Source organism: Microbacterium aurum, from assembly GCF_016907815.1.
In the GTDB taxonomy this organism is placed as follows: Bacteria; Actinomycetota; Actinomycetes; order Actinomycetales; family Microbacteriaceae; genus Microbacterium; species Microbacterium aurum.
The window spans coordinates 1294234-1350509 of sequence record NZ_JAFBCQ010000001.1 but is presented as its reverse complement, the minus strand read 5'-3'; the positions used below and the strand labels follow the sequence as shown (position 1 = coordinate 1350509).

Annotated in this window: 53 protein-coding genes, 3 tRNA genes and 2 pseudogenes (1 of these 58 running past the window's edge); 18 read left to right on the top strand and 40 right to left on the bottom strand. The window is 70.8% G+C overall.

The genetic code is table 11. The features are described from left to right. Positions 1-173: 173 nt before the first annotated feature. A complete protein-coding gene (locus tag JOD60_RS06785) occupies positions 174-1220 on the top strand; it encodes a LacI family DNA-binding transcriptional regulator (RefSeq protein WP_076689727.1) in 1047 nt (348 codons plus the stop codon). Between the two features lie 14 nt (positions 1221-1234). Next, positions 1235-2191 carry a glycoside hydrolase family protein gene (locus JOD60_RS06780; RefSeq protein WP_076689725.1) on the top strand — a complete coding sequence of 319 codons (957 nt, stop codon included), beginning with the start codon at positions 1235-1237 and terminating at the stop codon, positions 2189-2191. Positions 2192-2268: 77 nt separating this feature from the next. Here the strand turns inward: JOD60_RS06780 and rplL are convergent, their stop codons facing one another. The 3 genes from rplL to JOD60_RS06765 form a co-directional block, all read right to left on the bottom strand. Beyond that, entirely contained in the window at positions 2269-2658 is a 390-nt protein-coding gene (gene rplL, locus JOD60_RS06775) for a 50S ribosomal protein L7/L12 (RefSeq protein WP_076689723.1), read from the bottom strand. 44 nt (positions 2659-2702) lie between these two features. Then, complete coding sequence (gene rplJ / locus JOD60_RS06770) at positions 2703-3218, bottom strand: 50S ribosomal protein L10 (RefSeq protein ID WP_076689721.1); 516 nt, start codon at positions 3216-3218, stop codon at positions 2703-2705. A 352-nt stretch (positions 3219-3570) separates the two neighbouring features. Continuing rightward, positions 3571-4596 carry a hypothetical protein gene (locus JOD60_RS06765; protein ID WP_372430802.1) on the bottom strand — a complete coding sequence of 342 codons (1026 nt, stop codon included), beginning with the start codon at positions 4594-4596 and terminating at the stop codon, positions 3571-3573. 293 nt (positions 4597-4889) lie between these two features. Here JOD60_RS06765 and JOD60_RS06760 point away from each other — a divergent pair, with 293 nt between their 5' ends. The 5 genes and pseudogenes from JOD60_RS06760 to JOD60_RS06740 all read left to right on the top strand — a co-directional run bounded on the left by JOD60_RS06760 (position 4890) and on the right by JOD60_RS06740 (position 9433). Then, a complete protein-coding gene (locus tag JOD60_RS06760) occupies positions 4890-5609 on the top strand; it encodes a YqaJ viral recombinase family protein (protein WP_076689717.1) in 720 nt (239 codons plus the stop codon). 154 nt (positions 5610-5763) lie between these two features. Continuing rightward, positions 5764-7491 (top strand): MDR family MFS transporter, encoded by a 1728-nt coding sequence (locus JOD60_RS06755; RefSeq protein ID WP_076689715.1) that lies wholly within the window; start codon positions 5764-5766, stop codon positions 7489-7491. 10 nt (positions 7492-7501) lie between these two features. Beyond that, positions 7502-7960 (top strand): MarR family winged helix-turn-helix transcriptional regulator, encoded by a 459-nt coding sequence (locus JOD60_RS06750; protein ID WP_076692090.1) that lies wholly within the window; start codon positions 7502-7504, stop codon positions 7958-7960. Positions 7961-8076: 116 nt separating this feature from the next. Continuing rightward, positions 8077-8301 (top strand): annotated as a pseudogene (locus JOD60_RS06745) (hypothetical protein); the annotation flags it as partial. A gap of 82 nt (positions 8302-8383) precedes the next feature. Next, on the top strand, positions 8384-9433 hold the full coding sequence (locus JOD60_RS06740) for an NADP-dependent oxidoreductase (RefSeq protein WP_076689713.1): 1050 nt from the start codon (positions 8384-8386) through the stop codon (positions 9431-9433). A gap of 36 nt (positions 9434-9469) precedes the next feature. Here the strand turns inward: JOD60_RS06740 and JOD60_RS06735 are convergent, their stop codons facing one another. Next, positions 9470-10372: an ArgP/LysG family DNA-binding transcriptional regulator gene (locus tag JOD60_RS06735; protein ID WP_076689711.1), complete on the bottom strand. Its 903-nt coding sequence runs from the start codon at positions 10370-10372 to the stop codon at positions 9470-9472. Positions 10373-10441: 69 nt separating this feature from the next. Between JOD60_RS06735 and JOD60_RS06730 the strand changes: the two genes are divergently transcribed. Continuing rightward, positions 10442-11167: a LysE/ArgO family amino acid transporter gene (locus JOD60_RS06730; protein ID WP_076689709.1), complete on the top strand. Its 726-nt coding sequence runs from the start codon at positions 10442-10444 to the stop codon at positions 11165-11167. Between the two features lie 7 nt (positions 11168-11174). On the opposite strand, the gene JOD60_RS06725 is transcribed toward JOD60_RS06730, so the two are convergent. Next, on the bottom strand, positions 11175-11513 hold the full coding sequence (locus JOD60_RS06725) for an iron chaperone (protein WP_076689707.1): 339 nt from the start codon (positions 11511-11513) through the stop codon (positions 11175-11177). A gap of 45 nt (positions 11514-11558) precedes the next feature. Here JOD60_RS06725 and JOD60_RS06720 point away from each other — a divergent pair, with 45 nt between their 5' ends. Continuing rightward, positions 11559-11834: an acylphosphatase gene (locus JOD60_RS06720; protein WP_076689705.1), complete on the top strand. Its 276-nt coding sequence runs from the start codon at positions 11559-11561 to the stop codon at positions 11832-11834. Between the two features lie 104 nt (positions 11835-11938). On the opposite strand, the gene JOD60_RS06715 is transcribed toward JOD60_RS06720, so the two are convergent. From JOD60_RS06715 to gabT, 13 genes are all read right to left on the bottom strand, one after another. Further along, on the bottom strand, positions 11939-12985 hold the full coding sequence (locus JOD60_RS06715) for an NAD(P)H-dependent flavin oxidoreductase (protein ID WP_076689703.1): 1047 nt from the start codon (positions 12983-12985) through the stop codon (positions 11939-11941). Positions 12986-13075: 90 nt separating this feature from the next. After that, entirely contained in the window at positions 13076-13765 is a 690-nt protein-coding gene (rplA, locus tag JOD60_RS06710; protein WP_076689701.1) for a 50S ribosomal protein L1, read from the bottom strand. Between the two features lie 14 nt (positions 13766-13779). Beyond that, positions 13780-14211 carry a 50S ribosomal protein L11 gene (gene rplK / locus JOD60_RS06705; RefSeq protein ID WP_076679785.1) on the bottom strand — a complete coding sequence of 144 codons (432 nt, stop codon included), beginning with the start codon at positions 14209-14211 and terminating at the stop codon, positions 13780-13782. A 140-nt stretch (positions 14212-14351) separates the two neighbouring features. Continuing rightward, positions 14352-15371, bottom strand: a complete 1020-nt coding sequence (gene nusG / locus JOD60_RS06700) for a transcription termination/antitermination protein NusG (RefSeq protein ID WP_076689699.1) — start codon at positions 15369-15371, stop codon at positions 14352-14354. A gap of 54 nt (positions 15372-15425) precedes the next feature. Continuing rightward, the gene (gene secE / locus JOD60_RS06695) at positions 15426-15689 is read right to left on the bottom strand and encodes a preprotein translocase subunit SecE (protein ID WP_076689697.1); all 264 of its coding nucleotides are present in this window, start codon (positions 15687-15689) and stop codon (positions 15426-15428) included. Positions 15690-15747: 58 nt separating this feature from the next. After that, positions 15748-15820, bottom strand: a tRNA-Trp gene (locus tag JOD60_RS06690). Between the two features lie 129 nt (positions 15821-15949). Beyond that, positions 15950-16384 carry a pyridoxamine 5'-phosphate oxidase family protein gene (locus tag JOD60_RS06685; RefSeq protein WP_076689695.1) on the bottom strand — a complete coding sequence of 145 codons (435 nt, stop codon included), beginning with the start codon at positions 16382-16384 and terminating at the stop codon, positions 15950-15952. Between the two features lie 70 nt (positions 16385-16454). Continuing rightward, positions 16455-17819 carry an NAD-dependent succinate-semialdehyde dehydrogenase gene (locus tag JOD60_RS06680; RefSeq protein WP_076689691.1) on the bottom strand — a complete coding sequence of 455 codons (1365 nt, stop codon included), beginning with the start codon at positions 17817-17819 and terminating at the stop codon, positions 16455-16457. A gap of 42 nt (positions 17820-17861) precedes the next feature. Further along, a complete protein-coding gene (locus JOD60_RS06675) occupies positions 17862-19316 on the bottom strand; it encodes an NAD-dependent succinate-semialdehyde dehydrogenase (RefSeq protein ID WP_372431331.1) in 1455 nt (484 codons plus the stop codon). Beyond that, on the bottom strand, positions 19316-20896 hold the full coding sequence (locus JOD60_RS06670; RefSeq protein ID WP_076689687.1) for an APC family permease: 1581 nt from the start codon (positions 20894-20896) through the stop codon (positions 19316-19318). The genes JOD60_RS06675 and JOD60_RS06670 overlap by 1 nt, the downstream gene beginning before the upstream one ends. Beyond that, on the bottom strand, positions 20893-21789 hold the full coding sequence (locus JOD60_RS06665) for a universal stress protein (RefSeq protein ID WP_076689685.1): 897 nt from the start codon (positions 21787-21789) through the stop codon (positions 20893-20895). Before JOD60_RS06665 ends, JOD60_RS06670 begins: the two co-directional genes overlap by 4 nt. Beyond that, positions 21786-23144 carry a flavin monoamine oxidase family protein gene (locus JOD60_RS06660; RefSeq protein WP_076689683.1) on the bottom strand — a complete coding sequence of 453 codons (1359 nt, stop codon included), beginning with the start codon at positions 23142-23144 and terminating at the stop codon, positions 21786-21788. The genes JOD60_RS06665 and JOD60_RS06660 overlap by 4 nt, the downstream gene beginning before the upstream one ends. Before the next feature lie 31 nt (positions 23145-23175). Then, complete coding sequence (gabT, locus tag JOD60_RS06655; protein ID WP_076689681.1) at positions 23176-24525, bottom strand: 4-aminobutyrate--2-oxoglutarate transaminase; 1350 nt, start codon at positions 24523-24525, stop codon at positions 23176-23178. A gap of 100 nt (positions 24526-24625) precedes the next feature. Here gabT and JOD60_RS06650 point away from each other — a divergent pair, with 100 nt between their 5' ends. From JOD60_RS06650 to JOD60_RS06640, 3 genes are all read left to right on the top strand, one after another. Further along, complete coding sequence (locus JOD60_RS06650) at positions 24626-26167, top strand: helix-turn-helix domain-containing protein (RefSeq protein ID WP_076689679.1); 1542 nt, start codon at positions 24626-24628, stop codon at positions 26165-26167. Between the two features lie 91 nt (positions 26168-26258). Further along, positions 26259-26936, top strand: coding sequence for a response regulator transcription factor (locus tag JOD60_RS06645; protein WP_076689677.1), 678 nt, complete (start codon positions 26259-26261; stop codon positions 26934-26936). Then, a complete protein-coding gene (locus JOD60_RS06640; protein WP_076689675.1) occupies positions 26933-27898 on the top strand; it encodes a sensor histidine kinase in 966 nt (321 codons plus the stop codon). Before JOD60_RS06645 ends, JOD60_RS06640 begins: the two co-directional genes overlap by 4 nt. Before the next feature lie 12 nt (positions 27899-27910). On the opposite strand, the gene JOD60_RS06635 is transcribed toward JOD60_RS06640, so the two are convergent. From JOD60_RS06635 to JOD60_RS06615, 5 genes are all read right to left on the bottom strand, one after another. Next, positions 27911-28693, bottom strand: a complete 783-nt coding sequence (locus JOD60_RS06635) for an FAD:protein FMN transferase (protein ID WP_076689673.1) — start codon at positions 28691-28693, stop codon at positions 27911-27913. Next, positions 28690-29253, bottom strand: a complete 564-nt coding sequence (locus JOD60_RS06630; RefSeq protein ID WP_076689671.1) for an FMN-binding protein — start codon at positions 29251-29253, stop codon at positions 28690-28692. Before JOD60_RS06630 ends, JOD60_RS06635 begins: the two co-directional genes overlap by 4 nt. Positions 29254-29271: 18 nt before the next feature. Continuing rightward, positions 29272-30714: a ferredoxin reductase family protein gene (locus JOD60_RS06625; RefSeq protein ID WP_076689669.1), complete on the bottom strand. Its 1443-nt coding sequence runs from the start codon at positions 30712-30714 to the stop codon at positions 29272-29274. Between the two features lie 89 nt (positions 30715-30803). Then, positions 30804-31529 carry a VIT1/CCC1 transporter family protein gene (locus JOD60_RS06620; RefSeq protein WP_076689666.1) on the bottom strand — a complete coding sequence of 242 codons (726 nt, stop codon included), beginning with the start codon at positions 31527-31529 and terminating at the stop codon, positions 30804-30806. Between the two features lie 61 nt (positions 31530-31590). Beyond that, positions 31591-33072, bottom strand: coding sequence for a helix-turn-helix transcriptional regulator (locus JOD60_RS06615; RefSeq protein ID WP_076689664.1), 1482 nt, complete (start codon positions 33070-33072; stop codon positions 31591-31593). A gap of 142 nt (positions 33073-33214) precedes the next feature. On the opposite strand from JOD60_RS06615, the gene aceB reads away from it, so the two are divergent. After that, positions 33215-34882: a malate synthase A gene (gene aceB / locus JOD60_RS06610; protein ID WP_076689662.1), complete on the top strand. Its 1668-nt coding sequence runs from the start codon at positions 33215-33217 to the stop codon at positions 34880-34882. Positions 34883-34924: 42 nt separating this feature from the next. Next, positions 34925-36520, top strand: a complete 1596-nt coding sequence (locus tag JOD60_RS06605; protein WP_076689660.1) for an isocitrate lyase — start codon at positions 34925-34927, stop codon at positions 36518-36520. Between the two features lie 192 nt (positions 36521-36712). Here the strand turns inward: JOD60_RS06605 and JOD60_RS06600 are convergent, their stop codons facing one another. Genes JOD60_RS06600 through JOD60_RS06585 form a run of 4 tightly spaced genes read right to left on the bottom strand, consistent with a single transcriptional unit; the run spans position 36713 to position 40352 of the window. Further along, a complete protein-coding gene (locus JOD60_RS06600) occupies positions 36713-37345 on the bottom strand; it encodes a response regulator (RefSeq protein WP_076689658.1) in 633 nt (210 codons plus the stop codon). Then, positions 37342-38595 (bottom strand): sensor histidine kinase, encoded by a 1254-nt coding sequence (locus tag JOD60_RS06595; protein ID WP_076689656.1) that lies wholly within the window; start codon positions 38593-38595, stop codon positions 37342-37344. Before JOD60_RS06595 ends, JOD60_RS06600 begins: the two co-directional genes overlap by 4 nt. Before the next feature lie 12 nt (positions 38596-38607). After that, a complete protein-coding gene (locus JOD60_RS06590) occupies positions 38608-39453 on the bottom strand; it encodes an ABC transporter permease (RefSeq protein WP_076689654.1) in 846 nt (281 codons plus the stop codon). Then, positions 39450-40352 carry an ABC transporter ATP-binding protein gene (locus tag JOD60_RS06585; RefSeq protein ID WP_076689652.1) on the bottom strand — a complete coding sequence of 301 codons (903 nt, stop codon included), beginning with the start codon at positions 40350-40352 and terminating at the stop codon, positions 39450-39452. The genes JOD60_RS06590 and JOD60_RS06585 overlap by 4 nt, the downstream gene beginning before the upstream one ends. A 142-nt stretch (positions 40353-40494) precedes the next feature. On the opposite strand from JOD60_RS06585, the gene JOD60_RS06580 reads away from it, so the two are divergent. After that, positions 40495-42255 (top strand): alkaline phosphatase family protein, encoded by a 1761-nt coding sequence (locus tag JOD60_RS06580; RefSeq protein ID WP_076689650.1) that lies wholly within the window; start codon positions 40495-40497, stop codon positions 42253-42255. A 22-nt stretch (positions 42256-42277) separates the two neighbouring features. Next, positions 42278-43477 carry a pyridoxal phosphate-dependent aminotransferase gene (locus tag JOD60_RS06575; RefSeq protein WP_157127880.1) on the top strand — a complete coding sequence of 400 codons (1200 nt, stop codon included), beginning with the start codon at positions 42278-42280 and terminating at the stop codon, positions 43475-43477. A 14-nt stretch (positions 43478-43491) separates the two neighbouring features. Here the strand turns inward: JOD60_RS06575 and JOD60_RS06570 are convergent, their stop codons facing one another. The 7 genes and pseudogenes from JOD60_RS06570 to JOD60_RS06540 all read right to left on the bottom strand — a co-directional run. Next, positions 43492-44625: a UDP-N-acetylmuramate dehydrogenase gene (locus tag JOD60_RS06570; protein ID WP_076692088.1), complete on the bottom strand. Its 1134-nt coding sequence runs from the start codon at positions 44623-44625 to the stop codon at positions 43492-43494. An 11-nt stretch (positions 44626-44636) separates the two neighbouring features. Next, a complete protein-coding gene (locus JOD60_RS06565) occupies positions 44637-45071 on the bottom strand; it encodes a MaoC/PaaZ C-terminal domain-containing protein (protein WP_076689648.1) in 435 nt (144 codons plus the stop codon). Next, complete coding sequence (locus JOD60_RS06560; protein WP_076689646.1) at positions 45068-45517, bottom strand: FAS1-like dehydratase domain-containing protein; 450 nt, start codon at positions 45515-45517, stop codon at positions 45068-45070. Before JOD60_RS06560 ends, JOD60_RS06565 begins: the two co-directional genes overlap by 4 nt. A 66-nt stretch (positions 45518-45583) precedes the next feature. Then, positions 45584-46384 carry a sulfite exporter TauE/SafE family protein gene (locus JOD60_RS06555; RefSeq protein WP_076689644.1) on the bottom strand — a complete coding sequence of 267 codons (801 nt, stop codon included), beginning with the start codon at positions 46382-46384 and terminating at the stop codon, positions 45584-45586. Next, complete coding sequence (locus JOD60_RS06550) at positions 46381-48375, bottom strand: ABC transporter ATP-binding protein (protein WP_076689642.1); 1995 nt, start codon at positions 48373-48375, stop codon at positions 46381-46383. The genes JOD60_RS06555 and JOD60_RS06550 overlap by 4 nt, the downstream gene beginning before the upstream one ends. Before the next feature lie 80 nt (positions 48376-48455). Next, a complete protein-coding gene (locus JOD60_RS06545) occupies positions 48456-50183 on the bottom strand; it encodes an ABC transporter ATP-binding protein (protein ID WP_076689640.1) in 1728 nt (575 codons plus the stop codon). A gap of 253 nt (positions 50184-50436) precedes the next feature. Then, positions 50437-50991, bottom strand: a pseudogene (locus JOD60_RS06540) (M20 metallopeptidase family protein); the annotation flags it as partial. On the opposite strand from JOD60_RS06540, the gene JOD60_RS06535 reads away from it, so the two are divergent. Continuing rightward, positions 50990-51982: a nicotinamide-nucleotide amidohydrolase family protein gene (locus tag JOD60_RS06535; RefSeq protein ID WP_084201924.1), complete on the top strand. Its 993-nt coding sequence runs from the start codon at positions 50990-50992 to the stop codon at positions 51980-51982. The pseudogene JOD60_RS06540 and the gene JOD60_RS06535 sit on opposite strands and share 2 nt — an antisense overlap. A 52-nt stretch (positions 51983-52034) precedes the next feature. Here JOD60_RS06535 and JOD60_RS06530 read toward each other — a convergent pair whose 3' ends face one another. Then, complete coding sequence (locus JOD60_RS06530) at positions 52035-53210, bottom strand: alcohol dehydrogenase catalytic domain-containing protein (RefSeq protein WP_076689638.1); 1176 nt, start codon at positions 53208-53210, stop codon at positions 52035-52037. Between the two features lie 2 nt (positions 53211-53212). Continuing rightward, positions 53213-53479, bottom strand: coding sequence for a hypothetical protein (locus JOD60_RS06525; RefSeq protein ID WP_076689636.1), 267 nt, complete (start codon positions 53477-53479; stop codon positions 53213-53215). Between the two features lie 173 nt (positions 53480-53652). Here JOD60_RS06525 and JOD60_RS06520 point away from each other — a divergent pair, with 173 nt between their 5' ends. After that, on the top strand, positions 53653-53862 hold the full coding sequence (locus JOD60_RS06520; protein WP_076689633.1) for a hypothetical protein: 210 nt from the start codon (positions 53653-53655) through the stop codon (positions 53860-53862). 11 nt (positions 53863-53873) lie between these two features. Here the strand turns inward: JOD60_RS06520 and JOD60_RS06515 are convergent. The 4 genes from JOD60_RS06515 to JOD60_RS06500 form a co-directional block, all read right to left on the bottom strand. Further along, a tRNA-Met gene (locus JOD60_RS06515) sits at positions 53874-53947 on the bottom strand. 35 nt (positions 53948-53982) lie between these two features. Continuing rightward, positions 53983-54054, bottom strand: a tRNA-Thr gene (locus tag JOD60_RS06510). A gap of 62 nt (positions 54055-54116) precedes the next feature. Then, complete coding sequence (locus JOD60_RS06505; protein WP_076689631.1) at positions 54117-55490, bottom strand: M23 family metallopeptidase; 1374 nt, start codon at positions 55488-55490, stop codon at positions 54117-54119. Positions 55491-55648: 158 nt separating this feature from the next. Then, positions 55649-56276, bottom strand: partial view of an inositol monophosphatase family protein gene (locus JOD60_RS06500; protein WP_076689629.1) — the 3' portion only. The gene runs 164 nt beyond the window's last position; the window shows 628 of its 792 coding nt (coding positions 165-792); the start codon falls outside the window, past its right edge; the stop codon is at positions 55649-55651.

Below are 56276 nucleotides of genomic sequence, written 5' to 3'. Positions count from 1 at the left end.
CGACTGGATCGCACAACCGTGAATGTCGGGATGATCGGCGATCGTTGCGATTCCGCGACATTCGCGACACGACATCACCTGGAACCGTTCCCAGATTCGACGAAATCTCGTATGCTGACACGGAACCGCACCAGGCCGCGGACGGGCAAGTGACCACGAGGTGGTGAGTCAGAGTGAGCGGGATCGCGGAAGTCGCCCGCCTTGCGGGAGTATCGAAATCGACGGCGAGCCGCGCGCTCGGAGGCACCGGCTACGTCTCCGACGACACGCGTCGGCGCGTGATGGCGGCCGCCTCGTCGCTCGGCTACGTGCCGTCCACGAGCGCCGTGAGCCTCGCGACCGGACGCACGCAGAACATCGGCGTCGTCATGCCGTACGTGAACCGGTGGTTCTTCGCCGAAGTGCTCGAGGGCCTCCAGCAGTCCCTCCTGCAGCGGGGCCTGGACCTCACGCTCTACGACGCAAAGCCCGGCACCGACGGGCGCAACCGGATCTTCGAGGACTTCCTCGCCCGCAAGCGATTCGACGGACTCATCGCCGTCGGTCTCGAACCCGACCACGACGAGATCGACCGCCTCCTCTCGATCGGCCGGCCCGTCGTGAGCGTCGTGGGATCGGGCGAGGAGACGACGGTCGTCGAGATCGACGACGACTACGTCGCCCGCCGGGCGACGGAACACCTCGTCGCCCTCGGGCACCGCGACATCGCGTTCGTCGGCGGAGGCGTGACGACGCACTGGGCGCAGGTCGACCGCCGCCGGCTGAGCGGGTACTTCGGGGCGATGGAGGATGCCGGACTGTCGAACCACGCCGTGCACATCGTCTCGGAGGTGACGATGCCGGGCGGCTATGCCGCGGCCGTCGACGCGCTCGGCGATGTGCGCAACCGCCCCACGGCGATCGTCGCCACGTGCGACGAAGTCGCGATCGGGACGATCATCGCCGCGCGCCGGCTCGGCGTGCAGGTGCCGAGCGACCTCAGCGTCATCGGCATCGACGACCACGAGTTCGCCGACATGTTCTCTCTCACGACGCTGCGCCAGTCCCCGCGCGAGCAGGGCCGCGTCGCCGTGCAGCTGCTGCTCGAGCACCTCGACGATCCGAGCCGCCCGATGCGTGTGGTGCGGATGCCGTCGCAGCTCATCGTCCGCAATTCGACCGCCGCCCTCGACCCCCGCCGCTCCGCCGTCGTCATCGACAGTCGGGTGCGGGGCGAGTAGCCGAAGGAGGCTCCGTGTTCGACCTGCCCGACTCCTGGGTGTGGGACTTCTGGCTCGCCGACGACGGCGAGCGGTACCATCTGTTCTTCCTGTACGCCTCCCGCGCGCTCCACGACCCCGACCGCCGACATCTGCGCGCGTCGATCGGGCACGCCGTCTCGGACGACCTGGTGTCATGGACGCGCGTCGCGGACGCACTCGTGCGCGCCGACGCGCCCGCCTTCGACGAGACCGCGACCTGGACCGGCAGCGTCGTCCGCGGCGACGACGGGCTCTGGTACCTGTTCTACACGGGGGTGCGTTTCGAGGACGGACGCAATGTGCAGCGGCTCGGCTACGCGACCTCGACCGACCTCATGACCTGGCACAGGGCGCCCGACAACCCGGTCGTCGAATCCGACCCGCGGTGGTACGAGCTCGCCGGGAACTCGCCGTGGAACGAAGAGACCCGGCGCGACCCCTGGGTGTTCCGCGACCCCGACGGCGACGGCTGGCATCTGCTGGTGACGGCGCGCGCGACCGAAGGCGAATCGCTCACGCGGGGCGTCGTCGGCCATGCCGTCTCCCCCGACCTGCGCTCGTGGAGGGTGCTGCCGCCGCTGAGCGAGCCCGTCGAGAACGGCTTCGGCCAGCTCGAGGTCATGCAGGTCGAGGAGATCGACGGACGACCGGTACTGCTGTTCGTGTGCCTGCCGCCGCAGGCGTCCGAGCGCCGGCGCGCGCAGTACCCGCGCGGCGCGATCTGGGCCGCACCTGCGGATTCCCTCACCGGCCCCTACCGCATCGACGAGGCGTATCCCCTCGCCGACGACGACCTGTACGTCGGTCGCCTCCTGCGCCGACGTGACGACGGCGCGTGGCTGTTCTTCGCGTTCCGACACATGGATGCCGACGGCGAGTTGGTCGGCGGTGTCACCGATCCGATGCCGGTGGCGTCGCAGGGCGATCGACTCGTGGTGCAGCGGCCCTGAGCGGTCGCGGACTGATCGCGACATACGAAGAAGGCCCCGGATACAGCATCCGGGGCCTTCTTGTTCGCAGAGCGAGATTACTTCAGGGTCACCGAAGCGCCGGCCTCCTCGAGGGCAGCCTTGGCCTTCTCGGCGGTCTCCTTGTTGGCGCCCTCCAGGACAGCCTTCGGAGCGCCGTCGACGACGGCCTTGGCCTCGCCGAGGCCGAGCGAGGTGAGCTCGCGGACGACCTTGATGACCTGGATCTTCTTGTCGCCGGCGGCCTCGAGGATGACGTCGAACGAGTCCTTCTCCTCGGCCTCCTCGGCGGGGGCACCACCGGCGGGAGCGCCGGCAGCGGCGACCGCGACGGGGGCGGCGGCGGTGACGTCGAAGGTCTCCTCGAACGCCTTGACGAACTCGGACAGCTCGATGAGCGTGAGCTCCTTGAACGCGTCGAGCAGCTCCTCAGTGCTGAGCTTTGCCATGATGTATCTCCTTGATTGGGGTTGTTCTACGCCGAGGCCCTGAGTCAGGCCGCGGACTCCTGCTTCTCACGCAGCGCGTCGACCGTGCGAACGGCCTTCGACGGCAGCGCGTTGAAGACGTAGGCCGCCTTGGTCAGCGAGGCCTTCATCGCACCGGCGAGCTTCGCCAGCAGGACTTCACGGCTCTCGAGATCGGCGAGCTTGTTCACCTCGGCAGGCGAGAGCGCGGCACCGTCGAAGTAGCCGCCCTTGATCACCAGCAGAGGGTGTGCCTTGGCGAAGGCACGCAGACCCTTCGCGACGGCGACCGGGTCACCGTGCACGAAGGCGATGGCCGACGGACCCTTGAGGTCGTCGTCCAGCCCCTCGACCCCGGCGTTGCGCGCCGCGATCTTGGTCAGCGTGTTCTTCACCACGGCGTACTCCGCGTCCTGACGGATGCTGCTGCGAAGCTCCTTGAGCTCCGCAACCGTCAGACCGCGGTACTCGGTCAGCAGAACGGCGGTCGAGTCCTCGAAATTCTTCGTGAGCTCGGCGACCGATGCTTCCTTCTGCGCCATGGCCACTCCTTGTGTGTACGAGACGCTCCGCGGTGGCGGGGCGTCGGCCGCAGTCGCTGCTCTCGTGAACGTCCCCACAACACGAAAAAGCTCCGGCGCAAGCGCACGGAGCTTCGATCCGGTTTCCCGGGAGTCTGTCTGTGACACCTGCGCGGGCCCCTGCGTGGTGCAGAGCTTCGTCGGCATCCGCTTGCGCGCACACCGAGACCAGCGGTCTTTGGCTTCGTCCACTCTACGCGCCCCCGCCGCCCCCGCCAAATCCGCGCCCGCCCCCGCGTCCCCCCTCCCTCCCGCCCCGCCCCTCCCCGCCCCCCTCGTCGCCGAGCGCGCCCCTTGTCACCGAGCGCGCCCACTATTGCCCGTACAGAAGGGGCCGCCTCGGCAGAAACAGGCCCGATCGGCGCTGCGGAACCTCGATTCCGAAACTCCGAAGTCGGGCCGCGAGCACCTCGGGGCTGGTGGCATGGGCGTTGCCGCCGCGGACGAAACCCTTCCGGGTCGTGCCGCGTACCCAGTCCTCGCGCTGCTTCTCGGCGAGCAGCACCTCCTCCAGCGTCCGCCCGGAGCGCAGCGCCTCGTCGGTGTACTTGGCCTCACCGTCGCACTCGTAGAACGTCGCCACCTCCTGGATCTCGAGGTCGAGCCAGTACGACCCCCGGCTCGGCGCCGCGACCTGCACCTGGATCGCCGGCTGCCCGAACCCGAGTCGGCGCAGCTGCAGCTTGGTCACGACCTCGAGCGGCTTCTGCGAGCGCCCGTCCGCGACCTCGAGCAGAGAACGGGCGTGACGGATGCCGCGGGCTCCCGGCATCCGGTCGACGCGCTCGGTCAGGTCCGCGAGCCACGCGGATGCCGCAGCGACGTCGTACTGGCGCGGGTCGCCGCCGATGCGGCTCAGGATCTCGTCGATGAAGACGAGCGCGACCTCTGCGCTGGCGAGCCGCGCCAGATCGTATGCCGTGCGCAGCGGCGACGTGCACAGGATGCCGTCGACCTCGACGATGTCGGCCTCATCGAGCTGCCCGCGATGGCGGATGACACCGCCGACGGTACGGCGCTCGGCATCCGGATACAGCGCGTGCACGCGCATGACGCGTGCGCGGTACACGCCGACACCCAGTATCGCCGCGGCGGAGGTGAACGCGAAGACGGGCGGGACCTCGGCGGCGTCGTTCACCGCGACGACCCGGGCGAGATGCTGCGATTCCGGCCACAGCCCGGCCCAGTGCTCCGCGAGCATGTACCACCCGCGGTGCACCCGCACCAGAATGCCCGCTGCGACGTCCTCGCGCAGCTGCCGCTCCGACCGGCCAGCGCCGATCACGTCGTCACGCGAGAGCAGGAGGGCCCGGACGGTGGGGATGTCCACGTTTCGCATCGTCCGAGCGTCCTCGCGTGGCGCCCGCCGCGGGTCGCGGCAGCCCCCATCTGTGGACACTTCGCCGAAATCCTCGACTGGGGAGGAGGCGACGCGGGCGCGCCGACTGCGCCCGTTCTCGCCGAGTGCGCCCACTATGTGCGGGCAATACCGAGCGCGCTCGGCGATAAGGGGCGCGCTCGGCGAAGGAGGAGGAGCGAAGTGGGCGAGGGAGGGGCAGAGGGAGTGGCAGAGGAGGTGGGAGGCGGCGTGCCGGGGCGAGCGCGTCGCCGGAGAGGGTTAGCCTCGAAGGCATGACTCCGGAGGCCTTCGCACGCGTCGCCCCGGACCTCGCCGGGCGCATCGTCGCGGACTCCCGGGACCGTGTCGCGTGGATGCGCGCCCGTTCGCGAGGGATCACCGCGACCGACGTCGCGCAGCTGACCAGCCACACCGCGATCGCGCGCGCGGCCGATGCGAAGCTGGGCGGCGGCCGCGGCTTCTCCGGCAACGCCTATACCGACCACGGTCGTCGCCGCGAGCCCGAGATCGCGGCGTGGGTCGCCGCGACCCACGGCATCCACCCCTCGTCCGCCCTCTTCCACGCGGTGGTCGAGAAGCGGCACCTCGCGACCCCCGACGGCATCGCCGTCGACGCCGACGGCCGCATCACCCTCGCCGAGATCAAGACCACCAACAAGACCTGGCGGTCGATCCCCCGCACCTACCTGCGGCAGGTCTGGTGGCAGCAGCACGTGCTGGGCGCGGAGCGCACGCTCGTCGTGTGGGAGGAGCACGACGGCTTCGTCCCCGTCGGCGACGAGCCGCGCTGCGCGTGGGTCGACCGCGACGAGCGCGAGATCACGCAGCTCGTGCGCCTCGCGACCGAGCTGATCGATGAGCTCTACCGCCGCACCACCCTGCGTCGCACCCAGGGACCGGGCGCATCCCCCGCGCCCGGCGCGGTGTCGGTGCGGGATGCCGCAGCATCCGCCCCTCGCGAACCCTTCCGCGCGCTGGCACTCGCCGACTGACCCGCCGGCTGTCCCCCTGGGGGAGTGTTCGCATGCGGGAATAGTTGACGCCGGTCAACGATTGATCTATAGTTGACCGGTCTCAACGGTTGATGTGTGTCAACCTTTTCGCCGTTCGGCACCGCAGCCCGCACTAACCCCTTTAGGGGCCTCTATGTCTGACTCCCTCGCCGGGCCCTCCAAGCCCCGCATGACCCATCGACAGGTGCTCGAAGCGCTGTCGGGTCTGCTCCTCGGCATGTTCGTGTCGATGCTCGCCTCGACCGTCGTCTCCACGTCGCTCCCGGTCATCATCCACGACCTCGACGGCAACCAGGCCGCATTCACCTGGGTCGTCACCGCGACGCTGCTGACGACCGCGATCTCCACACCCATCTGGGGAAAGCTCGCCGACCTCACCAACCGCAAGGTGCTCTACCAGCTCGCGATCGTGATCTTCGTGCTCGCGACCGCGGCGGCGGGCTTCTCGACGAACCCCGAGATGCTCATCGCGTTCCGCGCGGTGCAGGGCATCGGCGCGGGTGGCCTCGCAGCCCTCAGCCAGGTGCTCATGGCCGACATCATCAGCCCGCGCGAGCGGGGCCGCTACATGGGCCTGTTCGGCGCCATCATGGCCGTCGCGACGATCGGCGGTCCACTGCTGGGCGGTGTCATCACCGACGCGTGGGGCTGGCGCTGGAACTTCTTCGTCGCCCTCCCCGTCGCGATCGTGGCGCTCATCCTCGTGCAGGCGACCCTGCACGTACCCGCACGGCCGAAGAAGAAGACCAGCATCGACTACGTCGGCATCGTGCTGCTGTCGGCCGCCGTCTCGCTGCTGCTCATCTGGGTCACGAACGCCGGCACGGCGACGACGGGCGACTGGTCCGACCTCGCCAACAACGACTGGTGGAGCCTGAACACCGTCCTCATGGTCGGCGGCGCGCTCATCGCCGCGATCCTGTTCGTCATCGTCGAGCTGCGCTCCAAGGAGCCGCTCATCCCGCCGACGCTCTTCCGCAACAGCACCTTCACGCTGTCGGTCATCGCCTCGATCGCGACCGGCATCGCGATGTTCGGCGCGTCGGTCTTCCTCAGCCAGTACATGCAGCTCGCGCGCGGCGCGACCCCCACCGAGGCCGGCCTCATGACCATCCCGATGATCGGCGGTCTGCTGCTGAGCTCGATCGGCGTCGGCGCGCTCGTGACGAAATACGGCAAATGGAAGCCGTACCTCATCGTGGGTTCGATCCTGCTCGTCGCGGGCTCGTACCTGCTGTCGACGATCCACTACGACACCGACTTCTTCCTCGTGTCGGTCTACATGTTCCTGCTCGGCGCCGGCGTCGGCATGACGATGCAGAACCTCGTGCTGGTCGTGCAGAACACGACCCGCCCGGAGGAGATCGGCGTCGCGAGCTCGGGCGTCACGTTCTTCCGCAGCCTCGGCGGCACCATCGGCGTCTCCGTCATGGGCGCCGCCCTCTCGGCGAAGGTGATCGACCTCGTCGCCGAACGGAAGGACGACATCACCGCGGCCCTCATGAGCCTCGGCGACAAGGCCCAGTACTGGGGCGAGCAGCTGCAGTCCGGGTCGCTGCCCAAGGTGTCCGCGATGCCCGAGGCGCTGCGCGTCGTGTTCGAGGACATCTACGGCAGCGGCATCTCGCACTCGTTCCTCATCGCCGTGCCGTTCGCGGTGATCTCGCTCATCGCGATCGTGTTCCTGCCGAACAAGTCGCTGACGACGATGACCACGACCGAGCGGATGCAGGCGAGCGAAGCCGATCTCGCGACGGTCTCGGTCCCCGAGGCCATGGGAACCTTAACGGCGACCGGCTCGGTGCGCACGATGAGCGGGGCGGATGCCGGTGCGCGCGCCGACGACGCCGACGCCCGCTGAGGCCGGGACGATGACCGAGGACACTCGAGAGGCGCGCACCCAGGCGGTGCGCGCCCTCGAGGGCGAGTTCAGTGCGCTGATCAGTCAGATGCGGCGCATCCTCTCGGAGAACGCCGAGCGCGTGAGCCCTGGGATGATGCCCGGCGCCTACAAGGTGTTCACGACGATCGTGCGCCGCGAGCGCATCTCGCAGTCCGCGCTGGCCGACGCGCTCGTCGTGGACAAGGGCCAGCTGAGTCGCACCGTGCGCGAGCTCGAGCAGCTCGGTCTCATCCGTCGCGAGCCCGACCCCTCCGACGGCCGCGCGAGCATCCTCTTCCCCACCGCGCACGGTATCGAGCGCCTCGCCGCGGCGCGTGCGCCGCAGGAGCGCACCCTCGTCGATGCGCTCGAGGACTGGCCGGTCGAGGAGATCCACAGCCTCACCCGGCTGCTCCACGCCCTGACCTCGGGCGTCGTCCCGGACTGACCGCCGCGCAGTCCGCGCCGCGGCATCCGCTCCGCCCTCACGACTCCTGGTGGCTGAACGCGGCGTCGAAGGACGCCTGCGGCGCCGGCCACAGCAGCGAGCGCACGAACCGCTGTGCCGGTGAGCACCTGCTGGCGGGGGTGCGCGAGATCGTCTATCGCCGCTCCATCCCGCTGGCGACCCAGCATCTTGCAATCGTGCAGTCCCGGGCGGGTGCCACGGCCGGCGTCCTGGGCGCGGCGATCATGGTGACGCAGCAGATCCTCGCGCCGGCCGCCGTCGACGCGCGCGCCGGACGGGGCGCCGCCCGCGGGGTTTCCGACTCAGTGACCGCGTCGTAACACGACCGAGACATTCCCGCGGTTGACTGGTGGCACAGCGATCACCGCTGCCGACGCCGACAGCCACGCGGAAGGGGCGACCATGGCCGCTCATCGATTCCCCCGATTCGGGGCGCTGCACGCCAGCACCCGCGAGGATGCCGCGCGACGCGCCGTCGCCGCACCGCCCGCCGAGATGCGCGCCGTCGTGTTCGACGACGCCGGCGCCCCCGACGTGCTGCGCGAGGCGACGGTTCCGGTCCCCGCGCCCGTGCTCAGCGAGTTGCTCGTGCGCGTCGTGGCGGCAGGCATCAACCCCATCGATGCGAAGACGCGCGGCGGGCGCGGCGTCTCGAGTGCGATCGACCGCTTCCCCAGCACTCTCGGGTTCGATTTCAGCGGCGTCGTCGTGACGGCTCCCTATGAGTCGCACCCGCTGGCGCCGGGCACAGAGGTCTTCGGCATGGTGCCCTTCCCGCGCTCCGGCGGGACGTACGCGGAGTATGCCGTCGTCCCGAGCCTGTCGGTGGCGCGCAAACCGGCATCGCTGTCGCACGTCGAAGCCGCCGGGGTGCCGCTCGCGGCGCTCACGGCGTGGGGCCTCGTCGTCGAGACCGCGCACGCGCACGAAGGACAGCGGATGCTGATCCACGCCGGGTCCGGCGGCGTCGGCCACTTCGCCGTGCAGCTGGCCGCCTACTTCGGCGCGCACGTGACGGCGACGGGGTCCGCGGGCAACCTGCCGTGGCTGCGCGAGCTCGGCGCCTCTGTCGTCATCGACTACGCCACGACCCGGTTCGAGGACGTCGTGGGCGAGGTCGACGTCGTGATCGACCTCGTCGGCAACGTGCACGACGACACCGGGACGCGCTCCCTCGAGGTCCTCCGCCCCGGCGGTCTCTACATCCTCGTGCCGACGGGCGGCTGGCCGGACTACGCCGAGGAGGCGGCCGCCGCCGGTGTGCGGGCGACCTCGTACAAGGTCGTGCCCGACGGCAGCGTGCTCGCCACCCTCGCGCGACTTCTCGACTCCGGCGCCATCCGGGTGTTCGTCGACCGGGTCTTCGATCTCAGCGAAGCCGCCGCCGCGCACCGCGAACTGGAGAAGGGCCACACCCGCGGCAAGATCGTGCTCGCGGTCGGCGAAAGCTGACCGACCGCGCGTCTCGCCAGCCGACGCGGGCCGCGATCAGTGCTCCAGCACCCGACGCCCCTCGGCGACGATCTCGTCGGCGACGGCGTCGAGCAGGTCGGAGCGGAGCTTCCACTGCTGCCAGTACAGCGGCACCGGCACCGGCGGGCCGCCGAGCCGGATGAGCTCCCCCGCCTCGAGGGCCGCCTGCGACTGCAGCCGCGGCAGCAGCGCCCAGCCGAGTCCGTGCCGGGTGGCCTCGGCGAAGTCGTGGGATGCCGGGACGCGATGTCGCGGCGGCGCCTCGGGTGGGGCGCCCCGGGCGACGAGCCAGCGCGACTGCAGGTCGTCGCGCCGGTCGAAGTCGATGACGGGAGCGGCGGCGAGGGCCGCGGCATCCGGTTCCACGGTGCCGCTTCCCGCTCCGCCGAACCACGCGGCGGCGAACGCCGGGGTGGCGACGGCCTCGTAGACGAGCGTCCCGAGCGCGCTGACCCGGCATCCGGCCACGGGCTGCGCGCGTGAGGTGACCGCGCCCATCACCGTGCCCGATTCCAGCAGGCCGGCGGTGAAGTCCTGGTCGTCGCGGTGCAGATCGAACACGACCGGATGCCGCGTCGCAAGCCGCGCGAGCGGTGCGAGGAACCAGGTGGCGAGCGAGTCGGCGTTGACGGCCAGCGGCATGCTCACCCGTTCCCGCTCGATCCCCAGCGCCGCCGTCGCGTCGTGTTCCAGCAGGGCCACCTCGCGGGCGAACCGGATGACGGGATGCGCGGCCTCGGTCGGACGCACCGGCTTCGAGCGGATCAGCAGCACGCGGCCGAGCTGCTCCTCCAGCGCACGGATCCGCTGGCTGACCGCGGAGGGCGTGATGTGCAGCCGTGCGGCGGCGGCATCCAGCGTCCCCTCGTCGACGACGGCGGCCAGGGTGAGGGCAAGTTCGGGAGCGATCCGCGTCATAAGCTGAGCTTAATCAGGTGCAGAATTCTGAACTGGACTATCGCTGACTGACGCCCCTAGCGTCGACGTGTGACCACCGCTCTCCTCGCCGGCTTCGGCCTCGGCCTGTCGCTCATCGTCGCGATCGGAGCGCAGAATCTGTTCGTCCTGCGCCAGGGCATTCGCCGCGAGTACGCTCTCGCGGTCGGCGCGGTCTGCGCCGTCTCCGACGCGGCGCTGATCGCACTCGGGGTCTCGGGCCTCGGGTTCGTGCTGCACAGCGCCCCCTGGCTCGTGACGGCGGTGCGGTGGGCCGGCTTCGCGTTCCTCCTCTGCTACGGCGTGCTCGCCGCGCGTCGCGCGCTGCGCGGGTCGGGCGAGGCGCTGGTGGTCGACGGTGCCACCCCGGTCGCCACCGCTCGCGAGACGGCACATCCGCGACGAGACGGCCAGCGTGACGCGCCGTCTCGTCACGAATGTCCCGTCTCGCCGGATGCCGGGGCCGCCGTCGCCACTGCCGCACCCGCGCGGCTACTGCCGGTGCTCGCGACGTGCCTCGCTCTGACCTGGCTGAACCCGCACGTCTACCTCGACACGGTGTTCCTGCTGGGTTCGGTCGCGAGCACGCACGGCGCCGACCGGTGGTGGTTCGCGGCCGGGGCCGCCACGGCATCCGTCGTCTGGTTCTTCGCCCTCGCGCTCGGCGCCCGCTACCTCGGGCGCTGGCTGGCGACGCCGCGGGCGTGGCGGATCCTCGACGGCGTCATCGCCGTCGTCATGATCGCCATCGCGGTGAGCCTCGTCTGGCCGGCATGACCACCCCTCACGCGTCGATCTGCGCCTTGCGGGCGGCGACCAGCGCGCGCACGGTGTCGTCGGGCAGCGGCTCGGTGAAGCGAATCGTGCCCTTCGCGTGGTCGACGTCCTCGAGGAGCTCTCGGATGTCGTTGATCGCGGCGGGACTGAACGGATACACGCCGAAGTGCTTCTTCGCGCGCATCACCGACAGCAGGGACTTGCCGCGGTAGACGAGAGCGGGCATGCCGTAGCCGAGCCCCTGCTCGGCATCGGGCGCGACCTCACGGGCGATGTCGTACGTGTGGGCGATGATGGCCGCGTCGGCCGGGTCGAGGCCCGCGAGGTAGTCGTCGATCGTGCCCATGACGGCATCCTGTCATCTTCGGCGCGACAGCGACAGGATGGAGGGATGAAGCGTGTGCACATCGCAGTCACGGGAGAGGTGCAGGGCGTCGGCTTCCGCTACACCATGCAGGCGATCGCGCAGCGCACGGGCGCCTCCGGGTGGGTCCGCAACCGCCCCGACGGCAGCGTCGAAGCGGAAGTGGAGGGGACGGATGCCGCCGTGCAGGCGGTCGTGGACTGGGCCGGGCGCGGGCCCCGCGGTGGCTGGGTGCAGTCCTGCCGGGTGACCGACATCGCCCCCACCGGCTCGACCGGGTTCGAGGTGCGCCGCGACGGCTGACGACGTGCCGCGCCGCGTGACGACGCCGCGCTACCTGACGCACCGCGCGACGACGCCGCGCTATCTGACGTGCCGACCCGCCCGCGCCGCGTGACGATTCCCGCTCAGCGCGGCAGACCCGCCGCCAGCTCCGCGAACACGTCGGCGGCGTCGTCGTGGCGCGCCAGCGCCGCGGCCTGCCCGGCCCACTGGCTGACGAGATCGCTGCGTCCCTGGGCGGCCGCCGGAGTCCGGAACCGACCGGTCAGCCAGTTCTGCGCCGGAAACGGCAGGATGGGCGCCGCCTCCAGCAGGTCCATCGCCCGGTTCGGGATGCCGCGGGCCAGCCGTCCGCTCATCGCCCGCGTCAGCACCGTCGTGTCGTCCGCCGCGGCGGCGATCGCGGACCGGTGACCGGCGGTGACCGCCGACTGACGGGTCCGCAGGAACGCCGTCCCGACCTGGACTCCCGCCGCGCCGAGCGCGAACGCGGCGGCGACGCCCCGGCGGTCGGCGATGCCGCCCGCCGCGATCACCGGCACGTCGACGGCGTCGACGACCTGGGGCACGAGGGCGAAGGTGCCGACGAGCGACCGCTCGGCCGGCTGGAGGAAACTGACGCGGTGCCCCGCCGCCTCCGCACCCGTGGCGACGACGGCGTCCACGCCGGCATCCGCCAGCGCACGCGCTTCCGCGACGGTCGTGGCTGTGCCGATGACGGCGATACCCCGCCGTCGTGCCGCATCGACGAGGTCCGGCGAAGGCACCCCGTAGACGAGACTGAGCGCGGCGGGCCGCCCGTCCAGTACGGCGTCCAGCTGCTCGGCGATCTCGGGGAGGAAACGCTCCGGGGGCTCGGGCACCTCGGCGCCGACCTCGGCGAACACCGGCGCGAGCGCCGCGCTCAGCGGCCGGAGATCCACCGCGTCGGGGGTCACCTCGTCACCGGTCGGCAGCCACAGGTTGACGGCGAAGGGACGGTCGGTCGCCGCGCGCAGGCTCGCGACCGTCTCGCGGATGCGGGCGCCGTCGTAGCCGTACAGCCCGTACGAGCCGAGTCCGCCGGCGCTGCTGACGGCGGCGGTCAACGCCACCGAGGACAGGCCGCCGAACGGGCCGAGCACGATCGGCCGGTCGATGCCGAGGAGGTCGATGAGCGCGCGAGTCGTCATGCTTCGACGCTAGCGCCGCGCCACCCGGCCGCGCCCGGGTATGACGACGGGGCCCCACCCGAAGGTGGAGCCCCGTCGTTGTCGCCGTGATCAGGCGATGGAGTTGACGTCCAGCGGGATGCCGGGGCCGAACGTGGTCGACACGGCACCCTTCTGGATGTAGCGACCCTTCGAGCTCGACGGCTTCAGGCGCACGATCTCCTCGAGCGCGGCCTTGAAGTTCTCGTCCAGCTGCTCGGCCGTGAACGAGGCCTTGCCGACGACGAAGTGCACGTTGGCGTGCTTGTCGACGCGGAACTCGATCTTGCCGCCCTTGATCTCCTCGACGGCCTTGGCCGGGTTGGGGGTCACGGTGCCGGTCTTGGGGTTGGGCATGAGGCCGCGGGGACCGAGCACCTTACCCAGACGACCGACCTGGCCCATGAGCTCGGGCGTGGAGACGGCCGCGTCGAACGCGGTCCAGCCACCGGCCACCTTCTCGATGAGCTCGGCGCCGCCGACCTCGTCCGCACCGGCCGCGATGGCGGCTTCGGCGGCGGGACCGGTCGCGAACACGATGACGCGGGCGGTCTTTCCGGTGCCGTGGGGCAGGATGACCGTGCCGCGGACCATCTGGTCGGCCTTGCGCGGGTCGACCGCGAGCTTGAGGGCGACCTCGACGGTGGAGTCGAACTTCTTCGAGCCGGTCTCCTTCGCGAGGTTCACCGCCTCGGTGGACGTGTAGAACTTGTCGCGGTCGATCTTCGCCGCGGCTGCTTCGTAAACCTTGGACTTAGCCATTGTGCGTTCCCCCCTCAGTCCTCAACCGTGATGCCCATGGAGCGGGCGGTGCCGGCGATGATCTTCGAGGCGGCCTCGAGGTCATTCGCGTTGAGGTCGGGCTGCTTGGTCTCGGCGATCTGGCGCACCTGCTCCTTGGTGAGCTTGGCGACCTTCACCGTGTGCGGGGTCTTGGAGCCCTTCTGCACACCGGCGGCCTTCTTGATGAGCTCCGCCGCGGGCGGGGTCTTCAGGATGAACGTGAAGCTGCGGTCTTCGTAGACCGTGATCTCCACGGGGATGACGTTGCCGCGCTGCGACTCGGTCGCGGCGTTGTACGCCTTGCAGAACTCCATGATGTTGACGCCGTGCTGACCGAGCGCGGGGCCGATCGGCGGAGCCGGGTTGGCGGCGCCGGCGTTGATCTGGAGCTTGATCAGGCCGGTCACCTTCTTCTTCGGTGCCATTGCATTTCCTTTCCTCGAACGGATGCCGGGCCCTCGACAGGCTCAGGACCGGACCGCTCTCCCGCAGATCCGGTATCTCCGGACAGCGGTACGCCCGCGCGAACGCGGACAACCTCTCGATCTTAGCCGAGAGAAGCTGATTACTGCTTGGTGACCTGGTCGAACGACAGCTCGACGGGGGTCTCGCGCTCGAAGAGGGAGACGAGGACCGTGAGCTTGCCGCTCTCGGGCTTGATCTCGCTGATCGAGCCGGGCAGGCCCGCGAACGAGCCCTCCTTGATGGTGATGGTCTCACCGATCTCGAAGTCGACCTCGGTGATGACCGAGCGCGCCTGCGTGGCGGAACCCTTCGCGGCGGCACCCTTGGCGGGGGCCGTCTCGGTGACCTGCACGAGGGACTTCAGCATGTTGAAGGCCTCTTCGAACCGCAGCGGCGTGGGGTTGTGCGCGTTGCCGACGAAGCCGGTCACGCCGGGCGTGTGACGCACGACCGACCAGGTGTCCTCGTTGAGCTCCATGCGCACGAGCACGTAGCCGGGGATCCGGACGCGCGTGACCATCTTGCGCTGACCGTTCTTGATCTCGACGACGTCCTCCATGGGGACCTCGACCTGGTAGATGTCCTCTTCGACCTCGAGCGTGGACTTGCGCTGCTCGATGTTGGCCTTCACCTTGCGCTCGAAGCCGGCGTAGGAGTGGATGACGTACCACTTGCCGGGAAGCTCGCGCAGCTCGGTGCGGAACGCCTCGTAGGGGTCCTCAGGCGTCTCGTCGTCCTCGGGCGTCTCGTCGGGCTCGCCGTTGACGTCCGGACCGTCGTAGGGAGTGACCTCGTCGGCGGCATCGGCGGCGCGCTCGGCCTCCTCCTCGGCGAGCGAGTCGGTCAGCACCTCCGCGGCGGCCTCGGCCTCGGCGGCCTCGTCGATCTCCAGTGCGTCGTTCACGATGGCGTCTGCCTCCGGGTCGTCGATCTCGATGTCGTCCAGGTCCGCGTCATCGGCATCCGCCTCGTCATCGACGACGTGGATGGCCAGGTGCTCGGCGGGTGCCGAGGAGCGCTCCTCCTCGGCGAGGACGTTGCCCTCCTGGGCCTCGTCGTCCTCGCTGGACTGCTCTGCGGCGGTCGCCCAATCGGCGTCGTCGGCATACTTCTCAGACACGTGCGTTCTCTTCCATCGGGGGTCGTGCGGTCACAGCGGCGCGCGTGCGGCCGCTCAGCTCGGAACGCCGAAGACGACCTGCACCACCCAGGTGAAGAGCAGGTCCAGGCCGTACACGATCGCCATCATCACGACGACGAAGCCCAGCACGACCGCCGTGAACTTCACGAGCTCCTGGCGCGTCGGCGTGACGACCTTGCGGAGCTCGGCGAAGACCTGACGGATGAAGAGGGCGATCCGCTGGAAGAAGTTCAGCTTCTTCTCACGGGGCGCGCCGCCTGCTGCGACGACCTCGCCGTGCGCCTCTTCCTGAACCATGTACCCACCAATGTGAACTGCTCGGACTTACTTCCGCGCCAGCGTGTGCTGGTGCGCGCAGGGCGGACAGGAATCGAACCTGCAACCTGCGGTTTTGGAGACCGCTGCTCTGCCAATTGAGCTACCGCCCTAGAGATCCGGGGATCTCGCGGGTCTGAAGTCCCATTCCCGTGCACCGCGGCCACGCGGGCACGGCAAAAGAATGCAGACTTCAACTGCACCATCCAGTGTACGTCATGGCCTCAGGCCACGCGAACCGGTCAGTACTCCTGCACGCCGTAGCGGTCGGGCTCTTCGCCGCGCTCGATGTCGCGCCCGGACAGCGACGTGGCGGTGATGCGCACGTAGTTGTACTTGAGCGTCGGGATCCAGGGGCGCAGCGGCAGCTCGTCGGCGGCGCGCACCTCCTCGGGCGTGTCGAGGCGACGCGCGGTGCCGCGCACCACGACGCTCCACGCATCGGTGTCGGTGTACTCGTCGACCTCGAACAGCACCTGGTCGTTGATCGTCAGCTCGGTGAGCTTGCTCCCCTCGGCGGTGCGGAAGACGATGCTCTCACCGTCGACGGTGTAGTTCACCGGGAAGATGTCCAGCACGTCGCCGACGTGGGTCACGAGGCGTCCGAGCTGCTGCTCGGCCAGTCGGTCCCAGCATTCGTCGTCGGTCAGCAAGCGGACGGCATCCGTGTTCTCCATGCCTTCATCCTCCCGCGCGGGGCGCCGTCGCGCCAGAGCAGGATGCCGGGACGAACGCGGCCGGCGCGCGTCACCCGGCGACGCGGACGAGCTTCTTGTTGACGAACTCGTCGGCGGCCAGCAGCCCCAACTCGCGCCCCGTACCGCTGCGCTTGATGCCCCCGAAGGGCAGCTCGGGCGAGTCCGCCAGCACGACGTTGACGTAGACCATGCCGGCGTCGATGCGATCGGCGACGCGCTGCGCCTGCTCGGGGTCGGTCGTGAACACGTACGAGCCGAGACCGAACTCGGTGCCGTTGGCGATCTCGATCGCCTCGTCCTCGTCCGCCACCCGGTACACGACACCCACCGGGCCGAAGAACTCCTCCCGGTAGGCGTCCATCTCCGGCGTCACGCCGGTGAGGACGGTGCCGGGGAAGAACGCGCCGTCGCGCGTGCCGCCGGTGACGAGGGTGGCACCCTGCTGGACGGCACGGTCGACCTGCTCCTGCAGCCGCTCCGCGGCGGCGAGCGAGGACAGCGGACCGAGTACGGTGTCCTCCGCGAACGGGTCGCCCACCTTCGCCTCGGCCAGGGCTGCGGCGAACGCCGCCACGAAGGCGTCGTACAGCTCGTCGACGACGATGAAGCGCTTCGCGCCGTTGCACGACTGCCCGTTGTTGTCCAGGCGTGCGTCGACGGCCATCTGCACGGTGGCGTCCAGGTCGGCGGTCGAGAGCACGATGAACGGGTCCGACCCGCCGAGCTCGAGGACGACCTTCTTGAGGTTCCGCCCCGCGACCTCCGCGACGGCGGATCCGGCGCGCTCCGACCCGGTGACCGAGACGCCGTGCACACGGCGGTCGGCGATGACGGCCGCGGCCTGATCGTTGGTCAGACGCACGTCGGCGTAGGCGCCCGCGGGGAACCCGGCGTCGGCGTACATCTGCGCGATCGCGGCGGCGGACTGCGGGCACTGCGACGCGTGCTTGAGGAGGATCGTGTTGCCGAGCGCCAGGTTGGGGGCGGCGAAACGCGCCACCTGGTAGTAGGGGAAGTTCCACGGCATGATGCCCAGGAGGGCACCGAGCGGCGCGCGGCGGATCACGGCGCTCCCCTCGCCGAGGATCTCCAGGGGCGTGTCGCCGGTGATCTTGTCGATGTTGTCGGCGTAGTACTCCGTGATGTCCGCCGCGAAGTCGACTTCGCCCTCGGCAGCGGCGAGCGGTTTGCCCATCTCCCGCACGATGATCGCCGCGAGCTCGTCGCGGCGCTCCCGGTGCAGCTCGGCGACCCGCCGCAGCAGGTCGGCGCGCTCGGCGGGGGTCGAGGTGCGCCCCCAGCTGCGGGCCGCGGAGTCGGCGGCCGCGACAGCCGCCTCGACCTCGGCATCCGTCGCCGTCGGGTAGGTGGCCAGGGTCTCGCCGGTGGCGGGGTTCACAACCGCGTAGGTCATCGTTCTTCTCCCGTTCTCTCGCATCGATGGTGGCTGCCCGCGTCAGTCCGCGGGGATCAGCGTGTACTTCGTCGACAGGTACTCGTGGATGCCCTCGAGCCCGCCCTCGCGGCCCATGCCGGACTGCTTGACGCCGCCGAACGGCGCCGCTGCGTTGGACACGACACCGGCGTTCAGCCCCATCATGCCCGTCTCGAGCCGGTCGATCATCCGGTGCCCGCGCGCGAGGTCGCGGGTGAAGACGTACGAGACGAGCCCGTAATCGGTGTCGTTGGCGAGGCGCACCGCCTCGTCTTCGTCGGCGAAGGTCGCGATGGCCAGCACCGGTCCGAAGATCTCCTCGCGGAGGATGTCGCTGCCGGCCGCGACGTCGGTGATGACGGTCGGCTCGAAGAAGGTGCCCGGCCCGTCGATCGCCGAGCCGCCGGCCAGCAGGCGGGCGCCTTTGGCGAGGGCGTCCTGGACGAGCGCGCCGGTGCCCTCGACGGCCGTGCGGTCGATGAGGGGGCCGATCTGGACGCCCTCCTCGGTGCCGCGGCCGATCTTCATGGCCGTCACGCGCGCGCTCACCCGGTCAGCGAACTCCTCCGCCACCGACTCGTGCACGATGAACCGGTTGGCCGCCGTGCACGCCTGGCCGATGTTGCGGAACTTCGCGAGCATCGCGCCGTCGACCGCCTTGTCGAGGTCGGCGTCGTCGAACACGACGAACGGCGCGTTGCCGCCGAGTTCCATCGACACCCGCAGCACGCCCTCGGCGGCCTGGGCGAGGAGCTTCTTGCCGACCGGCGTCGACCCGGTGAACGAGAGCTTCCGCAGCCGAGGGTCGGCGATGATCGGCGCCGACACCGCGCCGGAGCGGGTGGTCGTCACGACGTTCACCACCCCGGCGGGCAGCCCCGCCTCCTCGAGCAGCTGGGCGAAGGCGAGCGTCGTCAGCGGCGTCAGCTCGGCGGGCTTGACGACGATGGTGCAGCCGGCGGCGAGCGCCGGCGCGATCTTGCGGGTCGCCATCGCGAGCGGGAAGTTCCACGGCGTGATGAAGAAGCACGGACCGACGGGGCGCTGGCTCACGACCATCCGACCGGTGCCCTCGGGGTTCGTCCCGTAGCGGCCGGCGATGCGCACCGCCTCCTCGCTGAACCACCGGAGGAACTCGCCGCCGTACGTCACCTCGCCGCGCGCCTCCGCGCGGGGCTTGCCCATCTCGAGGGTCATGAGCAGCGCGAACTCGTCGGCCCGCTCGGTGAGCAGGTCGAACGCGCGGCGCAGGATGTCGCTGCGGGTGCGCGGCGGCGTGGCCGCCCACGCGTCCTGGGCCGCGACCGCGGCATCCAGCGCCCGGATGCCGTCCTCGGGCGTCGCGTCGGCGATCTCCACGAGGGTGTTCCCGGTGGCCGGGTCGATGACGGGGAACGTGCCCGCGCCGCCGTCCTGCCACACGCCGCCGATGTACAGTCCTCGCGGCACCGCCGCCAGCAGCTCCGCCTCGCCGATCACCGGCCGGCCTCCGTCCGCGCCGCCTCACGCCGGCGCCGGGCGCTCGGCGGGGCATCGACCGACAGTGTCTCGCCGCGGAAGAACGCCGGGCGCTTGATCGACTGCCAGATCATGATCACCACGCCGACGACGATGATGAGCATGCCCAGGATGAACACGATGCCGATGCCGCCGATCTGCGAGCCCGAGCCGTACGCCGGGTCCATCGAGTCGATGAGGGTCGTCACGAACAGCACCGCGAGGATCACTCCGCCGATGAGCGGGAACAGGAACGTGAAGAAGGCGTTCCGCACCGAGTCGAACCACTGCTTGCGGAAGTACCAGACGCATGCGAACGCGGTCAGTCCGTAGTAGAAGCAGATCATCATGCCGAGCGTGAGGATCGTGTCCCACAGCGTGTCCTCGCTGACGACGCGCATGACGGCGTAGAACGCACTGGCGACGACGGCCGAGACGATGGTCGCGTATCCCGGCGTGAAGAAGCGCGGGCTGACCTTCGCGAAGGCGGGCGGCAGCGCCCCGTAGTGGCCCATCGACAGGAGGGTGCGCGCGGGACCGACGAAGGTGGACTGCAGCGAGGATGCCGAGGAGGTCAGCACCGCGAGCGACACGAGGAACGCGAGCGGGCCGAGCACCGGGTCGGACAGGAAGAAGAACACGTTCGTCTGGATGTCCTCGTTGCCGAGGCCCAGCTCCCCGGTTCCGACGCCGGCGTACATGATCATCGCGACCGCCAGCAGCAGGTAGAGCGAGACGATCGTGATGACGGTGACGGTCGCCGCACGGCCCGGCGTGCGCTCGGGGTCCTTCGTCTCCTCGTTCATGGTGAGGGTGACGTCCCACCCCCAGAAGATGAAGATCGACAGCGACAGGCCCGCCGCGAACGCGCTGAACGATCCGACGGCGAACGGGTTGAACCATTCGAACGAGAACGGCGTGTAGTCGAACCCGCCGCCGCCGACCGCGTGCGAGATCGCGATGACGGCGAACAGCACGAGCACAGCGACCTGGAAGGTGACGAGGACGTACTGCAGCTTCTGCGTCGTCTGCATGTCGCGGTAGGAGATGTATGTCGCTCCCAGCATGAACAGCAGGCACACGCCGATGTTGATCCACAGTTCGAACGCCAGATTCGCGATGTCGGGGTTCCCGGTGATCTGCGAGATCAGCAGGAAGAGGAACTCCACGGCCACGCCAGCGAGGTTGGACAGCACGAGGATCGTGGCGACGACGAGCCCCCAGCCCGCCATCCACCCGATCCACGGCCCGAACGCGCGCGCCGCCCACGTGAAGGAGGTCCCGGCATCCGGCATGCGGTTGTTGAGCTCGCGGTAGCCGAAGGCGACGAGCAGCATCGGGATGAATCCGACGAGGATGATCGCCGGGATCTGCGCGCCGACGACGGATGCCGTGGGTCCCACGGCGGCCGTGAACGTGTAGGCCGGGGCGATGCAGGAGATGCCGATGACGACGGCGCCGATGAGGCCCACCGTCCCGGCGCTCAGGCCCTTCTTGGACAGGCCGCCGGCTTCGCTGCCGGTTGCGGGTGCCAGCGGAGTGGCTTCGGGTGCACTCATCGCTGCTCCTTCGCAGAGGTGTCGGTGGTACGGGTGCGGGGGACGACGATCACCGGGACGGTGATCTCGTGGAGCATCTTCGCGGCGGTGGAGCCGAGGAACAGCCGTCGCGGCTGGGCGAGTCGGCTGGAGCCGACCAGCACCACCTCGCCGGGCAGCCAATCGAGGTACGAGACGGCCTCCTCGATGCTGTCGCCGGCGGCGACGACGACGTCGGTGGCAAGACCCGGGGGCAGCTCCGCCCGCGCCGCGGCGAGCACGTCGTCGGCGCGGGTGGTGTTCGCGGTGCGGATGGCACCGGTGTCCGCCGTCGGCGGCAGATCCACCGGCAGCAGCGACAGCAGCCGCACCCCGACGCCGGCCGCCTGCGCGAGCTCGGCGGTCTCGGCGATCAGCGCGTCGGCGCCGGGACGGGTGCCGACCGCCACCGTGAGCCGAGCGATCCCGGTCTCCGGGGCGATCTTGCGCGCGCCGCGCGGCACGAGCACGACGGGCACGTCGGAGGAGTGCAGCAGCTCTGTCGTCGTCGATCCGAGACGGTGCCGGCCGCGGGAGGCGCCGTCGGCGGCACCCACGACGATGTACGACGCGGCCAGCTCGTCGGCGACGGTGACCAGCCCCTCGGCGAACGACTCCGCGGCGCGCACGTGCGCGTGGGCGACGACCTCGGCGGGGATGCGGTCGATCGCCTGGGCGATCCACTGCTGCGCCTGCGCGTGCAGGTATCGGTCGTACGAGGCGTCGGGCGGCGTGATGACGCTGCGCTCGGGGTTCGGCAGGATGATCGCGATGTCGAGCACGGCGCCCGTCGCCGCGGCCAGCCGGGACGCGAACGCCACGGCATCCCTGCCCTGCTTGGTCGCCGTGTACCCGACGACGATGTGACCCGTCATGCGTGGATCTCCTCGATGATCTGCTCCGCCACGAGACGTCCCATGCGGATGGCGCCGTCCACGTGCTGATAGCCGGCACCGGCGAGGTCGCTGCAGGCGAAGCGGATGGGTCCGACGGGCGTGCGCAGGTCGGCGCCGTAGCGGTGCAGTCCGCCGAGATCGAAGGATGCCGCGTACGCACCGCGCGTCCACTCCTCGCTCCCCCAGTCGCTCTCGTAGTACACGACCGGGTTCATGGCCTCGGGGCCGTAGTAGTGGCTGAGCGACGTGAGGATCCGCTCCCTGCGCTCGGCGGCGCTGACGCGGAACAGATCGTCGGCGAGCCGGTCGGAGACGAACCCGACGAGCGTGCCGCGCTCGTCGCCGTGGTTGGTGTTGTCATACGCCTCGTGCGAGATCTCGTACGGGCTGAAGGCGGTGCCCGACAGGCCCTGCGCGCGCCAGAACGGCGTCTCGTAGACGGCGTGGACCTTGATGACGAAGCCCATCGAGAGGTGCTGGTGCATCTGGTGCTGCAGGCGCGGCATCGGCGGCACGAAGGAGATGCGGTGGTACAGCACCGGCGCGAGCGCGAGGACGGCGCGGCGGGCGCGGACCGTCATGCGGTCCGCGATCGCCGTGACCCCGGCATCCGTGTACTCGAGGGTGCGCACCGCCTGCCCGAGGTACACGTCGTCGCCGAGGCGCTCTGCGAGCAGGAGCGGCACCTGCTGCAGACCGCCCACGACGCGCTTGTCGAGGATGAAGTCCGCGTCGACGAGGTTCGAATAACTGCCGGCGGATGCCGCCATCAGCAGCGACTGCAGCAGCGAGAACGCATGGGTGGGCTTGGTGAGCATGGCCGACCCGGTCGGGAACGCCAGGTTTCGGATCGCCTCGTCGTCGTCGGTCTGCTGGTGCAGCCACGCGTCCCACGAGATCGTGTCCCACTCCGCGGCACGGGGGTGGGCCCACGGGCGGTCGGGGTCGATCTCGGCGACCATCGCGTCGAGCCGCTCGGTGACCTCGGCGATGATGCGCTCGGTGTCGGGGCTCACCGGGAACATCTCGCCGGTGAAACGGTGCGCGACCCCGTCGGGTCCGACGTACACGCTGTCGCCGTCGCGGTAGCGGTCGAAGGTCTCGAGCCCGAGCTCCGCGATCGTCTCCTTCAGCGCGTCCTGGTCGGGCGAGACCCACTGCCCGCCGATCTCGAGCATCGCCCCCTCGATCGTGTCGGTCCACAGCCGGCCGCCGACGCGATCGCGCGCCTCGAGCACGGCCACCGACAGGCCGGCCTTCTTGAGCTGGTTCGCCGCGGTGAGGCCGGCGGCTCCCGCCCCGACGATGACGACGTCTCTGGTGATCTCGGTCATGTCACTCCTTCGTGGTGCCGATGTCGGCGGGTCAGTGGGCGGCGAGGGCGGCGGCGACGACGTCGAGTCCCTCGTGCAGGAGCTCGGCGCCGATCGTCAGCGGCGGCAGGAAGCGGATGACGTTGCCGTACGTGCCGCAGGTCAGCACGATGACGCCGTCGGCGATCGCCGCCTTGGCGACGGCGGCCGTGAGGGCCGCGTCGGGGGCCTTCGTGGCGGGGTCGACGAACTCGACCGCGATCATCGCGCCGCGCCCCCGGACCTCGCCGATGCGGGGATCGGCGGCCTGCAGCGACTCGAGCCGGGCGCGGAGGATCCCCCCGATCTCCCGCGCCCGGTCGATGAGGCCGTCGTTCTCGAAGGCGTCGATCGCCGCGATCGCCGCCGCGCACGCCACGGGATTGCCCCCGTACGTGCCGCCGAGCCCGCCGCCGTGGGTCGCGTCCATGATCTCGGCGCGACCGGTGACCGCCGCCAAGGGCATCCCCCCCGCGATGCCCTTGGCCGTGGTGATCAGATCCGGCACGATGCCGAACAGCTCGCTCGCGAACATCGCGCCGGTCCGGGCGAAACCGGTCTGCACCTCGTCGGCGATGAAGACGACGCCGTTCGCGCGGCACCAGTCGACGATCGCGGAAAGGAACCCGTCGGCCGGGACGATGAACCCGCCCTCGCCCTGGATCGGCTCGATGATGACGGCGGCGAGATTGTCGGCCCCGATCTGCTTCTCGATGAGCGAGATCGCCTGGGCCGCGGCATCCGCCCCGCTCCGGCCGTCGCGGAACGGGTACGACGCCGGTGCGCGGTACACCTCGGAGGCGAAGGGGCCGAAGCCGCTCTTGTACGGCATCGACTTGGCCGTGAGGGCCATCGTGAGGTTCGTGCGGCCGTGATAGGCGTGATCGAACGCGACGACGGCCTGACGCCCGGTGTACTTGCGCGCGATCTTGACGGCGTTCTCGACGGCCTCGGCGCCGGAGTTGAACAGCGCCGACTTCTTGGCGTGGTCGCCCGGCGTCAGGCGGTTGAGCCTCTCGGCGACGGCGACATATGACGCGTACGGCGAGATCATGAAGCAGGTGTGGGTCATCTGCGCGACGGCCGCCTGCACGGCCGCGACGACGGCCGGGTGGGCGTTGCCGACGCTCGTGACGGCGATGCCGCTGCCGAGGTCGATGAGGGAGTTGCCGTCGGCATCCACGACGACGCCACCGCCAGCGGCCACGGCCTCGATCGGCACGGTGTGCGCGACGCCCGACGCCACGGCGGCCGACTTGCGGTCGAGCAGTTCCTGCGAGCGCGGGCCCGGGATGGTCGTGACGATGCGGCGCTCCTGCGCCAGGGTCGGGCCGCCCAGGACGGTGCTGTCAGTCATGCTCATGGCGCGAGCGTACGTCGGCGGATGCCGGGCGAGCACCCGCCGCGGTGTACATTCTCAGCACGGCGGCATACGCCGTGTACAGCCGGACCGAGAGGGTGCGATGACGGATCCCCAGCCCACGCTCCGCGCCCTGCTCGCGCGCCGCGACCTCGACCTGCGCCTGGCGTCCGACGAGGCGGCGCTGCCGGCCGACGCGCTGGATGCTCCGCTGCGCTGGGTGCACAGCTCCGACCTCGCCGACCCGACGCCCTTCCTCGCCGACGACCTGCTGCTCCTGACGACCGGCACGCAGTTCGCGTCGCTGAGCGGCATCGACGGCGATTCCGTGGAGTACAGCGCCTACGTCGCCCGGCTGCGTACCCGCGGCGTCCGCGGCCTGGGTTTCGGCACCGAGGTGGTGCGCGACGGCATCCCGCCCGCCCTCGCGGAGGCATGCCGCGACCAGGGGATGCCGCTGTTCGAGGTCCCGTACCGCACACCCTTCATCGCCCTCGCCCGCGCGAACGCCGAGGCGATCGCCGCGCAGGCGTACGCGCGGCGGACGTGGGCGCTGGCGGCGCAGCGCGCGATCTCGCTCGCCGCGCTCCGCCCCGACGGGCTCGCCGCGACGGTCGCCGAGCTCGCCCGGCAGCTGGACGCCTGGGTGGGACTGTACGACGCGACCGGCCGCCCGACACACGCAGCGCCCGACCCCGCCCCCGACGGCGCCATCGCCGACGCCCTCGCGGCGGAGGCCGGCGCCGTGCTGCGCCGCGGCGCGCGGGCGGCGTCGACCCTGGAGATCGCTGGGCACCGGGTGACGCTGCAGACCCTCGGCCGCGGCGGCCACCTGCGGGGGCTCCTCGCGATCGTCGGCGCCGAACTCGACCTCGAGGGACGCAGCGTCGTCACCTCCGTCATCGCGATGGCGGGGCTCGCCCTCGAGCAGAACGTCGGCCTCGATCGCGCACGCAGGGCGCTGCGGACGGGCCTGCTGCATGCGCTGCTCTCGAATGATCCGACGCTCGCGCGTCGCGTCTCGCGCGAGCTGTGGGGCGCTCTGCCGACGGCGCCCGTCGTGGTGGCGGTCGCCGTCGTGGCGGCAGCACGGGCGGATGCCGCGGCCGACTGGCTCGAGCTGCGCGTCGCCGAGCGCCGCGGCGCGCTCTTCTACGGACGCAGCTCCGACGGGCTCGTCGTCGTCATCCCGGGGGGCGACGGCGACACGCTCCCGCAGCTCGCGACGCTCTTCAATGCCGCCGTCGGCGCGTCCGATCTGACCGACTACCCCGCGTTCTCGCGCGCCCATACACAGGCGATCGCGGCGGCGCGACGCGCGGCATCCGGCACCGTCATGCCCTTCGCAGACACGACCGGCGGCGGCGTGCTCGCCGCCCTCGACACACTCCACGCGCGCGCACTCGCCGACCGCCGCCTCGCGCCGCTGCGCGAGCACGACGACCAGCACGGCACCACGCTCACCGCGACCGTCCGCACGTGGCTCGAGCACGATGCCCGCATCGACGAGGCCGCGCAGGCCCTCGGCGTGCACCGCCACACCGTCCGCGCGCGGATCGCGCAGGCGCAGCAGCTTCTGGCCGTCGACCTGACGTCGTTCCCGGCGCGAGCGGAGTTGTGGGCCGCACTCGTCGCGGCCGCGTGAGCGGCCCGGGTGAACTCTTGGCGCCGTCTTGGCGCGCGCATGGGTGGATAGTGGCTTGAGCGACGCGCACGCGTCGAGAAGAGGAGTGGATGTGGCTGTGCAGGCTCTGCCGCGGGCGCGGGTCCTCTACGTCGAGGACGACGCCGAGATCGCGGTGATGACCTCCGACGTCCTCGACGAGGTCTACGACGTCGTGCACGTCGTCGGCGGGCGCGATGCGCTCGCGCGTGCCCTGGCCGAGCGATTCGACGTGATGGTCATCGACCGTCGCCTGCCGGACTTGGACGGCATCGCGCTCGTCGAGGCCGTGCGCACCGCGCACATCACGACACCGATCCTGCTGCTCACGGCTCTCGGCGCCGTCGCGGACCGCGTCGAGGGTCTGGATGCCGGAGCGAACGACTACCTCGTCAAGCCGTTCGACTTCGACGAACTGCTCGCGCGGCTGCGCGCCCTTGTCCGGGGGCACCGTCTGGACGGGCGACGTCGCTCGCTCGGCGAGTGGGTCTTCCTGCCGGATGCCTCGGCTGCCTACGGCCCCGGGGGCGAGCGGGTCGCGCTGACGCCGACGGAGACGCGCCTGCTGGCGCTGCTGTCGGAGAGTCCCGACCACGTCTTCAGCCGCGAAGAGATCCTGCGTGCCGTGTTCGACTCGGACGACGCCCTCAGCTCCGTCGACACCTATGTCCATTACGTGCGACGCAAGACCTCGCCCGACACGATCGAGACCGTTCGCGGGGTCGGCTATCGTGCGGCGGCGGCCCGATGAGCACGGCGCCGGACGAGGCTCGGATCCGCACTGCGGCACGGCGAGTGGGCGTCTTCGTCGCCATCGGCGCCGCCGTCGTGATCACCGCAGGCGTCGGCATCCTCGTCGCGGTGCTGCTGCTCACGGCCCGCCCGGACGATCACCACGGCGGCACGAGGCATCCGGGCCTCGACGGCGACCGCATCGTTGTCGACCTCGACGGGATCCTGCCCTGGGTGATCGCCCTCGGCGCGATCGGGGTCGTGCTCCTGGCCGCCATCGCCTGGCTCGCCGCGCGTCGCTCCGTGCGCCCGCTGGCCGATGCGCTCGGCCTGCAGCGCGCGTTCGTCGCCGACGCGAGTCACGAGATGCGCACACCGCTGACGGCACTCTCGGCGCGGGTGCAGACGCTGCAGCGACGCTACGAGCGCGGCGATCCGGTCGAGCCCACGATCTCGGCGCTGCGCACCGACGTGGATGTCCTCGACGACGTCCTCACCGACATGCTCCTCGCCGCGGAAGGGGCAGCCAGGGGTGACGTGGGCGAGGTCGTCGCGGCGTTCGACGCCGCGGTGCGCACGGTGACGCCGCTCGCGGAGGCGGCCGACGTGCAGCTCGCGGTGGAGGCGGGCGGCACGATGGCGGTGCCGATGGCACCGACGACGCTCACGCGGGTCTGCGTCGCCCTCCTCGACAACGCCATCCAGCATGCGCCGGCTGGATCGACCGTGACCCTCGGTTCGGAGACCGACACGCGGGACGTGCTGATCCGGGTCTCCGACGCGGGCACCGGCGTGAGCGACGCCGACCGGGAGCGCATCTTCGACCGCTTCGCGAGGGGGCCCGAAGCGGGCCGCCGCCGCGGCTTCGGTCTGGGGCTTGCCCTGGTCCGGGAGGCCGCCGTCGCAGCCGGCGGGTCGGTCACCATCGAGCACTCCTCCCCCGCGGGGTCGACCTTCCTCCTGACGCTTCCGAGGGCGTGACGGCACTCGAGGTCACGCGGCGATCATCGATACCTCGACGCCGTGCGTCCAGCGCCGCACCGTGGCGTCTTCGGCGACGAGCATTCCGGCGGTGATGCCCGGTGCGCCGATCCAGGACACATCCGCCATTCCGGCGACGACGCCCGCCGTCGCCCAGACATCCGCGGTGGCGAGGTCGGCGGCGACGACCGTGGCACTGCGGACGCCGACCGCGGGCAGGCCTGTCCGTGCGTCGACGATGTGCGCGCCGCGCTCGGCTGAGCCCGACGTCGCGACCGCGCCGTCTCTGACCTCCATCGTGGCCAGCACCGCCCCCGGGTGGTGCGGGTCGGCGATGCCGATGCGCCACGACCAGGTCGACTCGGGCGCCGTCCAGACCCGGACGTCGCCCCCCGCCCCCACACCGACCGCCGCGGCACCCGCATCCTGCAGCAGCGGCTCGAGGTGGCGGGCGCCCGCGCGGTCCACGGCCCATCCCTTCACGTACCCCGTCGGATCGAAGCCGCCGCGCCACGCTCCGCTGAACCGCCCCTCCGTCACCTCGCGGGCCACCTCGCACGCGGCCGCGACCTCGCGCACGCGCGGGTCCGCCCGCTCGAGGCTGAGGGCACCGCGACGGATGCGGGAGACATCGGAGTCATCCTGGAACGGCGAGAACACGCGCTCGATGTCGGCGATCTCGGCGGCGAAACCCGCGACCGCGGCATCCGCCGTCACGGCGTCGACACGACCGGTCAGGTGGACGCTGAACACCGTCCCCATGCAGGGCACGGTCCAGACGCGGCGCCCGGTCATGCCGCGGCCTCGTCGAGTGCGGACTGCAGCGACTGCTGATAGCCGTCGCTCGTGTACGTCGCCCCCGACACGAAGTCGATCTCGGCGGACTGCGCGTCGAGGGTCTCGGACACGAGGATGGGGATCGCCCGCGCGTTGATCTGTCGGTCGCGCCCGTTGCCGTCGGGGTAGTCCACGGCCTGCACATCGGTGATGAGGCCGCCGCTCACGGTGATCTGCACCTGCACCGGACCGTAGCGGGTGTTCACGGCCGATCCCGTGTACGTGCCATCGGCGAGCGCCGAGGTGGACGCCGACGTGTTCGACTCGGTCGGCGTGCTCGTGGCGCTCGGCGTGCTCGTGGCGCTCGGCGTGCTCGTGGCGCTCGGCGTGCTCGACTCGCTCGGTGTGCTCGTGGCGGACGACGCGCCCGACGTCGTGGCGGCGGCCGAGTCGACGGCCGTCGAGGCGCCGTCCGACGCCGGCGACGCCACGACGGCTTCACCGAGCGAGGTGCGGTAGCTGAACAGCAGGACGAGCCCGCTGAGGGTCGCAAGGATGCCGTAGGCGATCTTCTTCATGGTCTTCTCCTGTCGGCGTCAGATGGTGAAGGCTTCGGTGTGCACGCGATCCGCTCGGATGCCTGCGGCGTCGAGGTCGGCGCGCACCGCAGACATCCAGGGCAGCGGACCGCACACGAACACGTCGTAGTCCTCGAGGTCCGGCGCGAGGTGGCGGATGAGGTCCGCGCCGCGCCAGTCGGCGTGCGCGGCGGGGAGCCAGGTCGACCCTTCCGGGAGGCGTGGGCCGATGAGCCGGAAGTGCCGCAGGCCGCGACGTCGCACGAGGTCGGCGACGGCATCCGTGCGTAGCGCATCCTCGTCGGTGTGGTCGCGCGTCACGAGGATCGCTTCGCCGGGGGCGTAGGGCTCGGACTCGAGGATCGACAGCAGCGGGGAGACGCCGGCTCCGGCCCCGAGCATCAGCAGCTTGCGCCCTTTGCGCACGTCTCCCGTCAGGTGGCCGAACGGGCCCTCGACGAGCACTCGCGTGCCGGGCCGCAGCGAGGCCAGCCGCTGGGTGCCGTCGCCGACCATCTTGGCCGCGACGACCAGTTCACCGCGCGACGGGTCGGTCGCGAGCGACAGCGGATGTCCGCGCGTCCACCCCGCACCGTCCAGGAAGCGCCAGACGAAGAACTGTCCGCCGCGCGCACCGAGCCGCTCCAGGCGCCGCCCCCGCATCCGCACGACGACGCCCGAGGTGCCGTCGCGGACCACCTGGTGCACCCGGATGTCGTGACGCCACGAGCGCCAGAGCGGCGCGGCCACGCGGAAGACGATGACGGATGCCGCGACGAGCGCCCACAGCGTCCACCAGTAGACGGTCGCGAGCGGGTACGTCAGGAAGTCCGCACCCGTCCACAGCATGTGCGGGATCGCGAGCCCGACCCCGAGGTAGCCGTAGAGGTGCAGCAGATGCCAGGACTCGTAGCGCAGGCGGCGACGGGCGCGACGGATGCTCGTCGCGACGATCATCACAAGAAGTGCCGTGCCCGCTGTGGCGAGGAGCATCCCGGGGTAGTTCCACACGAAGTCCCATGCCTGCGCGAGCGGGTTCACGCCCGCCGTGACGGCGTAGCCGAGGACGAGCAGCACGATGTGCGCGAGGAGCAGCCAGAACGACCAGAAGCCGACCCAGCGATGCATGCGCGTGATGGCATCACGGCCGAAGCCGCGCTCGAACAGCGGCACGCGCGCCATCAGGAGCACCTGGTACAGGAGCAGATTGGCCGAGACGAGTCCCGTGATGCGGCCGAGCGTCGTGAGCGTCTCCCCTCCCCCGGCGAGCAGGCTCTGCACGCCGCCGCCGGCGACCCACAGCGCCGCGACGAACAGACTCGTCGCCCAGATGACGGCTGTCGCCGCGATGTTCCACTGCGCGCGGCGCGTGCCACGAGCCCGCGGGATGAGGGGCCGCGAGATGGTCCGGTCAGCGGCTCCGGCGGAGACGAACGGCGCGGCGGGTGCGTGTGAGGTCATCCCCTGAGCGTCGTGGCTGCACTCCCAGACGAGGCCAAGAAAACGCGACTCTCACCGCTCGCATAGGAGATGCACCAGAGACGGCGAGATCAGCCGGCGGCCGTCCCGAAGATCGAGCCCACGAGGAACGTCGCAGCGAGCGCGATCGCGCCGCCGATCACCGTGCGGATGACCGCGCGGCCGCGCGGCGAGCCGCCGATCCACGCCGCGAGGTAGCCGGTGACGGCGAGCGCCAGCAGCACCGCCACGAATGTGGCCACGATCCGGGCCGGATGCGGCAGCAGGAGGATCGTCGCCATCGGCAGCAGCGCACCGGTGAAGAACGCGACGGCGGATGCCATTGCCGCGTGCCACGGGCTCACGACGTCGTCCTGATCGATTCCCAACTCGATCGCGAGGTGCGCCTTCAGGGCGTCCCTCTCCGTCAGCTCCGTGGCGACGGCCGTGGCGGTCGCGTGGGAGAGGCCTTGCTGCTCGTACAGGCCGACGAGCTCGGTGAGTTCGGCCTCAGGCTCCTCAGCGAGCTCGCGCCGTTCCTTCTCGATCAGGGCGCGTTCGGTGTCGCGCTGGCTCGAGACCGACACGTACTCGCCGAGCGCCATCGAGATCGCGCCGCCGACGAGCGCGGCCGACCCCGCCAGCAGTACGGGCAGCACGTCCGAGGTCGCGCTGGCGACACCGACGACCACGGCGGCGGTGGAGACGATGCCGTCGTTGGCACCGAGCACGCCGGCGCGGAGCCAGTTCAGACGCTGGGCCAGGCCCAGCCGATGGGGTTCTCCTGCGTGCCCGCCGGGGGCGGTCTCTGTGGTCATGGTCCCACGCTAGGCACGCTGGTCCCGCCGCGCTAGCAAGGAGAGGCATCCCTCCGCGCCGTCACGCCCGCGGAGCGTGCTCTTCGAGGAACTCGTACAGGTCTGTCGTGTCGACACCCGGGAATGACCCCGTCGGCAGAGTCGCGAGCAGCGTCCGCGGCGTGCGCACGTTCGGCCATGCCTGATCGCGCCACTGCGTCTCGAGCTCGGCAGGCGCGCGACGGCAGCACACCTCGACGGCGTGCCGTGAGACGCCGCGGTTGGTCGTCTCACGCCCGAGGAACCACTTGGTGTCATCGAAGCGCACCCCCACCGAGACCGAGTGCGCGCCTTCGCTCGAGCCCTCGACGCGGGCCGTGCACCAGAACGTCCCATTGCCCGTGTCGGTGTACTGGTAGTACGGGTTGAACTTGTCGGGGATGTCGAACACGACCCGGCTCGTCCAGCGCCGACAGCACAGCTGCCCCTCGATCGACCCCAGGCGGTCGGACGGGAAGTTCACGTCGTCGTTCTCGTATGCCTTCGTGATCGTGCCTGACTCGTGCACCTTGAGGAAATGCACAGGGATGCCGAGGTGCCGCGTCGCGAGGTTCGTGAACCGGTGCGCGGCCGTCTCGTACGAGACCGAGTAGGTGTCGCGCAGGTCCTCGATCGACAGCTCGCGCCGCGACTTCGCCTCCACGAGAGCGGGAACGGCATGCTCCTCGGGGACGAGCAGAGCGCCCGTGAGGTAGTTCGTCTCGACCCGCTGGCGCAGGAACTCGGCGTACGAGCGCGGCTCGCTGTGCCCGAGGATGCGGCTCGCGAGTGCCTGCAGCACGGCGGTGCGTGAATCGCCCTTCGCGGGCACCGTGCTGGAGAGGTACAGTCGCCCGTTGCGGATGTCGGCGACGCTGCGTGTGGATGCCGGGAGGTCAGCGACGTAGTGCAGCGAGAACCCCAGGTGGGCGGCGATATCCGATGCCGTGCGCTGAGTCAGGGGTCCACCCGGATGGCCCACGGCGGTGAGGATGCTGCGGGCCTGCTCCTCGAGGTCGGGGAAGTAGTTGTCTTGCCGGCGCATGAGGTGGCGCAGTTCGACGTTGGCACGGCGGGCTTCCTCCGGGGTCGCCGAGCGCTCATCGCCGAGGCGCTCGATCTCACCTTGGAGGGCGAGGAGCGCCCGGAGCGCGTCGTCGGGGATCGCCTTGCCGATTCGGAACGGCTCGATGCCGAGCGCGCGGAAGGTCTGCCCCTTCATCGCGCGCTCGAGCGCGATCTCGAGCGTCGCGCGCTCGTCGAGAGGCTCAGCCTCGAGCAGCTGATCGACCGTCGCACCGAGCGCCCGGGCGATCGCGCGCAGGAGCGTGAGCTTCGGTTCGCGCTTACCGGTCTCGATCATCGACAGTTGGCTGGGCGCCCGTTCGACGGCCGCGGCGAGCTCGTCGAGCGTCATGCCGCGTGCCGTGCGGAGCTGGCGGATGCGGCGCCCGATCGTCAGCGCATCGGCATCCGCTTCACCCCGGTCGGCGCCTGCCGAAGGGTGAACATCGACGTTCGTCATGTCCGGAAGTGTGTCACAGAAGCAGAAGATCGTGCAATCTTCACAATTGATTTGGTCATCCGGACCGTGATTATTCACCCAGAGTGGTTTCACCAGCCCGCATCACCGCGGGTCCGACCCACACACACAGAGAGACAGGGCCATGACACCCACCGCCACGGGCTTCGCGCCCGAAACGACCACCCGCCCCACGACGGGGCCGATCCCGACGAGCGCGATCGTCGTCACCGGCCCTCTCCGTGACCGCTACGACGAGATCCTCACGCCCGACGCGCTCGCGTTCCTGTCCGAGCTGCACGCGCGCTTCGCCGGCCGCCGCCACGACCGCCTCGCCGACCGCATGCGCCGCCGGTTCGAGATCGGCAACGGGCACGACCCGCAGTTCCGCGCCGACACCGCCCACATCCGCGAGGACGCGGACTGGCAGGTCGCCGGTGCCGGCCCGGGTCTGGAGGACCGCCGCGTCGAGATCACGGGTCCCACCGACCCGAAGATGACGATCAACGCCCTGAACTCGGGGGCGAAGGTGTGGCTCGCCGACCAGGAGGACGCCACCAGCCCGACCTGGAAGAACGTCATCGAGGGCCAGCTGTCGCTGCGCGACGCGATCCGCGGCGAGCTGCGCTACACCTCCCCCGAGGGCAAGGTGTACGAGGTCACCGCCGAGCGCACACCGACGATCGTGATGCGTCCGCGCGGCTGGCACCTGACCGAGAAGCACATCGAGTTCACCGACCGCACCGGGCGCACGCTCGCGGCATCCGGCTCGCTCGTGGACTACGGCCTGTACTTCTTCCACAACGCGCAGCGGCTGATCGAGAACGGCGTCGGCCCGTACTTCTACCTGCCGAAGATCGAATCGGCCGAAGAGGCGCGGCTGTGGGACGACGTGTTCAGCTTCAGCGAGGAGTACCTCGGCATCGCGCACGGCACGATCCGCGCGACCGTGCTGATCGAGACGCTGCCGGCCGCCTTCGAGATGGAGGAGATCCTCTTCGAGCTGCGCGACCACATGGCGGGGCTGAACGCCGGCCGGTGGGACTACATCTTCTCGATGATCAAGAACTACCGCGGCCGCGGCGCCCGGTTCGTCCTGCCCGACCGCAGCCAGGTGACGATGACGGTGCCGTTCATGCGGGCCTACACCGAGCTGCTCGTGAAGACCTGCCACAAGCGCGGCGCCTTCGCGATCGGCGGCATGAGCGCCTTCATCCCGAACCGACGCGACCCCGAGCTCACGGCACTGGCGTTCGAGAAGGTGTCGGCCGACAAGAAGCGCGAGGCCGGCGACGGCTTCGACGGCACGTGGGTGGCTCACCCCGACCTCATCCCCGTCGCGCAGGCGGAGTTCGACGCGGTGCTCGGCGACCGGCCGAACCAGATCGACCGCCAGCGCCCCGAGGTGGAGGTGACGGCATCGCAGCTCATCGACGTGCACATCGGCCTGCCGATCTCGGCCGGCGGCGTCTACGCGAACGTGTCGGTGGCGATCCGCTACATCGAGGCGTGGCTGCGGGGCCTCGGCGCCGTCGCGATCGACGGCCTGATGGAGGATGCCGCGACCGCCGAGATCTCCCGCTCACAGGTGTGGCAGTGGATCCACCAGGACCGCTCCACCGAGGACGGCACGAAGATCACCCGGGAGTACATCGAGGAGCTCATCGCCCGCGTGCTCGGCGAAGTTCCCCGCAGCAGCGGCGATCGGTTCGACGACGCCGCGGAGATCTTCCGCACCGTGGCCCTGGGCGACGACTTCCCGACGTTCCTGACGCTCGGGGCGTACGCCGACTACCTGGACGACGCCGACTGAGCGGCGCGCCGACACCCCGCACACATCGAACAAGGACGTGACATGACCGCCTACGAGACCGACATCCGCTCCATCGCCGCCCTGAAGCAGCAGCACGGCTCTGCCTGGGACGCCATCGATCCCGAGTCCGTCGCCCGGATGCGGGCGCAGAACCGATTCCGCACCGGGCTCGAGATCGCCCAGTACACCGCCGACATCATGCGCCGCGACATGGCCGAGTACGACGCCGATTCGTCGGTGTACACCCAGTCGCTCGGCGTCTGGCACGGCTTCATCGGGCAGCAGAAGCTCATCTCGATCAAAAAGCACCTGAAGTCGACCAACAAGCGGTACCTCTACCTCTCCGGCTGGATGGTCGCCGCCCTCCGCTCGGAGTTCGGTCCCCTCCCCGACCAGTCGATGCACGAGAAGACGGCCGTCCCCGCGCTCATCGAAGAGCTCTACACGTTCCTTCGGCAGGCCGATGCCCGTGAGCTCGACCTGCTGTTCACGAAGCTCGACGCCGCGCGCCTCGCCGGCGACGAGACCGCGGTCGAGTTCATCCAGTCGCAGATCGACAACTACGAGACGCACGTCGTGCCGATCATCGCCGACATCGACGCCGGCTTCGGAAACCCCGAGGCGACGTACCTGCTCGCGAAGAAGATGATCGAGGCGGGCGCCTGCGCGATCCAGATCGAGAACCAGGTGTCGGACGAGAAGCAGTGCGGGCACCAGGACGGCAAGGTCACGGTGCCGCACGAGGACTTCCTCGCGAAGATCAACGCCGTCCGCTACGCGTTCCTCGAGCTCGGCATCGACAACGGCATCATCGTCGCCCGCACCGACTCGCTCGGCGCCGGCCTCACGCAGAAGATCGCCGTCTCGCATGAGCCCGGCGACCTGGGCGACCAGTACAACGCCTTCCTCGATGTCGAGGAGATCGGCGAGGGCGACCTGAGTGACGGCGACGTCGTCATTCGCCGCGAGGGGCGGCTGCTGCGGCCCAAGCGCCTGGCGTCGAACCTCTACCAGTTCCGACGCGGCACCGGCGAGGCGCGATGCGTGCTGGACTGCATCACGTCGCTGCAGCACGGCGCCGACCTGCTGTGGATCGAGACCGAGAAGCCGCACGTCGCGCAGATCGCCGGCATGGTCGACCAGATCCGCAAGGAGATCCCCAACGCGAAGCTCGTCTACAACAACAGCCCGTCGTTCAACTGGACGCTGAACTTCCGCCAGCAGGCCTACGACGCTCTCGTCGAGGAGGGCGCGGACGTCTCCGCCTACGACCGCGCCGACCTCATGAACGTCGCCTATGACGACACCGAGCTCGCGCGCCTGGCCGACGAGAAGATCCGCTCGTTCCAGAAGGACGGCTCCGCACGCGCCGGCATCTTCCACCACCTGATCACGCTGCCGACCTACCACACGGCCGCGCTGTCGACGGATGACCTGGCGAAGGGCTACTTCGGCGACGAGGGCATGCTCGCCTACGTCAAGGGTGTGCAGCGTCGCGAGATCCGCGAGGGCATCGCGACGGTCAAGCACCAGAACATGGCGGGCAGCGACATCGGCGACAACCACAAGGAGTACTTCGCCGGCGACGCCGCCCTCAAGGCCGGCGGCAAGGACAACACGATGAACCAGTTCGGCTGATCACAGTCCGAGCCGGTCGCCGAACCCTCGTCTCCGACCCGAACCCTCACGCTCAGGCGCGCCTGGCCGTGAGGGTTCGGCTTGGAGGTGAGGGTTCGGCCGCGGGGCGGCGAGGGTTCGGCCGCGGGGCGGCGCGGATCGCCTGGGGCGGGGCGGCGGAGCCACGCGCTCGGTCGTCGCGCGCCGAGGGCGTCAGGGCAGCAGGCCGAGCTCCATCGCCCGCGTGACGGCGCGGGTGCGGTCGGGGGCGTCGAGCTTGTCGAACGCCTTCTGCAGGTGGGTCTTCACGGTCGCCTCGCCGATGCCCAGGTCGACCCCGATCTGCCGGTTGCTGCGGCCCTGCGCGACCCGGCGCAGCACGTCGAGCTCGCGCGGCGTCAGCACGGGTTCGGCGGCCGGCCGGCGCATCCGCTCCACGAGGCGCACGGCGACCTGCGGCGACAGCGCGCTCTGCCCGGCGGCCACCGAGCGGATCGCGGCGACGATCTCGGCGCGCGGCGCCGCCTTCAGCAGGTAGCCGCCGGCGCCCGCCTCGACCGCGGCGAGGATCTGCTCGTCGGTCTCGTAGGTAGTGAGGATGAGCACCCGCGGCGCGGGGGTTCCGGCTTCGCCCGCGGCGAGCCGGGCAGTCGCCGCGACGCCGTCGACGCCCGGCATCCGCAGGTCCATCAGAACGACGTCCGGATGGGTCTCGGCAGCGATCCGCACCGCCTCGTCGCCATCGGCGGCCTCACCGACGATCTCGAGGCCGGGTTCCTCGGCGAGCACGGCGACGAGTCCGGCGCGCACGATGGGGTGGTCGTCGACGACCAGCAGCCGGATCACGCGTCCACCTCCGCAGCACGCTCACGCAGCGGCAGCCGGACGGTCACGCGCGTGCCCTCCCCCGGCGCCGCGACGACCTCGAACGTCCCACCCGACAGCGCGACGCGCTCGCGCATGCCGTCCAGTCCGAATCCATGGCGGGATGCCGCGGGGTCGAACCCCTGGCCGTCGTCGGCGACGGTGAGGACGATCTGCGCGGCATCGGACGACAGCTCCAGCCGCGCGCGGCGCGCCGCGGCGTGCTTGCGGACGTTCGCGAGCGCCTCCTGCGCGCATCGCAGCAGCACGACCTGCGTCTCGGGGTCGAGGGTCGGCAGCGCCTCGGTGCCGTCGATGTGCACCACGAGGCCCGTCTCGACGCGGAACCGCTCGGCGAGCCGCTGCAGCGCCTGACCGAGCGTGGCATCGGCCGGGACGGCGGCCGTCCGTGCGACGATCTCGCGCGCCTCGGCGAGCGCCTCGCGGGCAGTGCGCTCGACGGTGTCCATCGTGGCCGCGGCGTCAGCCGGTTCGCCGCGGCGCGCCTGCGCGGCGGCCCGTTCGCTCAGCAGGACGAGTCCGGCGAGGGTCTGCGCGAGGGTGTCGTGGATGTCGCGGGCCAGCCGCTCCCGCTCGGCCGACGCGCCCTGCGCCGCGCTCAGCGCGCGCACCGTCTCCTGCGCCGCGACGAGCTCGTCGACGAGCGCCGCGCGCTCGTCGCCGTACTCCGCGATCCGGCTGATCCACAGGCCCATCGCGATCGCGAACCCGAGCGAGACGAGCCCGGAGGCGGAGGCCGCCACGAGCGAGCCGGTGGAGATCAGCATCCCGACGCACACGGCGAGGCCGATGACGACGCACCCGATCACGGCGTCGCGCACCCGCACCGCGAGGGTCCACAGCACCGGATAGGCGAGCGCTTGCAGGAAGGCGCCGTTGGGGCTCGCCGCACACGCGAGCGTGAGGGCGACCGCGGCCGCCGCCACGAACCCCCACATCCGCGGTGCCCATTCCGGTTGCGCCCCCGCCGTCCCGCCAGCCTCGGCCCGTGCCGCCGGGACGGGCCGCCACAGCCGGAAGAACCCGAGGTACGCGCCGACGAGCAGCCCGATCCCGGCCAGCAGCAGAAGGCCGCCGGCAGGCTGCGGCGGGTCAGCGAGCCACGCGAGGGCGAGGGTCAGTCCGACGACGGCGATGACCGCGGCATCCCACCCCAGACGCGTCGGCACGAGGGCGCGCGAGGAAGGGCCAGGGGCGGGCGGAACGGTCATCACCGGCTCACGTTACGCGTCGCGGCGGTTCCAGCGGAACGTCAGCCGGCTGACGATCACGCCGATCACCAGCCACCCGGCCAGCACGAGCGCGACCCAGCCGAGGTTCCACTCGCCGCCGGGTTCGAGCGTCGCGTACTCCGCGGGCAGGAACACCGCGCGCAGCCCGCGCGCCATCCACACCAGCGGGAAGACGCTCGCGAGGTTCTGCAGCCAGTCCGGCAGCAGCCAGAAGAAGAGGTACACGCCCGACACGAACTGCAGCACGAGGCCGATGGGAACGACGACCGCGCTCGCGCTGCGGGCGCTGCGGGGCAGGGCCGATACGGCGATCCCGAGAAGTGCCGACGCCGTGAGTCCCAGGAGGAACACCCACGCGAACGTCCCCCACGCCTCGACGGTGCTCGGCAGCGGCACATGGAAGATGAACGCGGCCGCGGCCAGCAGCAGCGCCGCCTGCAGCAGCCCCGTCACGAGCACCTCGCCGAGCTTGCCGGCGAAGTACGACACCGGCGACAGCGGCGTGCCGCCGAGCCGTTTGAGCGTGCCGTCGGAGCGCTCGGTCGCGATGTCGATCGCGAGGTTCTGGAACCCCGAGAGCAGCAGGCCGGCGGCCATCATCCCCGGCAGGTACAGCTGCGCGGCGGAGATCGCGGCCACGCCCGGGCCGCCCGTGATGTCGCCCGAGCCGCCGAACACCGTACTGAACAGCCCGAGCATGAGCACCGGGAACAGGAAGGTGAAGAAGAGTGTGTCGGAGGAGCGGAAGTAGCCGCGCAGTTCGTAGCCGGCGCGGTGCGCGCCGAGCGCCAGGGTGGTGCCGAGGGTGGCGGTGGTGCCCGGGGTGGCGGTGCTCATGAATGGCTGCTTTCGTCGAGACCGGCGGGCGTGGCGACGCCGGCGAGGTCGGATGCCGCGGGTGCGGCGACGAGGCCGAGGTAGATCTCCTCGAGGGTGGGGCGGCGGATCTGCAGGTCCTTCGGCTCGCCGCCGAGGCGCGCGGCGAGCGCGGAGGCGAAGGTGAGCGGCTCGGTGGTGCGCTGCTCTCGACGGGCGCCGGCTTCCGTCCAGGTCACGAGCGGAATGCGGGCGTCGTCGCCGCCGATGCGATCGACGGGCCCGATCGCGCACAGTGTGCCGTGGGTGACGACGGCGACGCGGCCGGCGAGTTGCGGGGCTTCGTCGAGGTCGTGCGTCGTGAGCAGGATCGTCGTGCCGTCCCTCTGCAGCGAGCGGATGAGTTCCCAGAACACCCGCCGGGCCTGCGGGTCGAAGCCCGTCGTGGGTTCGTCGAGGAACAGCAGCTCGGGGCGCCCGATGATGCCGAGCGCGACGTCGACGCGACGCTGCTGGCCGCCGGAGAGCTTCGCGATGCGGGTGCCGGCCTGCGCCGTCAGGCCGACGGCGGCGATGACCTCGTCGACGTCGCGGGGGCGCGGGTAGTAGCCGGCGAACTGCCGCAGCTGCTCGCGCACCGTGAACACCCCCGCCTGTCCCGCCGTCTGCAGCACGATGCCGATGCGCTCCCGCCAGCGGCGGTCGGCGCTCCCCGGATCGGCGCCGAGGACGCTCACGTCTCCCGCCGTGCGGTGCCGGTACCCCTCGAGGATCTCGATCGTCGTGGACTTACCGGCCCCGTTGGGCCCGAGGAGCGCGAAGGTCTCGCCGCGCTCGATGTCGAAGGTGAGCCCGGCCACGGCCATGCGATCGCCGTAGGACTTGCGCAGGTCGCGGACCCGCACCGCTGGTTCTGTCATGGTTCCAGTGTTCGCCCCGCACGCCCCGGCCGACAGCCCTCATCCGGCGGAGCGCCCATCCCCCGATCGGGGGAGGGACGCCGTTCGGCCAGCACGACGTCGCCGACTGTTTAGGCTGAGGGAGACGACGTGGGGGTGCGGAATGGAGTCGACGGCCCGAGAAGACGGCAGAACGAGCCGTCGCGATTTCCTGCGCCGGACGGGCATCGGCGCGGCCTCTCTCGCCGTCGCGGGCGGGGCCGGATTCGGCATCGGGGCCGTGACGTCCGGCAGCGCCCGTCCCGAGGCCCCCGCGGAGTTCACCCCGCTGCCCGAGCGCGCCGAACCCGGGTTCGACCACGTCGTCGTGCTCATGTTCGAGAACCGCAGCTTCGACAACGTGCTGGGGCGGGTGTACTCCCCCGCCGAGAAGACGCAGGCCGAGTTCGACGGCGTCGCCCAGGGCGACTATGCCAACGCCGCGCCGGACGGCACCCGCATCCCCGCGCACGTGTACTCCGGCACGACCGACCACATCATGCAGCAGCCGCAGCCCGACCCCGGCGAGACCTACCCGCACGTCAACACGCAGCTCTACGACGTCGTCGACCCCGCGACCAATGATGACCTTCGCGCGCACGGCCTGCGCGCGCCCTACAACGCTCCGCCGGCGGGCGCGACCGCCACGAACGAGGGGTTCGTGCGGGACTACATCATCAACTTCCGTGCGTCGATGCGCCGCGAGCCGACGCCGGCGGAGTACCGGGTGGCGATGGGCGGGTTCTCCCCCGACATGCTGCCGGTGTTCTCCGCGCTCGCCCGCCAGTTCGCCGTCTACGATCGGTGGTTCGCCGCGGTGCCGTCGCAGACCTACTGCAACCGGTCGTTCTTCCACGCCTCCACCTCGCACGGGTTCGTCGTCAACCACACCGACGGCTCGTACGCGAAGTGGCTGAACGCCCCGGCATCCGCCACGATCTTCAACCGACTCGAAGACGCGGGCATCTCCTGGCGCGTGTACTACGACCCGACGCAGCTGGTGTCTCTGACGGGCCTCATCCACGCGCCGGTGCTGGAGAAGTACTGGAAGACGAACTTCCGCGACATGACGCAGTTCTACGCGGATGCCGCGGCCGGCGACCTGCCCGCTTATGCGTTCATCGAGCCGCGCATGATCTTCAATCACAACGACATGCATCCGCCGTGGGGCGAGCTGCGGGACGGCACGCTGACCCTCGACGACGGGACGACGGTTCAGATCGACAACAGCGCGTACTCCGACGTGCGCGCCGGCGACAAGCTGCTGCAGGACGTCTACGACGCGATCCGCACGAGCGCCTCGACGACGGGCTCCAACGCGGTCAACACGGCGCTGGTGGTGACCTTCGACGAGCACGGCGGCATCTACGACCACGTCGCCCCGCCGAAGGCGACGCCGCCGGATGACAGCGGTGCGGGCGAGATGGGCTTCACGTTCGATCGGCTGGGTCTGCGGGCGCCGTCGATCGTCGTCAGCGCATACACCGCGGCGGGCGCGGTCATCCACGACGAGATGCACCACGGCTCGGTCATCGCGACCCTTTGCCGGCAACACGGGCTCAAGCCGCTGACCGCCCGGGCCGACGGCGCGCGCACCATCGACAACGCGGTGGGCCTCGCGCATCCGCGGCAGCCGTACACGTGGCCGCAGCCGGTCGCGCTGTGGCAGCCGCCGAACCCCGAGGCGGTCGCGGAGGACACCACCGACGCCCATCGCGCGCGCCCCCTCACCTCCCCCGCCCGAGGGCTGCTGGGACTGCTGATGGCGAAGTACGCGCCTGGCGAGCCGGTGCCGACCACCTACGGCGAGGCCTACGACGCCCTGCAGCAGCACGGCCGGGGGCTGTTCGGCACGACGGACGAGAAGCCGGCCACCGACGGCTGATCTCCCCGACTACGCTGGGCGTGTGATCCATCGCGCCCCGCTCTCCCGCAAGCTGTCCGCCATCGCCGAGTCGGCGACCCTCAAGGTCGACGCGAAGGCCAAGGCGCTCATGGCCGAGGGCAAGCCCGTCATCTCGTATGCGGCAGGCGAGCCGGACTTCGCGACGCCGCAGTTCATCGTGGATGCCGCCGCTGAAGCGCTGCACGACCTCGCGAACTACCGGTACACGCCCGCCGCGGGCCTGCCCGTGCTGCGCGAGGCGATCGCCGCGAAGACCCTGCGCGACTCGGGCCTGGAGGTCCCGCCCGCGCAGGTCATCGTGACCAACGGCGGCAAGCAGGCGGTGTACCAGGCGTTCCAGGCGGTGGTGAACCCGGGCGACGAGGTGCTGCTGCCGGCGCCGTACTGGACGACCTATCCCGAGGCGATCGCGCTGGCTGACGGCATCCCGGTGGAGGTCTTCGCGGGGGCCGACCAGGACTACAAGGTCACCGTCGAGCAGCTCGAGGCCGCCCGCACTGACAAGACGACGGTGCTCGTGTTCGTCTCGCCCTCGAACCCGACCGGCTCGGTGTACACGCCCGAGGAGACGAAGGCGATCGGGCAGTGGGCGCTCGAGCACGGGATCTGGGTGATCAGCGACGAGATCTACCAGAACCTCGTCTACGAGGGCGCGCGCGCCGTCTCGATCGTCGAGGCCGTTCCGGAACTCGCCGGCCAGACGATCCTCGTCAACGGCGTCGCGAAGACGTACGCCATGACCGGCTGGCGCGTGGGCTGGATGGTCGGCCCCGCCGACGCCATCAAGGTCGCGGGCAACCTGCAGTCGCACTTGAGCTCGAACGTCAACAACATCGCGCAGCGCGCGGCGCTGGCCGCGCTCACCGGTCCGCAGACCGAGGCCGAGCAGATGCGCCTGGCCTTCGACCGCCGTCGCAAGCTCATCGTCGCCGAGCTGGCGAAGATCCCGGGCGTCACGGTGCCGAACCCGCTGGGTGCGTTCTACGTCTACCCCGACGTGCGGGGACTGCTCGGGCGCTCGTGGCGCGGGACGCAGGTCGACACCACACTCGAACTCGCCGACCTCATCCTCGACGAAGCCGAGGTCGCCGTCGTTCCCGGTGAGGCGTTCGGTCCTTCCGGATACCTGCGGCTGTCGTACGCCCTGGGCGACGACCAGCTCCTCGAGGGAGTCCAGCGGCTGCAGCAGCTGTTCGGCTGACCCGCCGCCTCGGCCTACAGCTCGACGCCGACGAGCACCGGCTCGGGCTGGAGCAGGAGTCCGAACTCGCTCTGCACGCGCTGCTGGATGTAGCGGGCGAGCTCGGCGAGCTCGGCCGCCGTCGCGCCGCCGCGGTTGGTGAGGGCGAGGGCGTGCTTGGTCGACAGCGCCGCGCGCGAGCGCGGCAGCCGGAAGCCCTTGCCGACGCCGGCATGCTCGATCAGCCACGCGGCGCTGACCTTGACATCGGGCTGCGTCGACACCGGCGGCGGCACGACACCGTCGAAGGCGGCCAGCGGGATGACCGTGACGGGGGCGACGCTCGGCGCGAGAGGCCAACGCGGGCACTCCGGCGGAAGCGTTCGGGCGAAGGATGCCGACACGATCGCGTTCTGGAAGAACGAGCCGGCACTGTGCGTGTCGGGGTCGGCGTCGTCGAGCACCATGCCCTTCACGGCGCGCGTGGCGAGCACCGTGTCGCGGATCCAGCGCAGCGACACCGCGGCATCCGGTTCGAGACGCAGCGCCTGCCGCAGCTGCACGCCGCCGACCGGGACCTCGCCGTGACCCACCTCGCGCAGTTCGAGCGTGATCGACACGATCACTCCGCTGCGCCGCGGGACCTCGCCGTAGTGATGCTTGAGCACGGAAGTGCGGAAGCCGAGTCCGAGATCGGATGCCGGCACCACCTCCACCTCGCCGGTGGCCTCGTCGAGCAGTTCGACCTCCACCAGCGTCTCGACGATCTCCTGGCCGTACGCTCCGACGTTCTGGATGGGAGCCGCACCGGCGCTGCCGGGAATGCCGCTCATCGCCTCGATGCCGGCGAGGCCTTCGGCGACGGCGTAGGCGACGAGGTCGTCCCAGTCGTGTCCGGCCTCGACCCGCAGGCGCACCCGGCCCTCCGGCGCCGGCAGGCGTTCGATGCCGCGGGTGCGCACGAGCACGACGGTTCCCTCGAAGGGCTCATCGCCGACGAGCAGATTCGAGCCGCCGCCGATGACCAGCCAGGGGTCGCCCGCCGCCCAGATCTCGCGGAGCGCATCGATGAGCTCGTCGCGCGTACGCGCCTCGACCATGCGAGCGGGGATGCCGCCGGCGCGCAGCGTCGTCAGCTGCGCGAGCGGGATCGGAGCGATCTGGGGCATGGTGGCAGAGGTCACGCGTGTCGGCGCACGCGGACCTGCGCCTTGCCGAGCACCGTGGTGCCGTCGAACGCGACGGTGAGGTCGATGCGGGCGGTGTCGTCGTCGAGCGCGCCCACCTTCGCCGTGATCACGAGGTCGGCGCCCGCCTCGGCATCCACCACGACGGGACGCGTGAAACGCACGCCGTACTCGAGGATGCGACCCGCGTCACCCGCCCACGCCACGACCGTCTCGACGGCGAGGCCCATCGTGAGCATGCCGTGGGCGAGCACACCCGGCAGGCCCACGCGCTCGGCGACGTCGTCGCGGTAGTGGATGGGGTTGAAGTCGCCGGAGGCGCCGGCGTAGCGCACGAGGGACTCGCGCGTGAGATGGACCGTGCGCTCGGCGACGACGTCGCCGACGGCCAGAGCGGCGCCGGTCTCGGGACCTGTCGCGGTGGTCATGCGTCCTCGCCTCCGATCAGCAGCACCGATGTCGCGGTGACGACGTGCGCGCCCCCGGCATCCGTGATCTCGGCCTCGCTCGTGACCATCGCCCCCGTGCCGAACGGGCGGACGTTCGTGATCTGCAGCTGCGCGACGAGCTCGTCGCCGGCGACGATCGGCCGCGTGTAGCGGAAGCGCTGCTCGGCGTGGACGGTGCGCTCCAGCGCGATGCCCGAATCCTCCTCGGCGAGCAGCTGCTGCAGCGTGAGATCTTGGATCACCATCGCGAACGTCGGCGGGGCGACGACATCGGCGTAGCCCAGAGCACGCGCGGCTTCCGGGTCGACGTGCTGCGCGGCATCCGCGAAGACGGCGCGCGCGAACTCGCGCACCTTCTCACGGCCGACGAGGTAGGGCGCGGTCGGGGGGAACGAGCGGCCGACCAGCTCAGGATTCACGGACACCCCTCGATCCTACCGAGCGGGTCGCCGGCGTCCGCCGCGTCGTGCCCCGGCGAAAACCCGTGACCGTCAGCGCGACCGGCGCGCGCGGATCGCCTTGACGGCCATCTGCACGGCGATGAAGGTGAGGAACACCGCGAAGAGGATGTTCGCGGTCAGCGGCGACATCAGGGTCGCCAGCCACGCCCCGACGGCGGTTGTGGTGCAGGCGGCGACCCCCACGAGGCCGGCGGCGAGCAGGTCGACGTTGCCGTGGCGCAGGTTACCGACCGTGCCCGAGACGGCGGTGGGGATCATCATCAGCAGCGACGTGCCCTTCGCGATGAGGTCGCTCGTGCCGAACAGGAACATCAGTGCCGGCACGACGATGACGCCGCCGCCCACGCCCAGCAGCCCCGCCATGATCCCGGTGAACAGTCCCAACGCGACGAGCCCGATGACCGACCCGACCGTCAGCACCAGTTCGGCGTCGCGGGCGGGCACGACGACGAACAGCATCACGATCACGACCGCGAGGAAGGCGACGAAACCCCAGCGCAGTGCGTTCTGCGGGATGCGGGCGAGCAGCCACGCGCCGATCTGGGCGCCTACGACCGCGCCGGCGGCGAGGATCAGCGCCGGGATCCACGCGACCGAGCCGTGCACCGCGTAAGAGATCACCCCGACGGTCGCGGTCGGCACGATCGCGGCGAGCGACGTGCCGGCCGCGAGTCGCTGGTCGAAGCGCAGCAGCAGCACGAGCATCGGCACGATGACCGTGCCGCCCCCGACGCCGAAGAGGCCGGACAGCAGGCCGGCCGCCAGCCCCACCCCGATGCATGACAGCACGAAGCGTGCGTCACGACGGCGGGGCACCGCCGCCGAGCTCACGCGTGCACCTCGTCGCCGGGCTCGTCGGCCGTCGTCGCCTGCTCGAACTGCGACCGGTACAGGCGCCAGTACGCGCCCTCGGCGGCGATGAGCTCGTCGTGCGTGCCCTTCTCGACGATGTCGCCGTGCTCCATCACGAGGATGAGGTCGGCATCGCGGATCGTCGACAGTCGGTGCGCGATGACGAACGACGTGCGTCCCTCGCGCAGCGCCGACATCGCGTGCTGCAGGAGCAGCTCGGTCCGGGTGTCCACGGAGCTCGTCGCCTCGTCGAGGATCAGCACGCTCGGCTGCGCGACGAACGCGCGGGCGATCGTGATGAGCTGCTTCTCACCCGCCGACACGTTCGCGGCATCCTCGTCGAGGACGGTGTCGTAGCCGTCGGGCAGCGAGTGCACGAAGCGGTCGACGCGGGTGGCGACGGCGGCCTCGGCGATCTCCAGATCGGATGCCGACTCGTTGCCGTACCGGATGTTCTCGCGGATCGTGCCCGCGAACAGCCACGGGTCCTGCAGCACCATGCCGGTGCGCGACCGCACGTCGTCGCGGGTGAGCTCGGCGATGTCCTGCCCGTCGAGGAGGATCCGCCCGCCGTCCAGCTCGTAGAAGCGCATCAGCAGGTTCACGAGCGTCGTCTTGCCGGCGCCGGTGGGCCCGACGATCGCGACGGTCTGCCCGGGCTCGACGCGGAATGATAGGTCGCGGATGAGCGGCTTGTCGGGCGTGTAGCTGAACGCGACGTGCTCGAACTCGATGACGCCGGGGCCCTCGACGAGGGCGGGCGCGTCTTCGGCATCCGGCTCCTGCTCGTCTTCGTCGAGCAGCTCGAAGACGCGCTCGGCCGACGCCGTGCCGGACTGCACGACCGCGGCCATGCCGCCGAGCTCGGAGAGGGGCTGCGTGAACTGCTGTGAATACTGGATGAAGGCCTGCACGTCACCGAGCCGCAGCTGGCCGGAGGCCACCATCAGTCCGCCGAGGACGGCGATGCCGACGTAGCTGAGCGAGCCGATGAACATCATCGCGGGCATCATGAGCCCCGAGAGGAACTGGGCCTTGAACGCGGCCTGGTACAGATCCTCGTTCTCCTCCTGGAACTTCTCCCGCGAGTCCTTCTCGCGTCCGTAGACGCGCACGAGCGCGTGGCCGGAGAACGACTCCTCGACGCGGGCGTTCAGGCGTCCCACCTTGCGCCACTGCGTGTTGAACGCCTTCTGCGACTTCGGCCCGATGATGCCGAACACCACCGCCATGAGCGGCAGCGCGACGAGGGCCACGATCGCGAGCTGCCACGAGATCGAGAACATCATGACGAGCACGCCGACGACGGTGAGCACGTTGGTGACGGCCGTCGACAGCGACTGCTGCATCGTCTGGGTGATGTTGTCGATGTCGTTCGTGACGCGCGAGATCAGCTCTCCGCGCTGCACCCGGTCGAAGTAGGACAGCGGCAGGCGGTTGATCTTCGCCTCGACCTGCTCGCGCAGGCGCCACATCGTGCGCACCATGATGATGTTGATGACGTAGCCCTGGAGCCAGGTGAGCAGGGCCGAGGCGATGTAGATGGCGAGCACGGCCACGAGCACCCACTTGAGCCGCTCGAAGTCGATGCCGGCTCCGACCTGGAAGTTCTGCATCGCGGCGACCATGTTCGCGATGTCCGTCTGACCGGCCGCACGCAGCGCCTCGACGACCTGCGCCTGCGACATGCCCGCGAACTGCGCCGGGAGGGATGCCGAGACCACACCCTCGAAGATGACGTTGGTGGCCTCGCCGAGCACCTTGGGCGCCGCGACGGCGAGCACGACCCCGATCGCACCGAGGAGGGAGACGAGCGCGAACACCCACTTGTACGGGCCCAGCAGGCCGATCATGCGGAAGAAGCTCTGCCGGAAGTTCGACGCCTTGCCGGGTGCGACCGAGTCCCAGTCGCCGGAGTTCAGGCGCGCCTGCTCGGCGAGCTCGAGCTCGTAGCGCTCCTCTTGGGTCATCTCGGTCCCTGAGCCTGTCGAAGGGCCTGAGCCTGTCGAAGGGCCTGAGCCTGTCGAAGGGCCTGAGCTTGTCGAAGGGCTCATGCGTCCACTCCCAGCTGCGACTGCACGATCTCGCGGTAGGTCTCGTTCGAGGCGACGAGCTCGTCGTGGGTGCCGGAGCCGACCATGCGGCCGTCGTCGAGCACGATGATGCGGTCGGCGTCGGTGATCGTCGAGATCCGCTGCGCGACGACGATCTTGGTCACCTGCGGCAACTCTCGCCAGAGCGCCTGGCGCAGCCGGGCATCCGTCGTCACGTCCAGCGCGGAGAACGAGTCGTCGAAGACGAGGATGTCGGGGCGGTGCGCGATCGCGCGGGCGATCGACAGGCGCTGACGCTGGCCGCCGGAGACGTTGGTGCCGCCCTGCGCGATGCGGGCGTTCAGCTGACCCTCCATCTCGGAGACGAAGTCGCGCCCCTGAGCGATATCGAGGGCGTGCCACAGTTCGTCGTCGGTCGCCTCTTCGCGGCCGAAGCGCAGGTTGGACGCCACGGTGCCGGTGAACAGGAAGGCGCGCTGCGGCACGTAGCCGATGCCCTCCCACATGCGGTCGAGGTCGGCCTCGCGCACATCGACGCCGCCGACGCGGACGCTGCCGCCGGTCACGTCGAACAGGCGCGGGATCAGCGAGACGAGCGTGGTCTTACCCGAGCCGGTCGAGCCGACGACGGCGACCGTCTCCCCAGCATCCGCTCGGAACGAGATCCCCTGCAGGACGGGCGCCTCGGCGCCGGGGTAGGTGAACGACACGTCGTCGAACTCGACCGTGCCCGGCGTCGGGAAGGAGCCGACCGGATTCTCCGGCCGGACCAGGGCGTCGCTCGAGTCGAGGATCTCGCCGATGCGGTCGGCCGAGACCGCGGCGCGCGGGATCATGATCGTCATGAACGTCGCCATGAGCACGCCCATGAGGATCTGCCCGACGTACTGCATGAAGGCGAACAGCGTGCCGATCTGGACCGTGCCGGCGTCGACCTGGATGCCGCCGAACCAGATGACGCCGACGACCGTGACGTTGAGCACGAGCATCGCGAGCGGGAACATGATGACGAACAGGGAGCCGACCTTGCGGCCGACGATCATGATGTCGGTGTTCGCGACGCGGAACCGGGCCTCTTCGATGCGCTCGCGGACGAACGCGCGGACGACGCGGACGCCCGTCAGCTGCTCGCGCATGACGCGGTTCACGCCGTCGAGCTTGTTCTGGTACTGGCGGAACAGCGGCACCATCCGGCTGATGATGAACCCGGCGATCACGAGCAGGACCGGGACGGCGACGGCGATCAGCCAGCTCAGGCCCACGTCCTGCTGCAGCGCCATGATGATGCCGCCGATCGCGAGAAGCGGCGCGGTGACGAGCATGGTCGCGCCCATCATCGCGAGCATCTGCACCTGCTGCACGTCGTTCGTGTTGCGGGTGATGAGCGTGCCGGCGCCGAACGAGGACACCTCGCGCTCGCTGAAGCCGCTCACCTTCTCGTAGACGTCGCGCCGGATGTCGCGGCCGGCGCTCATCGCGGCACGCGCCGCGAAGTACGTCGCGATGATCGAGGCGACGATCTGGCCGAGCGCGATCGCGAGCATGAACGCACCACGCGACCAGATGTAGCCGGTGTCGCCGGTCGCGACGCCCTTGTCGATGATGTCGGCGTTCAGACGCGGCAGATAGAGGGATGCCATGGCCGAGGCGAACTGGAACACCAGCACGCCCAGCAGCCACCATTTGTAGGTCCACAGGTAGCGGACGAGGAGCTTTCCGAGCATGCGCGACTCCGTTGCGGCGGGAGGGAACGGTCCATGCTAACGCCGGCCCCCGACACGCACGTGCCCGCGAACGCGGAGAAGGCCCCGGGCGGGATCCGCCGGGGCCTTCTCGATGGCTGCGGGGAGCTCGGGCGACCCGAACGCCGTCGACTCGACCCTGCGGCCATCTGATGTTGCACGTATCACGCTACGCGGGACGGGCCGCTCGTGCCCACCGGTTGACGGCCGCAGCGCGACTCTGCTAAGCCCTCACGCCTGTGCCGTGCGCGCGCACGCGACCGTCGCGAGCGCCGCCGCCTGGTCGCCGAGGACCGCGTCGTCGAACAGCACGCGCGGCGAATGGTCGGTCGCCCGCGGCGTCGAGCAGGCCCTCCTCGAGCATGACCTTCGCTGCTCCGTGGCCTTCCTCCCCCGGCTGGAACATGAAGATCACCGACCCGTGCAGCTCGCTCTGGCGCACCGGCAGCAGCTTCGCGGCGCCGACGAGACCGGCCGTGTGCAGGTCGTGGCCGCAGGCGTGCATGTTGCCGTTGGTCGAGGCGTACTCGAGGCCCGTGGCCTCACCGATGGGGAGGGCGTCCATGTCGCCGCGCAGGAGCACGACGGGACCGGGGTGCGCACCGCGCAGCACCGCGACGACGGAGGTCGTGCGGGTGCCGGTCGTGATCTCCAGCGGCAGTCCCTCGAGCGCGGCAAGGACCTTCTGCTGCGTGCGCGGCAGCTCGAGCCCCAGCTCGGGGTCGGCGTGCAGCGCGCGCCGCAGGGTCACGACCTCGGCATCCCCTCGCCACCGGTAGCGTCGGGGCATGGACAGCACCGACGCCCTGGTCGCCCGCATCGCCGCCGACTGCACGCGGAGGGGCATGACCGTGGCGGCCATCGAGTCCCTCACGAGCGGCGCCGTCGCGAGCGCCCTCGGGCAGGGCGAGGACGCGGCGGAGTGGTTCGCCGGCGGCGTCGTCGCCTACCGCGTCGCGACGAAGACGTCGCTGCTGCGCGTGACGGAGGGGCTCGACCCCAGCACCCCCGAGTGCGCCGCGCAGCTCGCCGCCCACGGGCGGGAGCTGCTCGCCGTCGATGTCTGCGTCGCCGTCACGGGCGTGGGCGGCCCCGAGCCGAGCGACGGACACCTGGCGGGTGAGGTGCATCTCGGGCTGGCGACGGTCGACGGCGTCACGACGTCGACGCATCGCTTCGAGGGCGACCCGGCCGAGGTCGTAGCGCTGAGCGTGCGCGCCGCCGTGGCGGCGCTGGCGGAGGGGGTCACCGCGCAGGCGGATGCCGCGGCATCCGGCACCGTCGCCCGCGACGCCCGCGACGCCCGCGGCGAGCACGATCCGGAAATGCGGATCCTGCCGTTGCGTCCGTCGGATGCCGGGGAGGTCCTCACGATCCAGCGGGCGGCGTTCGTCAGCGAGGCACAGATCTACGGCAGCGCCGACATGTCACCGCTGACGCAGACGCTGGCGGAGGTCGAGGCAGAACTCGAGGGGGCGGACGGCTGGGTGGCGCGGATCGGGGGACGCCTCGTCGGCGTCATCCGCACCCGCACCGCCGACGATCTGCTGCTCATCGGCCGTATCGCGATCGCACCCGACATGCAGGGGGCGGGGATCGGGCGACGCCTGCTCGCCGCGGCGGAGGAATCCACCGGGGCAGCCGAGGCGGAGTTGTTCACCGGAAGCCTCAGCGAGGCGAACCTGCGCCTGTACCGGGACTGCGGGTACGTCGAGACCGAGCGGGTCGATCAGGGCGACGGCACCGCGCAGGTGTTCCTGCGCAAGCGGCTGCGCGACTGAGCGGGGTCCCGCCAGCCGCGACGCCGGTCGCGGGCGTCCCGACGCTGCGGCGTCAGGATGCCTGGAGCACGACTTTGATGCAGCCGTCCTCCTTCTTCTGGAACAGCTCATAGAAGCCTGCGGCGTCGGCGAGCGCGGGCCGGTGGGTGACGAGGTCCTGCGTGCCGAGCGGGTCGGCGGCGTCCTCGACGAGCGGCATGAGCGTGTCGGTCCACCGCTTCACGTTGCACTGGCCCATCCGCAGGGTGACCTGCTTGTCGAACAGCGACTTCATCGGGATGGGATCGGCCTCACCGGCGTAGACGCCGCTGATCGAGACGGTCCCGCCGCGGCGCACCATGTCGAACGCGCTCATCAGCGCGGCCGTGCGATCCAGCCCCGCCGCCTGCAGCAGCGGCTGCGCGACGGGCGCGGGCAGGGCGCCGATCGCGTGATGGGCGGCACTGACGACGGGGTTGCCGTGGGCTTCCATGCCGACGGCGTCGACCGCGGCATCCGCCCCTCTCCCCTCCGTCGCGTCGAGCACCGCACCGACGGCACCCTCCTGATCGAGGGTGCGGATGCCGTGGCGCTCGGCCATGGCGCGGCGCTCGGGTACGGGGTCGATGCCGATGACGTCGTAGCCGAGGTGACGTCCGACCCGCGCGGCGAACTGGCCGACGGGACCCAGCCCGACCACGGCGAGCGTGCCGCCGTCGGGGACGTGCGCGTACTGCACGCCCTGCCAGGCGGTCGGCAGGATGTCGCTGAGGAAGAGGTAGCGCTCGTCGGGGAGCTCCTCGCCGACGGGGATCGTGTTGTAGTCCGCGAGCGGCACGCGCAGGCGCTCGGCCTGGCCGCCGGGAACCTGACCGTAGAGCTTGGTGTAGCCGAACAGCGCGGCGCCGGAGCCGTACTCGCGGACCTGCGTCGTCTCGCACTGGGACTGCAGTCCGCGCACGCACATGAAGCACTCGCCGCAGGAGATGTTGAACGGCACGACGACGCGCTGACCGACGCGCAGGTTCCGGATGCCGGCACCGACCTCCTCGACGATGCCCATGGCCTCGTGACCGAGGACGTCCCCGCGGTCGAGGAACGGCCCCATCAGCTCGTAGAGGTGCAGGTCGGAACCGCAGATCGCGGTCGAGGTGATGCGGACGATCGCGTCGGTCGGCTGCTCGATGCGGGGATCGGGAACCTCAGTCACCTCGACGCGACGACGGGCCTGCCAGGTCAGCGCCTTCATGGTCAGCCCTCGATGCCGCTTTCGGCGATCTCATCCACCGGGAGCGACGCGCGCAGGTCCTGCGGGGAGGCGAGGTTGTCCTCGTCGGTGAACTCGGGGCGCTCCGCGGTGTCGGTGGGGTTCTGCAGGTCCTCGGGAGCGATGTCGCCCTGGCCGTCGTCGCCGAGTTCGGCCGTCACGGGATCTGCACCCTGGGTGTCAGGCTGCTGTCCCGCCGGGGGGAGGTCGCTCGTGGGGATCTGGTCGTCGGGGTTGGCTGTCGTATCCATGGATTCAGACTCGCGCGCCGCACAGGGGCGGCGAAGGGGATTGCGCGGTTCGCCGACGGCGGGTATGGGCGATAGCCCAGGGGCTGTCAACCCCCGGGCACGCGCCGGGGAGCGCGCCTACAGTGGGGCATCTGACCGTCGGCGACATCGTCGACAGAAGAAGGAGTGCACGTATGTCGAACCTGAAGACCTGGCTGCTCGTGATCGCCGTGGGGCTCGTCGCCTACGTGGCCGGTGCGAAGGCGGGGCGCGCCCGCTACCGCGAGATCAGCCACGCCGCCAAGGAGCTGTGGGACGACCCGTCGTTGCGGAAGGCCCGGAACCAGGCCCGCAAGGCGATCGACTCCGCGGCGAAGAAGGCCTCGAAGAAACTCGGCGCCTGACCTGCTGTCTGTAGCGGGAGCGGGGCTTGAACCCGCGACCTCACGATTATGAGTCGTGCGCTCTCACCAACTGAGCTACCCCGCCGCGCCGCACCCACACGGCGAGATGTGGATGCTGCGAGCCCCGAGTCAGGATTGAACTGACGACCCCTTCCTTACCATGGAAGTGCTCTGCCACTGAGCTATCGGGGCGTGCTGCCCGCGAGCGGGCAACCAGAAAAGAATATCAGAGCGTGAGGCTCCCGCCGAACCGGTCAGCCGACCGTGTGCGTGCCGTTCGTGTGCTCCTTGAGCCACTCGATCGGGTCGGTGTGCGCCGTCCCGCCGAGCAGCACCTCGAGGTGCAGGTGCGGGCCGGTCGCCTTGCCGGTCTGACCCACCGTGCCGAGGACCTGACCCGCCGTGACGGTGTCCCCCTGCTCGACCCGCAGCGAGCCGTACTGCATGTGCCCGTAGCGGGTGGAGACGATCTGCCCGTCGATGACGTGGTCGATGAGCACCGTGACGCCGTAGTCGCCGCCGGCCTCGGTCGCGATGCGGACGGTGCCCGCTGCCACGGCGTGCACTTCGGCGCCGAGACCGGGGGTCAGGTCGACGCCCCGGTGCGGAGTGGAGAACTGCGACAGGTATGACGACGACCCGTACGCCGCCGAGATCGGCACGCCGACCGGGAACGGCCACTGGATCGCGGCGGTCGGATCGTTGACCCAGGTACCGGCGAAGAGGGTGACGCCCGAATCGGCGGCGATCTCCGCCATCGAGGCGACGTTGTACGACTCGGGGCGGTCCAGCGTGCTGGCCGGCGCATCGCCGGAGGCCACGAACGCCTGGATGTCGGTCTTCGCAGCCTTCGCCGTCGTCGTCGTGGCGACGGTGAGGTCCGCCGAGCGGTCGGACATCGCGGCGACCGCTTCGGCCGGCGTCGTGGTGCCGATCGCGAGCAGGCCGACGACGGTCATGACGCCGAGCGAGAAGGATGCCGCGGCCACCCGCTTGGCGACGGCGCCTGCGCTGCGGCGAGCACGGCGCGGCGCCACGTGCGCGGCGTCGGCGGACGGCTCATCCGCTGCGGGGCGCTCCTCCGCGACGCGCGCCCGCTGCACGGGCGTCTCCGCCGTGAAGGAGAACAGGCGTGCCGCGAACTCGAACTCGTCGACGGCGCGGTGATCAGCCTCCGGCGCGCTGGGGACGAAGGCGGATGCCGGAGGTAGCTGGTCGGCGACAGGCACGCCGACTGCATCGGTCCCGCTCGCGTGCGCCATGGCCGCGCTGGGGGCACCGGCATCCTCGGCCACCGCTTCGAAGACGGCGCGCGCGGCGCGGCGCAGCCGGCGACGGGAGGCTTCATCGGGCTGCGCACCGAGCGCCGTCTCGGCGGCGATGGCCGCGGCGACGTCGGCGACGACGGTCTCGGCCAGCGAGGGCGTCGCGGCGATCTCCTCCGCCGGCTCCATCGAGGCGGGCGTCTCGACGGCTGCGGCCTGCGCGGCTGCGGCCGCTGCGGCGGCGCGGCGCCGGTATTCGGCACGCGTGAGGACACCGGATCCGGTCGCGGCGTCGGCCGCGGGGGATCCTGCGGTGGCGCGGCGCGGGGGCGCGGCGTCAGCCGTGGGGGTGTCGAGGGTCACATTCCAGGCTCTCGTCGGGCCGCGCAGGCCGGCGGTCCTGGCGGCGACGTACTTCGGGCTTGCGATCACTGTGCCGTTCGGGCGGCAAAAGTAACGATCGGGTAAACACTACCCCGGCCGCGCTGGGAATGCCATGAACGCCGAGCGGTATATCGCTTTCAGGTCGCGATGACCTCACGGAGCCGCGAGAACAGGTCGGGGCCGGCCGCGATCGTCATCTGCCGCCCGGGCGCACCGTCCGGCGCGCCGCCGATGAGTCCCCCGGCCTCGGTCACGAGCAGTCCCCCGGCGGCATGGTCCCACGGGTGCAGGCCGCGCTCGAAGTAGCCGTCCAGGCGCCCCGCGGCGACATAGGCGAGGTCGAGGGATGCGGCACCGGCCCGCCGCAGATCACGCGCGAGCGGCATGACGCGACGCACCCGCTCGAGATCGGGGCCGTGCGTCGCGGGGTCGTAGCCGAACCCGGTCGCCAGCAACGCCCCGGCATCCGTCGCCTGCGACACGGCGAGCCGCCGCTCGCCCAGCCAGGCGCCCTCGCCGCGGGCGGCGCGGAAGAGCTCGTCGACCGCGGGCGAGAACACGACGCCGGCCTGCGCGGTCCATGTGGCCGGCTCCGGCTCACCCGCCACGGCGGCGATGCTGACGGCGTAGTGCGGAATGCCGTATGCGTAGTTGACCGTGCCATCGATCGGGTCGACGACCCACGTGATCCCCGTCGTGCCCCGCTCGGCGCCCGACTCCTCGCCGAGGAATCCGTCGCCTGGCCGCACAGCCGCCAGCCGCGCC

Coding starts and splice junctions, on each gene's coding strand:
- JOD60_RS06715 (WP_076689703.1), bottom strand. CDS start 12,985: ATGACGACTCGCGCGCTCATCGACCTCCTCGGCATCGACCGGCCGATC.
- JOD60_RS06685 (WP_076689695.1), bottom strand. CDS start 16,384: ATGGAGAACACGGATGCCGTCCGCTTGCTGACCGACGACGAATGCTGG.
- JOD60_RS06580 (WP_076689650.1), top strand. CDS start 40,495: ATGGAGTCGACGGCCCGAGAAGACGGCAGAACGAGCCGTCGCGATTTC.
- JOD60_RS06660 (WP_076689683.1), bottom strand. CDS start 23,144: ATGACCGAGATCACCAGAGACGTCGTCATCGTCGGGGCGGGAGCCGCC.
- JOD60_RS06670 (WP_076689687.1), bottom strand. CDS start 20,896: ATGAGTGCACCCGAAGCCACTCCGCTGGCACCCGCAACCGGCAGCGAA.
- JOD60_RS06585 (WP_076689652.1), bottom strand. CDS start 40,352: ATGACAGAACCAGCGGTGCGGGTCCGCGACCTGCGCAAGTCCTACGGC.
- JOD60_RS06640 (WP_076689675.1), top strand. CDS start 26,933: ATGAGCACGGCGCCGGACGAGGCTCGGATCCGCACTGCGGCACGGCGA.
- JOD60_RS06755 (WP_076689715.1), top strand. CDS start 5,764: ATGTCTGACTCCCTCGCCGGGCCCTCCAAGCCCCGCATGACCCATCGA.
- gabT (WP_076689681.1), bottom strand. CDS start 24,525: ATGAGCATGACTGACAGCACCGTCCTGGGCGGCCCGACCCTGGCGCAG.
- JOD60_RS06605 (WP_076689660.1), top strand. CDS start 34,925: ATGACCGCCTACGAGACCGACATCCGCTCCATCGCCGCCCTGAAGCAG.
- JOD60_RS06590 (WP_076689654.1), bottom strand. CDS start 39,453: ATGAGCACCGCCACCCCGGGCACCACCGCCACCCTCGGCACCACCCTG.
- JOD60_RS06735 (WP_076689711.1), bottom strand. CDS start 10,372: ATGACGCGGATCGCTCCCGAACTTGCCCTCACCCTGGCCGCCGTCGTC.
- JOD60_RS06570 (WP_076692088.1), bottom strand. CDS start 44,625: ATGCCCCAGATCGCTCCGATCCCGCTCGCGCAGCTGACGACGCTGCGC.
- rplK (WP_076679785.1), bottom strand. CDS start 14,211: ATGGCACCGAAGAAGAAGGTGACCGGCCTGATCAAGCTCCAGATCAAC.
- JOD60_RS06520 (WP_076689633.1), top strand. CDS start 53,653: ATGTCGAACCTGAAGACCTGGCTGCTCGTGATCGCCGTGGGGCTCGTC.
- JOD60_RS06630 (WP_076689671.1), bottom strand. CDS start 29,253: ATGAAGAAGATCGCCTACGGCATCCTTGCGACCCTCAGCGGGCTCGTC.
- JOD60_RS06550 (WP_076689642.1), bottom strand. CDS start 48,375: ATGACCCAAGAGGAGCGCTACGAGCTCGAGCTCGCCGAGCAGGCGCGC.
- rplL (WP_076689723.1), bottom strand. CDS start 2,658: ATGGCAAAGCTCAGCACTGAGGAGCTGCTCGACGCGTTCAAGGAGCTC.
- JOD60_RS06620 (WP_076689666.1), bottom strand. CDS start 31,529: ATGACCACAGAGACCGCCCCCGGCGGGCACGCAGGAGAACCCCATCGG.
- JOD60_RS06635 (WP_076689673.1), bottom strand. CDS start 28,693: ATGACCGGGCGCCGCGTCTGGACCGTGCCCTGCATGGGGACGGTGTTC.
- JOD60_RS06720 (WP_076689705.1), top strand. CDS start 11,559: ATGAAGCGTGTGCACATCGCAGTCACGGGAGAGGTGCAGGGCGTCGGC.
- aceB (WP_076689662.1), top strand. CDS start 33,215: ATGACACCCACCGCCACGGGCTTCGCGCCCGAAACGACCACCCGCCCC.
- JOD60_RS06535 (WP_084201924.1), top strand. CDS start 50,990: ATGGACAGCACCGACGCCCTGGTCGCCCGCATCGCCGCCGACTGCACG.
- secE (WP_076689697.1), bottom strand. CDS start 15,689: ATGGTTCAGGAAGAGGCGCACGGCGAGGTCGTCGCAGCAGGCGGCGCG.
- rplJ (WP_076689721.1), bottom strand. CDS start 3,218: ATGGCGCAGAAGGAAGCATCGGTCGCCGAGCTCACGAAGAATTTCGAG.
- JOD60_RS06765 (WP_372430802.1), bottom strand. CDS start 4,596: ATGCGAAACGTGGACATCCCCACCGTCCGGGCCCTCCTGCTCTCGCGT.
- JOD60_RS06665 (WP_076689685.1), bottom strand. CDS start 21,789: ATGACGGGTCACATCGTCGTCGGGTACACGGCGACCAAGCAGGGCAGG.
- JOD60_RS06650 (WP_076689679.1), top strand. CDS start 24,626: ATGACGGATCCCCAGCCCACGCTCCGCGCCCTGCTCGCGCGCCGCGAC.
- JOD60_RS06750 (WP_076692090.1), top strand. CDS start 7,502: ATGACCGAGGACACTCGAGAGGCGCGCACCCAGGCGGTGCGCGCCCTC.
- JOD60_RS06625 (WP_076689669.1), bottom strand. CDS start 30,714: ATGACCTCACACGCACCCGCCGCGCCGTTCGTCTCCGCCGGAGCCGCT.
- JOD60_RS06595 (WP_076689656.1), bottom strand. CDS start 38,595: ATGACCGTTCCGCCCGCCCCTGGCCCTTCCTCGCGCGCCCTCGTGCCG.
- JOD60_RS06680 (WP_076689691.1), bottom strand. CDS start 17,819: ATGACCTACGCGGTTGTGAACCCCGCCACCGGCGAGACCCTGGCCACC.
- JOD60_RS06545 (WP_076689640.1), bottom strand. CDS start 50,183: ATGCTCGGAAAGCTCCTCGTCCGCTACCTGTGGACCTACAAATGGTGG.
- JOD60_RS06615 (WP_076689664.1), bottom strand. CDS start 33,072: ATGACGAACGTCGATGTTCACCCTTCGGCAGGCGCCGACCGGGGTGAA.
- JOD60_RS06725 (WP_076689707.1), bottom strand. CDS start 11,513: ATGGGCACGATCGACGACTACCTCGCGGGCCTCGACCCGGCCGACGCG.
- JOD60_RS06525 (WP_076689636.1), bottom strand. CDS start 53,479: ATGGATACGACAGCCAACCCCGACGACCAGATCCCCACGAGCGACCTC.
- JOD60_RS06530 (WP_076689638.1), bottom strand. CDS start 53,210: ATGAAGGCGCTGACCTGGCAGGCCCGTCGTCGCGTCGAGGTGACTGAG.
- JOD60_RS06565 (WP_076689648.1), bottom strand. CDS start 45,071: ATGACCACCGCGACAGGTCCCGAGACCGGCGCCGCTCTGGCCGTCGGC.
- JOD60_RS06740 (WP_076689713.1), top strand. CDS start 8,384: ATGGCCGCTCATCGATTCCCCCGATTCGGGGCGCTGCACGCCAGCACC.
- JOD60_RS06760 (WP_076689717.1), top strand. CDS start 4,890: ATGACTCCGGAGGCCTTCGCACGCGTCGCCCCGGACCTCGCCGGGCGC.
- rplA (WP_076689701.1), bottom strand. CDS start 13,765: ATGGCTAAGTCCAAGGTTTACGAAGCAGCCGCGGCGAAGATCGACCGC.